This is a genomic window from Pseudomonas sp. LBUM1646, assembly GCF_059716165.1.
In genome coordinates, this window is sequence record NZ_CP166810.1 from 1033015 (window position 1) to 1088886 (window position 55872).

Sequence of the window (55872 nt, forward strand, 5' to 3'; positions counted from 1 at the left end):
CTGACGGCCGAAGAGTACGAAATGCTCGCCGCGCTGATCGACAAGCAAGGTGCTCAGTAACACACCTGATTAACCAAGGCCGCTGAGTGATCAGCGGCTTTTTGTGTGAGGACTTCTTTTTAAGGGGAAAGCCTGTGGCTGATTCAAAGCGTTTTGATAACTACATCAATGGTGAGTGGGTTGCGGGCAGTGAATACTGCGCCAACATCAACCCGTCCGAACTGACCGATACCATCGGCAACTATGCCAAAGCCGATCTGGCCCAGGTACACGCCGCTATCGACGCCGCGCGCGCCGCGTTCCCGGCCTGGTCGACCTCGGGCATTCAGGCTCGCCACGATTCGCTGGATAAAGTCGGCACTGAAATCCTCGCCCGTCGCGAAGAACTCCGCACTCTGCTGGCCCGGGAAGAGGGCAAGACCCTGCCTGAAGCCATCGGCGAAGTGACCCGCGCCGGTAACATCTTCAAATTCTTCGCCGGTGAAACCCTGCGCCTGTCCGGCGACTACCTGCCGTCGGTGCGTCCGGGCGTCAACGTCGAAGTCACCCGCGAAGCGCTGGGCGTGGTCGGTCTGATCACGCCGTGGAACTTCCCGATCGCCATCCCCGCGTGGAAAATCGCCCCGGCCCTGGCCTACGGCAACTGCGTGGTGCTGAAACCGGCGGACCTGGTGCCGGGTTGCGCCTGGGCCCTGGCTGAAATCATCTCCCGCGCAGGCTTCCCGGCCGGCGTGTTCAACCTGGTGATGGGCAGCGGCCGCGTGGTTGGCGATGCACTGGTGCAGAGCCCGAAAGTCGATGGCATCAGCTTCACCGGTTCTGTCGGTGTCGGTCGTCAGATCGCCGTAAGCTGCGTGTCGCGTCAAGCGAAAGTCCAGCTGGAAATGGGCGGTAAGAACCCGCAAATCATTCTGGATGACGCTGACCTCAAGCAAGCAGTCGAGCTGTCGGTACAGAGCGCGTTCTACTCCACCGGCCAGCGTTGCACCGCCTCGAGTCGCTTCATAGTCACCGCCGGGATTCACGACAAGTTCGTTGAAGCCGTGGCCGAGCGCATGAAGTCGATCAAGGTCGGCCACGCGCTGAAAACCGGCACCGACATCGGTCCCGTGGTTTCCCAGGCGCAGCTTGAGCAGGACTTGAAGTACATCGACATCGGCCAGTCCGAAGGTGCACGTCTGGTCAGCGGCGGCGGTTTGGTGACCTGCGACACCGAAGGCTACTACCTCGCGCCAACCCTGTTTGCCGACAGCGAAGCCGCGATGCGCATCAGCCGCGAAGAGATCTTCGGCCCGGTGGCTAACGTGGTTCGCGTGGCGGATTACGAGGCGGCACTGGCCATGGCCAACGACACCGAATTCGGTCTGTCGGCGGGCATCGCCACCACCTCGCTGAAGTACGCCAACCACTTCAAACGCCATTCCCAGGCCGGGATGGTGATGGTCAACCTGCCGACCGCCGGCGTGGATTACCACGTTCCGTTCGGTGGGCGTAAAGGTTCATCCTATGGTTCCCGCGAGCAAGGTCGCTACGCGCAAGAGTTCTACACCGTGGTGAAGACTTCTTATATCGGTTCGTAACTCGCAACACCGCGGTGTCCGGTTTTACCGGCCACCGCAAACCCCTGTAGGAGCTGTCGAGTGAAACGAGGCTGCGATCTTTTGATCTTTGGCGCCTTTGAATACGCCGAAAATCAAGATTAAAAGATCGCCGCCTCGTTTCTCTCGACAGCTCCTACAGGGAATACACGGAATACCAAGATTCACCCGCGCATAAAAATAATCAGTGGGAGTACATCTACATGCAAGCGACCAAGCCGACCCACGTCCGCTATTTGATTTTGCTCATGCTTTTTCTGGTGACCACGATCAACTACGCCGACCGGGCTACTATCGCCATCGCCGGCTCCAGCCTGCAAAAAGACCTCGGCATCGACGCGGTCACCCTCGGCTACATCTTCTCTGCATTCGGTTGGGCCTACGTGGCCGGGCAAATTCCCGGTGGCTGGTTGCTCGACCGTTTCGGCTCGAAAAAAATCTACGCGCTCAGCATTTTCACCTGGTCGCTGTTCACCGTGCTGCAGGGTTATGTCGGTGAGTTCGGCATATCCACGGCCATCGTTGCGCTGTTCATGCTGCGCTTCCTGGTGGGCCTGGCCGAAGCGCCATCCTTCCCCGGCAACGCGCGCATTGTGGCGGCCTGGTTCCCGACCGCTGAACGCGGCACGGCTTCGGCGATCTTCAACTCGGCGCAATACTTCGCCACGGTGTTGTTTGCACCGCTGATGGGCTGGATCGTCTACACCTTCGGCTGGCAGCACGTGTTTGTGGTCATGGGCGGCATCGGCATCGTGTTCTCGCTGATCTGGCTGAAAGTTATCCACAGCCCGCGCCAGCACCCGATGATCAACGAGGCCGAGTTCAAGCACATCGCCGACAACGGCGGCATGGTCGACATGGACCAGGACAAAGGCAAAGGTAAAAAGGTTGATGGTCCGAAGTGGGACTACATCCGCCAGTTGCTGACCAACCGCATGATGCTCGGCGTGTACCTTGGCCAATACTGCATCAACGGCATCACCTATTTCTTCCTGACCTGGTTCCCGGTGTACCTGGTGCAGGAACGCGGGATGACCATTCTCAAGGCCGGTTTCATTGCCTCGTTGCCGGCAATCTGCGGCTTTATCGGTGGCGTGCTCGGCGGGGTGATTTCCGATTACCTGCTGCGCAAGGGCCATTCCCTGACCTTCGCGCGCAAGGCGCCGATCATTGCCGGTTTGCTGGTATCCAGCAGCATCGTCGCCTGTAACTACGTGGACATCGAATGGATGGTCGTCGGCTTCATGGCCCTGGCGTTCTTCGGTAAAGGCGTAGGTGCGCTCGGCTGGGCCGTGGTGTCTGACACCTCGCCGAAACAGATCGCCGGTTTGAGTGGCGGCCTGTTCAACATGTTCGGCAACATCGCGTCGATCACCACCCCGATTGTCATCGGCTACATCATCAGCGCCACCGGTTCGTTCAAATGGGCGCTGGTGTTTGTGGGTTGCAACGCGTTGGTCGCGGTGTTCAGTTACCTGGTGATCGTTGGCCCGATCAAACGCGTGGTGCTCAAAGAGCCGCCAAGCACCGGTCCTGAACTGACCAAATTATCTGAAGCGCATTCCTGAGGAGCGGCGTCATGCAGTTGATTGAACATTCCGACTCGCCGCGCTACATCCGTCTGCACGAGCGGGACAATGTGGTGATCGTGGTCAATGACCAGGGGGTGCCGGCCGGCACCGAGTTTCCCGATGGCCTGGTGACGGTGGATTTCGTGCCGCAGAGCCATAAGGTCACCCTCGAGGACATTCCCGAGGGCGGCCAGGTGATTCGCTACGGCCAGACCATCGGCTACGCGTTGCAGCCGATTCCGCGCGGTAGTTGGGTCAGGGAAGATCAACTGCGCATGCCCACCGCGCCACCGCTGGACAGCCTGCCGCTGTCCACTGATGTGCCGGCGACCCAGGCACCGCTGGAAGGCTTCACGTTCGAGGGTTATCGCAACGCCGACGGCACTGTCGGCACGCGCAATATTCTTGGTATCACCACCACCGTGCAATGCGTCACCGGCGTGCTCGACCATGCGGTCAAGCGCATCAAGGACGAGTTGCTGCCGCTGTATCCGCACGTCGATGACGTGGTGGCGCTGACCCACAGTTACGGTTGCGGCGTGGCGATTACGGCCACCGACGCGTACATCCCGATCCGCACGGTACGCAATCTGGCGCGCAATCCGAACCTGGGTGGTGAAGCATTGGTCATCAGTCTTGGCTGCGAGAAATTGCAGGCCGGGCAGGTGATGCACGATAACGACAGTTCGGTGGATTTGAGCGAACCGTGGCTGTATCGCTTGCAGGATTCGAGTCACGGTTTCACCGAGATGATCGAGCAGATCATGGCGCTGGCCGAAACCCGCTTGAAGAAGCTCGACCAACGTCGCCGCGAAACCGTGCCGGCGTCCGAGCTGATCCTCGGCATGCAGTGCGGCGGCAGCGATGCGTTCTCCGGCATCACCGCCAACCCGGCGCTCGGCTATGCCTCGGACTTGTTGCTGCGGGCCGGTGCGACGGTGATGTTTTCCGAAGTCACCGAAGTGCGCGATGCGATTTACCTGCTGACCTCCCGCGCCGAAACCAAGGAAGTCGCCGAGGAACTGGTGCGGGAAATGGACTGGTACGACCGTTACCTGGCCAAGGGCGAAGCGGATCGCAGCGCCAACACTACGCCGGGGAACAAGAAGGGCGGGTTGTCGAACATTGTCGAGAAGTCGTTGGGCTCGATCGTCAAATCCGGCAGCAGCGCGATCAATGGCGTGCTCGGCCCTGGCGAGCGCTTCAAGCGCAAAGGGCTGATCTTCTGCGCGACCCCGGCCAGTGATTTTGTCTGCGGGACGTTGCAACTGGCGGCGGGGATGAACTTGCACGTGTTCACCACCGGGCGTGGCACGCCATATGGTTTGGCGATGGCGCCGGTGGTGAAGGTGTCGACGCGGACCGAGTTGGCGCAGCGTTGGCCGGATTTGATTGATATCGATGCCGGGCGAATTGCCACCGGGCGCGCTTCGATTGAAGACCTCGGCTGGGAGTTGTTTCACTACTACCTGGACGTGGCCAGCGGCAAGAAGCAGACGTGGGCCGAGCAGCACAAGCTGCATAACGACATCACCTTGTTCAACCCGGCGCCGATCACCTAACGATCATTCCCACGCTCTGCGTGGGAATGCAGCCCGGGACGCTGCGCGTCCCACAGCGTGACGCGGAGCGTCACAAGAGGCGTTCCCACGCAGAGCGTGGGAACGATTCGGGTGAAAGTGGCTTATCATCAGCGCCTTAATGACGCCCACCCAAGGTCCCCTCCGGCATGCTGGCAATCTTCCTCGAAACCCTGAACATCACCGCGCCGGTGTTTGCCATGCTGTTTCTGGGTGTGCTGCTCAAGCGCATCGACTGGATCAACGACAACTTTATCCACACCGCCTCGGCCCTGGTGTTTAACGTCACCATGCCGGCGTTGCTGTTTCTAGGCATCCTGCATGCCGACCTGCACGCCGCGCTGCAACCGGCGCTGCTGATCTACTTCTCGGTGGCAACCCTGGCGAGTTTCGCCATCGCCTGGGGTTGGGCGATCTGGAAGTGTCCGCGGGAAGATCGGGGCATCTACACCCAAGGCGCGTTTCGCGGCAACAACGGGGTGATTGGCCTGGCGCTGGCGGCGAGCATGTACGGCGACTATGGGATTTCCCTCGGGGCGATTCTCGCGGCACTCGTCATCCTGTTCTACAACACCCTCTCGACCATCGTGCTGGCGGTGTACAGCCCGGTGATCAAATCCGATCCGTGGAGCATCTGCAAAAGCGTGTTCAGTAACCCGCTGATCATCAGCGTGTTTGCGGCGGCGCCGTTCGCCTATTTCAAGCTCAGTTTGCCGGGGTGGCTGGAGACGTCCGGTCAGTACCTGGCACAAACCACTTTACCGTTGGCGTTGATCTGCATCGGCGGCACCTTGTCGCTCGCAGCGTTGCGCAAAAGCGGCAACATGGCGCTGAGTTCAAGCCTGGTGAAGATGATCGGCCTGCCGGTGCTGGCGACCGTTGGCGCGTGGATGTGGGGCTTTCGTGGGGCAGAGTTGGGGATTCTGTTCCTGTACTTCGGCAGCCCGACGGCGGCGGCGAGTTTTGTCATGGCGCGACAGGCCAATGGCAACCATGAATTGGCGGCAGCGATTATTGTGATTACGACGTTGATGGCGGCGGTGACCACCAATATCGGGATCTTTGCATTGCAGTGGGGTGGCTGGATTTAAGGGCAAAGGTCAAAAGATCGCAGCCTTCGGCAGCTCCTACAGAGGAATGCGTTCGGCGTAGGAGCTTCCGAAGGCTGCGAACTTTTCGAGGCGCTGAAATCACTCTGGCTTCTGGTAACTGTCGATCACTTCCTGCGCCGCGCGAAACGCATCAATCGCCGCCGGCACACCCGCATACACCGCGCAATGCAGCAGTGCTTCACGAATCTCTTCCACCGTGCAGCCATTATTCAGTGCACCACGCACATGACCTTTCAACTCTTGCGGGCACTTCAACGCAGTCAGCGCGGCGAGGGTGATCAGACTGCGGGTTTTCAGCGGCAGGCCTTCACGGTTCCAGACGCTGCCCCAGGCGTGTTCATTGACGAAATCCTGCAGCGGCTGGCTGAACTCGGTGGCATTGCCCAGCGCCCGGTCGACGAAAACATCGCCCATCACTTGGCGGCGCACTTCAACGCCGGGCTTTTTATTGTCGGTCATGGCACATCCCTCTTATGGTGTTGGCGGCGCCAGGCGCGCAGCGACGTGAACAGCAAGAACGCCACCAGCGCCGGCAGGACGAAAATCAGCATCAGGTGTTCCAGCTTGCCGGCCAGGGGCATGCCGGTGGTGAACGACACCACGTGCAGCCCGTACGCCAGGTACAAGCCAAGAAACAGCAGCCCCTCGGCCCGAGTCACCCGATAACCGGAATAGAACACCGGCAGGCATAGAACGGCGACGCCGAGCATCACTGGCAAGTCGAAATCCAGGGCGTTGGGCGACACCGACAGCGGCGACGGCGCCACCAACGCGGTAAAGCCAAGTACCCCCAAAAGGTTGAACAGGTTGCTGCCAATCACGTTGCCCACGGCGATCTCCCGCTGACCGCGCAATGCGGCGATCAGCGAGGTGGCCAGTTCCGGCAGCGAGGTGCTGATAGCTACGATGGTCAGGCCGATGACGCGTTCCGACAAGCCCAGGTCGGTGGCGACCGACACGGCGGCACCCAGCAGCAAGTGGCCGGCATACACCAGCATCGCCAGCCCGGCGACGATCATCAGCAGGCTGGTGATCCACGGGGCTTGTGACTTGGCGTCATGGCTCGATGGCGGCCGGGCCGAGTGCCGCGACTGGCGCAGCAGCAAGCCCAGGTACACCACCAGCGCGGCCAGCAGGATCACGCCGTCAGTGCGGGTCAGTTCTTCATTCCAGGCCAATACACAGACCAGCAGGCTGGCGCCGATCATCAGTGGAATGTCCAGGCGTACGAGCTGGCGCGATACCCGTAACGGAATGATCAACGCGGACAGGCCGAGGGTGACGAGGATGTTGAAAATGCTGCTGCCGATCACACTGCCGACAGCGATGTCAGGGTTTTGCGCCAGCATGGCTTGCAGGCTCACGGCCATTTGCGGGGCGCTGCTGCCGAGGGCGACGATGGTCAGGCCGATGATCAACGGCCGCACATGCAGGCGCGCGGCCAGGCGCACGGCGGCGCGCACCATCAGCTCGGCGCCGGCGATCAATAGAAACAGGCCGCTGAGCAGTTCGATCACGCTCAGCAGGGGGATGTCTTCTAATCCGTAAATGGTCGGGGCTCCGTCAGTCGTCGAGGGCTTGCACGCGAACCCGTCCGGTGCCGCTGCGCAGCATGCCCAAGCGTTCGGCCGCCTCGCGAGACAGATCGATCAGGCGGCCTCGGGTATGCGGCCCGCGATCGTTGATGCGGACCACGCAGGACTTGTCGTTATTCAGATTGGTGACCTTCACCCGCGTGCCAAACGGCAACTGTCGATGGGCGGCGGTCATGGAATTCATGTTGAAACGTTCACCGCTGGCGGTGCGTTTACCTTGGTGTTTGGCGCCGTAATAGGACGCGGTGCCGGTCTTGTCGTAACCGTGTGGGTCGATGATGTCATTGCTGGCGCAACCGGCCAGCAGGGAGAGCAGGGCGCAGGCGCCCAGTAGACGCTTCATTCAAAAGCTCCCAAGTGATCGTTCCCACGCTCCCGCGTGGGAACGCATCCCGTGACGCTCTGCGTCACATTGCGATGGACGCGGAGCGTCCGGGGCGGCATTCCCACGCAGAGCGTGGGAACGATCCTCGGGCGCAAGACCACGGTTTAGCCTTCGAGCTTGCTTTTCAGCAATTCGTTGACCTGTTGCGGGTTGGCCTTGCCTTTGGAGGCTTTCATGGCCTGGCCGACGAAGAAGCCGAACATCTTGCCGCGTTTGGCTTCGTCTGCCGCGCGGTATTGTTCAACCTGTTCGGCGTTGGCCGCGAGCATCTCGTCCAGCACCGCAGAAATCGCGCCGCTGTCGGTCACTTGCTTCAAGCCGCGCTTGTCGATGATCTCGTCCGCGCTGCCTTCGCCGTTGGCCATCGCTTCAAACACCACCTTGGCGATTTTGCCGGAGATGGTGTTGTCGGTGATGCGCAGCAGCATGCCGCCCAGTTGCTCGGCCGAAACTGGCGACTGGTCGATGTCCAGGCCCTGCTTGTTCAACAGGCTGCCCAGTTCAACCATCACCCAGTTGGCCGCCAGTTTGGCGTCGCCGCCGATGCTAGCGACTTTCTCGAAGTAATCGGCTTGCTCGCGGCTGGTGGCCAGGACGCTGGCGTCGTAGACCGACAGGCCGAACTGTGCCTGGAAGCGCTCGCGTTTCTGGGGTGGCAGTTCCGGCAAAGTGGCGCGCACGTCGTCGAGGAACGAGTCCTCGATGACCACCGGCAACAGGTCCGGGTCGGGGAAGTAACGGTAGTCGTTGGCTTCCTCTTTGCTGCGCATCGGACGGGTTTCGTCCTTGTTCGGATCGTACAGGCGCGTCTGCTGGATCACCTTGCCGCCGTCTTCGATCAGCTCGATCTGACGACGCACTTCAGTGTTGATCGCCTTCTCGATAAAGCGGAACGAGTTGACGTTCTTGATCTCGCAGCGAGTGCCGAATTCAACCTGGCCCTTCGGACGGATCGACACGTTGCAGTCGCAACGCAGCGAACCTTCGGCCATGTTGCCGTCGCAGATGCCCAGGTAACGCACCAGCGCGTGGACGGTCTTGACGTAGGCCACGGCTTCCTTGGCGCTGCGCATGTCCGGCTCGGAAACGATTTCCAGCAGCGGCGTGCCGGCACGGTTCAGGTCGATGCCGGTGGCACCGTTGAACTCTTCGTGCAGGCTTTTACCGGCGTCTTCTTCCAGGTGCGCACGGGTCACGCCGACACGTTTGATCGTGCCGTCTTCCATGGCGATGTCCAGGTGGCCCTTGCCGACGATCGGCAATTCCATCTGGCTGATCTGGTAGCCCTTGGGCAGGTCCGGGTAGAAATAGTTTTTGCGGGCGAACACGTTGTGCTGGCCGATCTCGGCATCGATTGCCAAGCCGAACATCACCGCCATGCGCACCGCTTCCTGGTTCAGCACCGGCAGTACGCCGGGCATGCCCAGGTCGACCAGGCTGGCCTGGGTGTTCGGCTCGGAGCCGAACGTGGTGGAACTACCGGAAAAGATTTTCGACCGGGTGGTGAGCTGGGTATGAATCTCCAGCCCGATCACGACTTCCCATTGCATGTGTTTCTCCTCAGAAGCCGGTTGGGGTGCGGGTGTGCCAGTCAGTGTTCAACTGATACTGATGGGCCACGTTCAACAGGCGACCTTCCTGGAAATACGGGGCGAGCAATTGCACGCCGACCGGCAGACCGTCGACAAAACCGGCCGGCATCGACAAGCCCGGCAGGCCGGCGAGGTTGGCGGTGATGGTGTAGATGTCTTCCAGGTATTCGGCGATCGGATCATTTTTGTTGGCGCCGATCTTCCAGGCCGGGTTCGGCGTGGTTGGGCCGAGGATGACGTCGACCTCGGTAAAGGCAGCCATGAAGTCGTTCTTCACCAGGCGACGAATCTTCTGTGCCTTCAGGTAGTAGGCGTCGTAGTAACCGGCCGACAGCGCGTAGGCACCGACCATGATCCGGCGCTGCACTTCCGGGCCGAAACCTTCGCCACGGGAGCGCTTGTACAGGTCTTCCAGGTTTTTCGGGTCTTCGCAGCGATAGCCGAAACGCACGCCGTCGAAACGCGAGAGGTTGGAGGACGCTTCTGCCGGCGCGATCACGTAGTACGCAGGAATCGCGTATTGCATGTTCGGCAGGCTGATTTCCTTGACCACGGCACCGAGCTTTTCCAGCTCTTTGACGCTGTTGTGGATCAGCTCGGCGATGCGCGGGTCGAGACCGGCGCTGAAGTATTCCTTCGGCACGCCAATGCGCAGGCCTTGCAGCGAGGTGTTGAGGCTGGCGCTGTAATCCGGCACGGGTTCGTCGATGCTGGTGGAATCATTGGCATCGAAGCCGGCCATGCCTTGCAGCAGGATCGCGCAGTCTTCGGCAGTACGCGCCAGAGGGCCGCCCTGATCGAGACTCGAGGCGTAAGCGATCATGCCCCAGCGCGAAACACGACCGTACGTCGGTTTCAGGCCGGTGAGGTTGGTGAACGCCGCCGGTTGGCGAATCGAGCCGCCGGTGTCGGTGGCGGTCGCGGCTGGCAACAGACGAGCGGCAACGGCCGCTGCCGAACCACCGGACGAACCGCCGGGCACGTGTTCCAGGTTCCACGGGTTTTTCACCGCGCCGTAGTAGCTCGACTCGTTGGCCGAACCCATGGCGAATTCGTCCATGTTGGTCTTGCCCAGCGTCACGGCGCCGGCAGCGGCCAGTTTGGCGACCACGGTGGCATCGTACGGTGCTTTAAAGTTGTCGAGCATCTTCGAGCCGCAGCTGGTGCGGATGCCTTGGGTGCAGAACAGGTCTTTGTGGGCGATCGGCGCGCCGAGCAGGGCGCCGCTCTCACCATTGGCACGGCGTGCGTCAGCGGCTTTCGCCTGCTGGAGCGCCAGGTCTTCGGTGAGGCTGATGAAACTGTTGAGCTGTGGATCGAGCTGGGCGATGCGCGCCAGCAGGACTTTGGTCAGCTCTTCGGAAGAAAACTTTTTATCGGCGAGTCCGCGGGCGATCTCGGCCAGAGTCATTTGATGCATTGCAGGCTCTTTCCCTTTAGTCGATGACTTTCGGAACCAGGTACAGGCCGTTTTCGACCGCTGGTGCGATGGACTGATAGGCCTCGCGATGATTGGTCTCGGTCACAACGTCTGCACGCAGGCGCTGGCTGGCTTCCAGTGGGTGGGCCAGCGGCTCGATACCGTCGGTATTGACCGCCTGCATTTCGTCGACCAGCCCAAGAATGCTGTTCAGGGCCGAAGTGATGTGTGGAAGATCGGCATCATTCAGGCCAAGGCAGGCCAGATGAGCGATTTTTTCCACGTCGGAGCGTTCAAGCGCCATTGCGATTCTCCAGTGGAAAACAGAACGGACGGCGTCCGTGTGTTAGATTGTCGGAACACTACCGCATTTCTACGGTCATAAGGCCGCGATTGTGGGGGTTGGTGCACAGAAAAGCGGCCAATTTAACATATTGGCGCCTTGCCCAAAATCCCTGTCGTTGTTAGAGTTTGCCGCACTTTTTTACCCACGCGTTGCCTAGGGTCCCTTTCCCATGTTCAAGAAACTGCGTGGCATGTTTTCCAGCGATCTTTCCATTGACCTGGGCACTGCCAACACCCTTATTTACGTGCGCGAGCGCGGTATCGTCCTGAATGAGCCCTCCGTTGTGGCTATTCGGACACACGGTAACCAGAAAAGTGTCGTTGCTGTCGGCACCGAGGCCAAGCGCATGCTCGGCCGTACGCCGGGCAACATTGCTGCCATTCGTCCGATGAAAGACGGCGTCATTGCCGACTTCAGCGTGTGCGAAAAGATGCTGCAGTACTTTATCAACAAGGTTCACGAAAACAGCTTCCTGCAGCCTAGCCCTCGTGTGCTGATCTGCGTTCCATGCAAATCCACCCAGGTGGAGCGTCGTGCTATCCGTGAATCGGCCCTTGGTGCTGGTGCGCGTGAAGTGTTCCTGATCGAAGAGCCAATGGCTGCTGCGATCGGTGCCGGCCTGCCGGTTGAAGAAGCACGCGGTTCGATGGTTGTCGATATTGGTGGTGGTACCACTGAAATCGCATTGATCTCCCTGAACGGTGTGGTTTACGCCGAATCCGTACGGGTTGGCGGCGACCGCTTCGACGAAGCGATCATCACCTACGTGCGTCGCAACTACGGCAGCCTGATCGGCGAATCCACCGCCGAGCGCATCAAGCAGGAAATCGGTACTGCCTACCCGGGCGGCGAAGTTCGCGAAGTCGACGTTCGTGGCCGTAACCTGGCTGAAGGCGTTCCACGCGCATTCACCCTGAACTCCAATGAAGTGCTGGAAGCTCTGCAAGAGTCCCTGGCCACCATCGTTCAGGCTGTGAAAAGTGCCCTGGAGCAATCGCCGCCGGAACTGGCTTCCGATATCGCCGAACGTGGCCTGGTGCTGACTGGTGGTGGCGCCTTGCTGCGCGACCTCGACAAGTTGCTGGCCCAGGAAACCGGTCTGCCGGTGATCGTTGCCGAAGACCCGCTGACCTGCGTTGCTCGCGGCGGTGGCCGTGCCCTGGAAATGATGGATAAACACACCATGGACCTGCTGTCGAGCGAGTGATCTCGCCCGATGCATCTATGCTGTGAGCGCGCAGGCAGCACTTTGCAGTGCTGCCTGTTGCGTTTATCTTCTGTCAGTCTGCATCCAGGCCGGTTTGATGCCGTATGAGTAAAGAGAACATTTGCCTGGGAGGAGCGGCTTATTAAACCGCTTTTCTCTAAAGGTCCCTCACTGGGCGTGCGCTTGTTGGTGCTGGTCGTGCTTTCGATCGCGCTGATGGTGGTCGATGCCCGCTTCACACTGCTCAAGCCAGTGCGTAGCCAGATGTCGCTGGTGCTGATGCAGTCTTACTGGATCACCGACCTGCCGCAGCGGCTATGGCAAGGTGTGGCCAGCCAGTTTGGCAGCCGTACCGAGCTCGTCGCCGAAAACGAAAAACTCAAGACCGAAAACCTGCTGTTGCAGGGCCGCATGCAAAAGCTTGCAGCCCTCACCGAGCAGAACGTTCGGCTGCGCGAGTTGCTCAATTCCTCCGCGCTGGTCAACGAGAAGGTCGAAGTGGCCGAGTTGATCGGCATGGACCCCAACCCCTTCACCCATCGCATCATCATCAATAAAGGTGAGCGCGACGGTGTGATCCTCGGCCAACCGGTGCTCGATGCCCGTGGCTTGATGGGCCAAGTGGTGGAGTTGATGCCGTACACCTCCCGTGTGCTGTTGCTGACGGATACGACCCATAGCATTCCTGTGCAAGTGAACCGCAACGGTCTGCGGGCGATTGCCAGCGGTACCGGTAACCCGGAGCGCCTGGAACTGCGTCATGTCGCCGACACCGCCGATATTAAAGAAGGTGATTTGCTGGTCAGTTCCGGCCTCGGTCAGCGGTTCCCGGCGGGTTACCCGGTGGCGACGGTCAAGGAAGTGATCCACGATTCCGGTCAGCCGTTTGCCATCGTCCGCGCCGTGCCGACCGCCGCTCTTAACCGCAGCCGTTACCTGTTGCTGGTGTTCAGCGATGGCCGCACCGCAGAAGAGCGCGCCAATGAAGCCGCCCAGGCCCAGGAAGCTCTGGACCAGCACGGCGGCGGGCCGATCATTCCGGCCACCGTGCCGAAACCGATTCCTGCGGTCGTGCCGGCTCCGGCCGTCGCCGCGCCGGCCACAACGCCAGCGGCCGCAACGCCCACTGCAACGACTCCGACCAAGCCTGCGGCAACCACCCATCCGGCCAAGCCTGTCGCCACGCCGCCGGCCGTGAAGCCCGCTGTCAAACCGCCTGTCTCTGCACCGGCCACCACTGGGGGAAGAGAATAATGGCGGGTGCTACTTCATCGCGAAACGGCTGGATTGTCTGGCTGACCTTTGCCATCGGCCTGCTACTCAGCGTTTCGCCGTTACCGCAATTCATGGAAATCCTGCGTCCCCTGTGGCTGGCATTGCTGCTGGCGTTCTGGGCACTGGCCTTGCCACAAACAGTCGGCATGGTCACCGCGTTTTGCCTGGGGCTGGCTGAAGACGTGCTCTATGGCACCTTGCTTGGCCAGAACGCGTTGATCCTGACGCTCATCACCTTTCTGGTGCTGTCGCTGCAACAACGTCTGCGAATGTTCCCGATGTGGCAGCAGTGCCTGGTGATCCTGGTGATCTTCGGCCTCGCCCAACTGGTCCAGCTGTGGCTCAGCGCCCTGACCGGCAACCGCCAGCCAACGTTGGCGCTGGTGCTGCCGGCCTTGGTAAGCGCGTTGCTCTGGCCGTGGATCAGCTTCGGTTTGCGTGGCTTGCGTCGGCGCTACAAGATCAATTAATTCGGTCAGGCATTTGCCCGCACCGGTGCCCTGTCTCGCAAATACGTTCCTTTTTTGGCGAGTGGCTGTTGTTGCCAGACAAGGCGCCGCGACGAGTCATAGCTGGCTATGGCGAGGAGCGGCAACGCAGTATGGCAACAACAGACGCCGCCAAAAAGGAACAGTATTTGTGAGGCAGGGCACTGAACAGGGAGATGTCTTGATGAAAACGTTGTACCTCGCCTCAGGCTCGCCACGTCGACGTGAACTGCTTACGCAGATCGGCGTGCCGTTCTCCGCCATCAGTGCGGACATCGATGAAACCCCTTTGCACAACGAAACCCCAACGGCCTATGTCGAGCGCCTGGCGCGCAGCAAGGCTGAGGCCGGGCGCCGCGCTGTCGTATCCGATGTCCCGTTCTGCGTATTGGGCGCCGACACCGCCGTGGTGCTGGACGGGAAAATTCTCGGCAAGCCAGTGGACGAAGCCGACGCTTGCGCCATGCTAATGATGTTGTCGGGGCATGAACACGAAGTCCTGACGGCGATTGCCGTGCTCGAGGGTGAGCGTTGCGAGTCTTTGGTGGTGCGCAGTCGGGTGCGTTTTCGCCAGATCAGTCGCGATGAAGCGGCCGCCTACTGGGCCAGCGGTGAGCCCCGGGACAAGGCCGGCGGCTATGGCATTCAAGGCCTGGGCGCGGTGTTTGTCGCCGGCCTCGATGGCAGCTATTCGGCGGTGGTCGGATTGCCGCTGTGCGAAAGCGCAGAACTGCTGGGCCATTTCGGCATACCCTGTTGGCAAACCCTTAACGCGCGCTAAGCGTCGTACTGACTAGATGCGGCCATTTTCGTGAACATGCCTGAACGAGACCCTGCCATGAGTGAAGAGATCCTGATCAACATCACGCCGATGGAATCGCGCGTGGCGGTGGTTGAAAACGGTGTCCTGCAAGAAGTTCACGTTGAGCGCACACAAAAGCGCGGCATCGTCGGCAATATTTATAAAGGCAAAGTCGTGCGGGTATTGCCGGGCATGCAGGCGGCTTTCGTCGACATCGGCCTGGACCGTGCGGCATTCATTCATGCCTCGGAAATCTCCCTGCGTGAAGGCCCTGCGGTAGAGAGCATCAGCAGCCTGGTGCACGAAGGCCAGAGCCTGGTAGTGCAAGTCACCAAGGACCCGATCGGCTCCAAGGGCGCACGCCTGACCACGCAACTGTCGATCCCTTCGCGCTATCTGGTGTACATGCCGCGCACAGCCCACGTCGGCATTTCCCTGAAAATCGAAGACGAAGCCGAGCGCGAACGACTCAAGCAAGTGGTCACCGACTGCGTGGCTAAAGAAGGCATCAAGGAAGCCGGCGGCTTCATTCTGCGCACTGCCGCCGAAGGGGCGGGGGCCGATGAGATTCTCATGGACATCCGCTACCTGCGCCGTCTGTGGGACCAGATCAACGCCCAGATCAAAACCATCGGCGCGCCGAGCGTGATCTACGAAGACCTCGGCCTGGCCCTGCGCACCTTGCGTGACCTGGTAAGCCCGAAGATCGAGAAGATCCGCATCGACTCTCGGGAAACCTTCCAGAAAACCACACAGTTCGTTGCTGAATTGATGCCGGAAATTGCTGATCGCCTTGAGCATTACCCCGGCGAACGGCCGATTTTCGATCTGTACGGCGTCGAAGACGAAATCCAGAAAGCCCTGGAACGCAAGGTGCCGCTCAAGTCCGGCGGCTATCTGGTGGTGGACCCGGCAGAAGCCATGAGCACCATCGACGTCAACACCGGTGCGTTCGTCGGCCATCGCAATCTCGAAGAAACCATCTTCAAGACCAACCTCGAAGCGGCCACCGCCATCGCCCGGCAGCTGCGCCTGCGCAACCTCGGCGGGATCATCATCATCGACTTCATCGACATGGAAGATGAAGAGCACCAGCGCCAAGTGCTGCGCACACTTGAGAAGCAACTGGAACGCGATCACGCCAAGACCAACATCATCGGCATCACCGAGTTGGGCCTGGTGCAGATGACCCGCAAGCGCACCCGCGAAAGTCTTGAGCAGGTGTTGTGCGAGCCGTGCAGTAGCTGCCAGGGGCGCGGCAAATTGAAGACGCCGGAAACGGTCTGCTACGAAATTTTCCGCGAAATCCTCCGCGAAGCCCGCGCCTATCAGGCGGAAGGCTATCGTGTATTGGCGAATCAGAAAGTGGTGGATCGCTTGCTCGATGAAGAATCGGGCAATGTCGCCGAGCTGGAAGGGTTTATCGGTCGCACCATTCGCTTCCAGGTCGAAACCATGTATTCCCAGGAACAATACGACGTGGTGCTGCTCTGAATCTCCAGGTTTCACCGCGACTAGAACGGCTGGCCTCAGCTTTTTGCAGTATTTTTGCCATGGGAGCCAACTGACATGGATCGTCTGACACGCATTTTGGCCGCACTGACCCGTTGGGGGCTGGGCCTGTGTGCGTTGGTTCTGGTGCTGATGGCGTTGTACGTCAGTCTCGGCCGAGAGCTGGCGCCGCTGGTGGCCGAATATCGTGCCGACATCGAGAGCAAAGCCACTGAAGCGCTGGGCATGCCCTTGCAAATCGGCAAGCTTGAAGGCAGCTGGAGCGGTTTTGCCCCCATCCTGCTGGCGCACGACGTGACGGTCGGTGCGGGCACCAATGCCCTGCGCCTGGATAACGTGCGTGCCGTGCCGGACCTTTGGGCCAGCCTGTTGGCCCGGGAAGTGCGCATTGCTCACCTGGAACTCAATGGTCTGCAGATAAGCCTCAAGGAAGGCGAGGACGGCCATTGGGCGTTGGAAGGTTTGCCGGTGCAGCAAGACCAGCCCATGGACCCGGAGCAACTGCTCAATCGCATGCAGATGGTCGAACAGCTGTCAGTACTCGACAGCCAGATCACCTTGCAGCCGCTGGACCATGCGCCGCTGACCTTGACTTACGTCGGCCTGAATCTGCAAACCGGGGCTTCCCGTCAGCGACTCGACGCGCGCCTGACCCTGCCCGATGGTCAGCCAGTCGCCATGAGTCTGCGCACCCGCGTGCGTGCCAGTGCGTGGAAGGATGGTGAGGCGCAGGCTTACCTGAGCCTGCCGCAAAGCGATTGGTCGAAATGGTTGCCCGCGCGCCTGACCCGGCAGTGGAATTTCTCCGAGATCAAGGCTGGCGGCGAGCTGTGGCTGAGCTGGGGGGAAGGCACTGTGCAAAGCGCAGCGATTCGCCTCAATGCCCCGCAACTCAAGGGGGCCTACGCCGAGCGTAAGCCGATCCAGATCAACAATCTGGCGCTCAACGGCTACTTCCAGCGCAGCGACGAAGGCGCCCTGATAACGCTCGACTCCTTGTCCATGAACTTTGGCGACACGCGCTGGGAAACCCATCTGCAAGTTCGACAAAGCGTGGCCACCGACAAAGCCGAAGAACTCTGGCACTTGCAAGCCGACCGCCTGGATCTGACCCCGCTCACGCCGCTGCTTAATGCGCTAGGGCCGCTGCCTGAGGGCATAGCCACCGCCGTCGACAAACTCAAGGTCACTGGTGCGTTGCGCAACGTGCTGCTCGACATGCGCCCCAACGCCACCGACGACAGCAAATTCAGTTTCGCGGCGAATCTGGAGCGGGTTGGCTTCGACGCCTATCACGGCGCACCGGCGGCGCGAAATGTCAGCGGCAGCATCAGCGGCGACCTCGGTCACGGCGAGCTGCGCATGGACAGCAAGGATTTTTCCCTGCACCTGGACCCGATTTTCGCCAAGCCATGGCAATACATCCAGGCCAATGCCCGGCTGACCTGGAAGCTCGATAAAGACGGCTTCACGCTGATCGCTCCGTACCTGAAGGTGCTGGGCGAAGAGGGCAAGATTGCCGGCGATTTCCTGATCCGTCTGCATTTCGATCACACCCAGGAAGACTACATGGACCTGCGGGTCGGCCTGGTGGACGGCGACGGCAAATACACCGCCAAGTACCTGCCAACGGTACTCAGTCCGGCGCTGGACGAATGGCTGCGCACGGCGATTCTCAAGGGCGCGGTGGACGAAGGTTTCTTCCAGTACCAGGGCTCGCTGAACCACGGCGCTGCCGACACCGCCCGCAGCATCAGCCTGTTTTTCAAGGTTCATGATGCCGAACTGGCCTTCCAGCCGGGTTGGCCACATGTCAGCAAGGTCAGTGGCGACGTATTCATCGAAGACAGAGGCGTGCGGATTCTGGCCAGCAAAGGCCAGTTGCTCGACACCCAGGTCAGCGACATCTACGTCAACATCCCGCATGTGCCGGCCGGGCAAAACGTCCACCTGTTCCTCGACGGTGGGTTTGCCGGCGGATTGGGCGATGGCCTGAAGATCCTCCAGCAAGCACCGATCGGCACTGCCGACACCTTCGCCGGCTGGGAAGGTGAGGGCGACCTGCAGGGCAAACTCAAACTGGATATCCCGTTGGCCAAAGGTGAGCTGCCGAAAATCCTGGTCGACTTCAAGACCGCCAAGGCGCGGCTGAAACTGGCCGAACCAACGTTGGAGCTGACGCAGCTCAAGGGCGATTTCCGTTTCGACAGTACCAAGGGCTTGAGCGGGCAGAACATCACCGCACGGGCTTTCGACAAACCGGTGAGTGCGCAGATTTTTGCCGATGGCAGCCCGGGCAAGCTCAATACCCGGGTCGCTGCGTCCGGGCAGGTCGAGGTGAAAAAGCTCACCGACTGGCTGAACGTGACCCAGCCGTTGCCGGTGTCCGGTGTCGTTCCTTATCAGTTGCAACTGAACCTCAATGGCGCCGACAGCCAGTTGGTCGTCAGCTCTAATCTCAAAGGCGTCGCCATCGATCTGCCGGCGCCGTTCGGCATGGCCGCCGATATGGGGCGCGACACGGTGTTCCGCATGTCCCTGCAAGGGCCGGAGCGGCGTTACGGCGTCACTTATGGCGACCTGGCGAATTTCACTTTCGCGGCACCGCCCGGTAATTTTGCCGACGGTCGCGGAGAATTGTTCCTCGGCAACGGCAACGCCGTATTGCCGAATACTAAGGGTCTGCGCATCAGCGGCGTGCTGTCCGAGCTGGATGTCGGCCCATGGAAGGATCTGGCGGACAAGTACGCTGGTCAGGACCCAGGCGGCAGCGCCAAGCAGTTGCTCAGCGGTGCGGACTTCAAGGTCGGCAAGCTCAGTGGTATAGGCCCGACCCTCGATCAGGTGTCGGTGCAGTTGAACCGCAAACCGTCGGCCTGGGCCTTGCAGCTCGACAGTCAGCAAGCCAAGGGCAGCGCCACGATCCCCGACGCGAAAGCCGCGCCGATTGCGATCAATCTGCAATACGTGCGTTTGCCGGCGCCTGATCCGACCGTGCTGGCCGACGAAAACTCGCCGGACCCGCTGGTTTCGGTGGACCCGACCAAGATCCCGGCGCTGGATATCACCATCAATCAGCTGTTTCAGGGCAATGACCTGGTAGGCGCCTGGTCGCTGAAAGTCCGACCGACCGCCAAGGGCATCGCCCTCAATACGCTGGACATGGGCCTCAAGGGCATCCTGTTGCAAGGCAGCGGTGGTTGGGAAGGCGCGCCGGGCGCGACCAACAGTTGGTACAAGGGCCGGATCAGCGGCAAGAACCTGGCCGATGTGCTCAAGGGCTGGGGCTTTGCGCCGAGCGTGACCAGCGAAGAATTTCATATGGATGTCGACGGTCGCTGGCCCGGCTCGCCGGCGTGGCTGGCCACCAAGCGTTTCTCCGGCAGCCTCGATGCTTCGCTGAATAAAGGTCAGTTTGTCGAAGTCGAAGGTAGCGCCCAGGCGTTGCGGGTATTCGGCCTGCTCAACTTCAACTCCATTGGCCGCCGTCTGCGCCTGGACTTCTCCGACCTGTTCGGCAAAGGCCTGAGTTACGACCGGGTCAAAGGCCTGCTGGTGGCGAGCAACGGCGTTTACGTAACCCGTGAGCCGATCCTGTTGACCGGTCCGTCGAGCAACCTTGAACTCAATGGCACCCTGGACCTGGTCGGCGATCAAGTCGATGCCAAGTTGCTGGTGACCTTGCCACTGACGAACAACCTGCCAATTGCCGCACTGATTGTCGGCGCGCCCGCCATTGGTGGTGCGCTGTTCCTGATCGACAAACTGATTGGCGACCGTGTAGCGCGTTTTGCCAGCGTCAAATACACCGTCAAAGGCCCATGGAAAGAGCCGAAGATCACCCTCGACAAGCCTTTTTGAGTTCTTTTTTGAAAAAGCACACACCAGGGCTATGGAGTAGCATGGTCCGTCTGCCCTTGTAAAAAGCGAAGAAGGAGCGCGGCATGTCTGTTGCGGTGATTCAAATGGTCAGCCAGAGCGATGTGCTGGCCAATCTGGCCCAGGCCCGGCGCTTGCTTGAGCAAGCGGCGAACGCCGGCGCACGGCTGGCGGTGCTGCCGGAAAACTTCGCCGCCATGGGCCGTCGCGACATCGCCGACATCGGCCGCGCCGAAGCCTTGGGCGAAGGTCCAATCCTGCCGTGGTTGAAACAGACCGCCCGCGCCCTCAAGTTATGGATAGTCGCCGGCACTTTGCCGTTGCCGCCGGTGGATCAGCCGACGGCGAAAGTGCATGCCTGCTCGCTGCTGGTGGATGACCAGGGCGAAACCGTTGCACGGTATGACAAGTTGCACCTGTTCGACGTCGATGTGGCGGACAATCGCGGGCGTTACCGTGAATCCGATGACTATGCTTATGGCGGTGGGGTTGTGGTGGCAGACACGCCCGTTGGTCGGGTCGGCCTGACGGTGTGTTACGACCTGCGTTTCCCGGAGCTGTACAGCGAATTGCGCGCTGCCGGTGCGGAGCTGATCACTGCGCCGTCGGCCTTTACCGCCGTGACCGGCGCGGCCCATTGGGATGTGCTGATCCGCGCACGGGCCATCGAGACCCAATGTTATGTGCTCGCGGCCGCCCAGGGTGGCACCCATCCGGGGCCGCGAGAGACTTATGGACATGCCGCCATCGTCGACCCTTGGGGTCGCGTGCTGGCGCAACAGGATCAAGGCGAGGCCGTGTTGCTGGCCGAACGCGATAGCAGCGAACAGGCGTCCATCAGGGCGCGGATGCCGGTGTCCAGTCACCGGCGCTTTTTCTCGCAGGGCGCCCAGCGACCTGCCTCAGAACGTGAATTTAAGGCGTAAAGCATATGAGCGAGTTGTTGTCCTCAGTCAGTGAACACCTCCTGGCGCCCGGCGGCGTAACGATCGAGAGCCTGCAAAGTGTGCTCGGCGATCTGGCCGGCCCGGGCATCGATGCTGCCGATCTGTATTTCCAGGGCCAGATTTCCGAGTCCTGGGCGCTGGAAGACGGGATCGTCAAGGAAGGCAGCTTCAACCTCGACCAGGGCGTCGGCGTGCGGGCGCAATCGGGTGAAAAAACCGGTTTTGCCTACAGCAATGCCATCACCCTCGAAGCGCTGGGCGCGGCGGCCCGTGCGGCCCGTTCGATCTCCCGCGCCGGGCAGAACGGCACGGTGCAAGCGTTCACCACTCAGGATGTCGCCCAGTTGTACGGCCCGGACAACCCATTGGAAGTGATGACCCGCGCCGAAAAAGTCGACCTGCTCAAGCGCATCGACGTCGCGACTCGCGCCCTCGACCCGCGTATCCAGCAAGTCACGGTGAGCATGGCCGGGGTGTGGGAACGCATTCTCGTGGCGTCTACCGACGGCAGCCTGGCGGCGGATGTGCGGCCATTGGTGCGTTTTAACGTCAGTGTGATCGTCGAGCAGAACGGGCGCCGTGAGCGCGGTGGTCATGGCGGTGGCGGGCGTACCGATTACCGTTATTTCCTCGGCGAAGACCGCGCCATGGGCTATGCCCGAGAAGCGTTGCGTCAGGCGCTGGTGAACCTGGAAGCCATCCCGGCGCCGGCCGGTACGTTGCCGGTGGTGTTGGGTTCGGGCTGGTCCGGTGTGCTGTTGCACGAAGCGGTCGGTCATGGTCTGGAAGGCGACTTCAACCGCAAGGGCAGTTCGGCCTACAGCGGGCGCATGGGCGAGATGGTCGCGTCCAAGCTCTGCACCATCGTTGATGACGGCACCTTGGCCGGGCGTCGTGGCTCGCTGAGCGTCGATGACGAAGGCACCCCGACCGAGTGCACCACGCTGATCGAAAACGGCGTACTCAAAGGCTACATGCAGGACAAGCTCAACGCCCGCCTGATGGGCGTGGCCCGCACCGGTAACGGTCGTCGCGAATCTTATGCGCACCTGCCGATGCCGCGCATGACCAACACCTACATGCTGGCCGGCGAAAGCGACCCGGCAGAAATTATCGCTTCGGTGAAGCGTGGCATCTACTGCGCCAACCTCGGCGGCGGTCAGGTGGACATCACCAGCGGCAAATTCGTGTTCTCCACCAGCGAGGCGTATCTGATCGAGGACGGCAAAATCACCGCCCCGGTCAAAGGCGCGACGTTGATCGGCAACGGGCCGGAAGCCATGAGCAAGGTGTCGATGGTCGGTAACGATCTGGCGCTGGACAGCGGCGTGGGGACGTGTGGCAAGGATGGGCAGTCGGTGCCGGTGGGTGTCGGCCAGCCAACGCTGAAAATCGATGCGATCACTGTGGGTGGCACAGGATCGTAAGGGATGGAGCTTCGGGTGAACCGCTTGGCGGCTCACCCGATTCGGGACTTAACGCAGACCGCGTTGAGTCTCGTCCAGCTCACGGATGTACTTGAACATTTTACGGCTCGATGCCGGTGGCTTGTTGGTCGCCAGTTCGTGCTGGGCCTGACGGATCAGGGAGCGCAACTGTTGACGATCAGCCTCCGGGTAATCGATGACGAATTTCTCCAGGACCGCGTCATCGCCCGCAATCAAGCGATCGCGCCAGCGTTCCAGGCCATGGAAACGTTCGTTGTATTGCCGGGTGGAGGCATCGAGTTGATCGAGCAACATGAGAATGGCGTCAGTGTCCTGATCGCGCATCAGTTTGCCGATGAACATAAGGTGCCGTTTACGCGCGATATTCGCGGTGTGCTTGGGCGCATCGGCCAGTGCCCGGCGCATAGCGTCGGTCAACGGCAGTTTTGCCAGCAAGTCAGGCTTGAGCGTTGTAAGGCGTTCGCCGAGGTCAACCAGAGCATGTAGCTCGCGTTTAACCTGGGATTTGCTTTTTTCTCCCGTATCGAGGGAGTCGTCGTAAGAATCAACCATGGTGGCCGTCCGCAAAGAAACGCCGCCATGATAACCAGTCGGGGGCCGCTTGTCCGGCCCGGTCGCTCGAAGGCCCCAGCCGAAAGCAGAATTTGAGTGGAGAACAGCATGAGTGCAGTTGAAAGCGTCGGCCCACAAGCGTTGCCGGCACTGCAAGAGCAAGTCGAGCAGATCATCGCTGAAGCCAAGCGCCAGGGTGCCAGTGCCTGTGAAGTCGCGGTGTCGCTGGAGCAGGGCCTGTCCACTTCGGTGCGTCAGCGGGAAGTCGAAACCGTCGAATTCAATCGTGATCAAGGCTTTGGCATCACCTTGTACGTCGGCCAGCGCAAAGGCTCGGCCAGCACCTCGGCCAGCGGTCCTGATGCGATTCGCGAAACCGTCGCCGCCGCGCTGGCCATTGCCAAGCACACCTCGGAAGACGAAGCCTCAGGCTTGGCTGATGCCGCACTGATGGCCAAGGATCTGAAGGATTTCGACCTGTTCCACCAATGGGACATCACCCCTGAGCAGGCCATCGAGATGGCCCTGACTTGTGAAGCGGCGGCGTTTGCCACCGACAGCCGGATCAAGAACGCCGACGGCACGACCCTCAGCACCCACCAGGGCTGCCGCGTGTATGGCAACAGCCACGGGTTTATCGGCGGCTACGCGTCGACCCGACACAGCTTGAGTTGCGTGATGATCGCCGAGGCCGAAGGCCAGATGCAGCGCGACTACTGGTACGACGTGAGTCGTCAGGGCAACTTGCTGGCCGACCCAGTGAGCATTGGCCAGCGTGCTGCGCAAAGGGCGGCGAGCCGTCTGGGCGCGCGTCCGGTGCCGACTTGCGAAGTGCCGGTGCTGTTTTCGGCGGAACTGGCCGGTGGTTTGTTCGGCAGCTTCCTGTCGGCGGTGTCCGGCGGCAGCTTGTATCGCAAGTCGTCGTTCCTCGAAGGCACCCTGGGGCAGAAGCTGTTCCCGGAATGGCTGACCCTCGATGAGCGTCCGCATTTGATGCAGGCGATGGGCAGTTCGGCGTTTGATGGCGATGGTTTGGCGACTTATGCCAAACCGTTCGTCGAGAATGGCGTGCTGGTGTCGTACATCCTCGGCACGTATTCCGGTCGCAAACTGGGCATGCCGAGCACCGCGAACGCGGGCGGCGTGCACAACCTGTTCGTCACCCATGGTGATGAAGATCAGGCCGCGCTGTTGCGTCGCATGGGCCGTGGTTTGCTGGTTACCGAATTGATGGGCCAGGGCCTGAACATGGTCACCGGTGATTATTCCCGCGGTGCGGCGGGTTTCTGGGTTGAGAACGGTGAAATCCAGTTTGCAGTCCAGGAAGTCACCATCGCCGGCAACATGCGCGACATGTTCAAGCAGATTGTGGCGGTGGGGAATGACTTGGAACTGCGCAGCAACATTCGCACCGGTTCGGTGTTGATCGAGCGGATGACGGTGGCGGGTAGCTAACCCCGACCGTTACACAAAAGGCGCGTCACCCATTGGGTGGCGCGCCTTTTTTGTGTTTGTTGTAGAAGCAAAGCTTGCTCGCGATGGCGTCCCCAAAATTGTCATCGCGAGCAAGCTTTGATCCTACCGTTCGGCGGTGCATGTCAGCGGGGTTGTTTTGGTTCTCATTATCATCTAATAATAAATCTCATTACCGAATGAGCCCGGATTATGAGTTCTGCCTTGCACGAGCAGCCTTACCTCGAAAGCTGGCGCTGGATGAGCCGCCAGATTCGTTGCGCGATGGACCCCGATGAGCCGCGCCTGATCGAACATTACCTGGCCGAAGGCCGGTATTTGGCCTGTTGCACGGCCACCTCGCCCTGGACCATCGCCGAAACCTCCTTCCGTTTGTTGCTCGACACCGCCGCCGATGTCGCGCTGCCGTGGCACTGGCGAACGTTCTGCCTTGACCAGGCCTGGCGGCCATTGCGCGAACTGGAACGTCTCTCCCTGTGTAAATGCCGCCTCAAGCGCTGGCAGAGCTACACCTGGCAACTGGCGACCTGCGAGTTGCAGCCTTCGATTCCTCTCATAGAACTGGTGCAAGGATTTAGTGATGACCAAGACACGTATTGAGCGCGACAGCATGGGTGAGCTTCAAGTCCCGGAAGCCGCCCTCTACGGCGCACAAACCCAACGTGCGGTGGATAACTTCCCAATCAGTGGCCAACCGATGCCGGTGCAGTTCATTCGCGCGTTGATCCTGGCCAAGGCCGCCGCCGCCCGGGCCAACGTCGAGCTCAAGCAGATCAGCGAATCCCAGGGCAAAGCTATTGTCGATGCGGCTCAAGGGTTGCTCGAAGGCGATTTCATGCAGCACTTCCCGGTGGATATCTTCCAGACCGGCTCCGGCACCAGTTCCAACATGAACGCCAACGAAGTGATCGCCACCCTGGCCAGCCGATTGCTCGGCGAGCCGGTGAACCCCAACGACCACGTCAACTGCGGCCAGAGCAGCAACGACATCATCCCGACCACCATCCACGTCAGCGCCGCATTGGCGTTGCACGAGCAATTGCTGCCGGCGCTGCTGCATCTGGTGCAAGTGATCGAGCACAAGGCCGAGCAGGTTCATCACCACGTCAAAACCGGGCGCACGCACCTGATGGATGCGATGCCGGTGCGCATGAGCCAGGTACTGAACGGTTGGGCGCAACAGCTCAAGGCCAACATCGGCCACCTGCAAGACTTGCTGCCGAGCCTGCAATCCCTGGCGCAGGGCGGCACGGCGGTGGGCACCGGGATCAATGCGCATCCGGAGTTCGCGGCGCGTTTCAGTCAGCAACTGAGCAAGTTGACCCAGGTGCAATTCCAGCCGGGCAAGGATCTTTTTGCACTGATCGGCTCCCAGGACACCGCGGTCGCGGTCTCCGGCCAGCTCAAGGCCACCGCCGTGTCGCTGATGAAAATTGCCAACGACCTGCGCTGGATGAACTCCGGCCCGCTGGCCGGTCTCGGCGAAATCGAACTCGAAGCCTTGCAGCCGGGCTCGTCGATCATGCCGGGCAAGGTCAACCCGGTGATCCCGGAAGCCACAGCGATGGTCGCCGCCCAGGTGATCGGCAACGACACGGTGATCACCATCGCCGGCCAGTCGGGCAATTTCGAACTGAACGTGATGCTGCCGATCATCGCCCAGAACCTGCTGAGCAGCATCGAATTGCTGGCTAACTCCAGTCGTCTGCTGGGTGACAAAGCCATCGCTAGCTTCAAGGTCAACGAGGCCCGGCTCAAGGAAGCGCTGTCGCGCAACCCGATTCTGGTCACTGCACTCAACCCGATAATCGGTTACCAAAAAGCCGCGGAGATCGCCAAGAAGGCGTATCAGCAGGGCCGTCCGGTGATTGATGTCGCCCTGGAACACACGGATCTGTCGCGCAGCCAACTGGAAGAGTTACTCAATCCAGAAAAGCTCACCGCAGGCGGCGTGTAATCACTGCTACCGCTTTGGAGGCTCACCATGGAGCACTGGAAACGCACGATCGAAAGGGCTAATCGCCATTTCATGCTGGGCGAGTTCGTCGATGCCCGCGAGGCTTACTTGCAGGCGCTGGCGCTGGCCCAGGTGTTGTTCGAGCGCTGGGCGGATGCCGACGAAGCGGTGGCCGCTTGCGTGATTTCCCACCACAACCTCGCAGACCTGCATTTACGCCTGAACCAGCCGGAGGAGAGCGCCGAGTACCTGTGCGCCATCCATCAACGTTTGTTACAGACCATGCAGGACCCGCGACTGGCTCCGGCCTTGCGCGAAGCCGCGTTGCGCCAAAGCAGTAAAACCTACGTCGAGCTGCTGAATTTCATCAGTGAGCACGGCGAATACCCGCGCACCCATCGTTTGCTGCACATGGATGCGGCATCGCCCCGACACCAGTCTGCCCCTCTTCAACATGGAGTCCATTGAAATGGCTTTTACCCTGCCTGCCTTGCCGTACGCCTACGACGCCCTGGAACCGCATATCGATGCGCAGACCATGGAAATCCACTACACCAAGCACCACCAGACCTACATCAACAACCTCAACGCAGCCGTTGAAGGCACCGAGTTTGCCGAATGGTCGGTGGAAAAACTGGTGGCCAGCGTTCAGCAACTGCCAGAAAAACTGCGCGCCGCGGTGATCAATCAGGGCGGCGGCCACGCCAACCATTCGCTGTTCTGGGAGGTCATGGCGCCCAATGCGGGTGGCAAGCCCGGCGGTGCGCTGGCCAAGGCCATCGATGAACAGCTGGGCGGTCTCGACAGTTTCAAGGACGCCTTCACCAAAGCCGCGCTGACCCGTTTCGGCAGTGGCTGGGCGTGGTTGAGCGTCACGCCGCAAAAGACCCTGATCGTGGAAAGCAGTGGCAACCAGGACAGCCCGCTGATGAACGGCCATACGCCGATCCTCGGCCTGGACGTCTGGGAGCACGCTTATTACCTGCGCTATCAGAATCGTCGTCCGGAATACATCAACGCGTTCTACAACGTGATCAATTGGCCCGAAGTCGCGGCGCGCTATCAGGCTGCGCTGGTTTAAGTCCTCTGTAAAAATAATCCAAGGCTGACTATGGGTACTGAAACACTGGCGATCGGCAGCGGACGAATGTTTCGTTACGCATTGGGATCGCTGTTACTGCTGGCGGGTATGACGTTGTTGGTCGCTCAGGGATTGGCGTGGCTGGACCTGGAGCCAAAGTTGCTGCGCGCCCTGCAAGGCGGGGCGATCTGCGCTTTGGGCACCGCGCTGGGCGCGGTGCCGGTCCTGGTGATTCGGCGCATGCCCCAGGCGCTCAGTGACACCTTGCTCGGTTTTGGAGCCGGAGTGATGCTTGCGGCGACGGCGTTTTCGCTGATCGTCCCGGGCATTGCCGCGGCCGAAACCCTGGGCCTGACGCCTTGGGCGGCCAGTGGCCTGATCAGCTTCGGCATCATGCTCGGTGCATTCGGGCTGTTTCTGGTGGATCGCAAGGTCTCTGCAGCCCGCCCGGAAATGCTCGTCGGCACCTTGGAACGACCGGTCATTCCACCGCGGATCTGGCTGTTCGTGTTCGCCATCATTGCCCACAACATTCCCGAAGGCATGGCAGTCGGGGTTTCGGCCGGTGGCGGCATGCCCGATGCCGACAGCCTGGCCATGGGCATCGCCTTGCAGGATGTGCCGGAAGGACTGGTGATTGCGTTGGTATTGGCCGGCGCGGGGATGTCGCGGGTCAAGGCCTTCCTGATCGGTGCTGCATCAGGGTTGGTGGAGCCGGTCTTCGCGCTGTTGTGTGCGTGGCTGGTAAGCCTGGCGGAATTGCTATTGCCGTTAGGGCTGGCGCTGGCGGCCGGGGCGATGCTGCTGGTGGTGACCCATGAAGTCATCCCCGAGTCGCGGCGTAATGGTCACGACAAGCTGGCCAGCCTGGGATTGTTGATGGGGTTTTGTTTGATGATGGTGATGGATACGGCGCTGGCCTAGCAGGGGAATGCGCTTTTGTAGCAGCTGGCGAAGCCTGCGTTCGGCTGCGCAGCAGTCGTAAATCCGGTATACGCGGCTTGCCTGAAGGACCGCAGTGTCTGATTTTACGACTGCTTCGCAGCCGAACGCAGGCTTCGCCAGCTGCTACACAAGGCTGCGGTGTTACTCGCCTTCGCCGAAGTAGTCGTTGATCAACGCTACCAATGCCTGGAGCGCCTCTTCAGCCTGTTCGCCTTCGGTGCTCAGGTGGATCCTGGTGCCCTTGCCAGCCGCCAACATCATCATGGCCATGATGCTTTTCCCGTCGACCGTGGATTCCGGCGTGCGTCCTACTCTGATCATGCAGTCCTTGAACTCACCGGCAACACCGACGAATTTCGCAGAAGCACGGGCATGCAGGCCCAGTTTGTTGATGATTTCAATTTCCAGAGCAGGCATCGCGTTGTGAATCCTTTAGCTGAGGTCGCGGTGGCGAACCTGGACGTTCTTCAGGGATTGTTGCAGGGCCTGGCCCAGACGTTCGGTCAGGTAGACGGAGCGGTGATGACCGCCGGTACAGCCGATAGCAATGGTGACGTAGGCGCGGTTGCTGGCGGCAAAGCGCGGTAGCCACTTGAACAGGTAATTGTAAATGTCCTGGAACATCTCTTCGACATCCGGCTGTGCCGCCAGATAATCGGCTACTGGTTGATCGAGCCCGGACTGTGCTCGCAGCTCCGGTTTCCAGTAAGGATTGGGCAGGCAGCGCACGTCGAACACCACATCGGCATCCACTGGCATGCCACGCTTGAACCCGAAAGACTCCACCAGGAACGCAGTGCCGGGCTCCGGCTGGTTCAACAGGCGCAGCTTGAGGGTGTCACGCAGCTGGTACAGGTTCAGGTTGGTGGTGTTGATTTTGAGGTCGGCCAGGTCCGCAATCGGCCCCAGCAGTTGGGTCTCGTCGTCGATCGCCTCGGCCAGTGAACGGTTGGCGTTGCTCAGCGGGTGGCGGCGACGGGTTTCCGAGAAACGCTTGAGCAGGGTTTCCTCATCGGCATCCAGATACAGCACATCGCACTGGATATGCCGACTGCGGACTTCTTCAAGCAATTCGGGAAAGCGCGACAAGTGGCTGGGCAGGTTGCGGGCGTCGATAGACACCGCGACCAGTGGCTGTGCCAGCTCGGTATGGATCAGGGCGCGTTCGGCCAGTTCCGGCAGCAAGCCGGCGGGCAGGTTGTCGATGCAGTAGTAGCCGTTGTCCTCAAGGACATTGAGCGCCGTACTTTTACCTGAGCCGGAGCGGCCACTGACGATGATCAAGCGCATGATTACTGACCGTTTTGCTCGCTCAGGACAACCTGATACAAGGCTTCGTTGCTCGGGGCACTACGCAGTTTCTCGCGTACTTCCTTGCGATCAAGCATGCTGGCGATCTGGCGCAGCAACTCCAGGTGCGCATCGGTGGCAGCTTCCGGGACCAGCAAGACGAACAGCAGGTCAACCGGGGCGCCGTCGATGGCGTCAAAATCGATCGGTGCATCAAGGTGCATCAGGGCGCTGATGGGCGAGTTGCAGCCCTTGAGGCGACAATGAGGGATAGCGATGCCGTTGCCAAAACCGGTGGAACCGAGTTTTTCACGGGCAATCAGAGCCTCGAAGACATCTTGCATCTCCAGATCCGGCACTTCCCGGGCGATCAGGTTGGCAATTTGCTCGAGGGCTTTCTTTTTACTGCCGCCCGGCACGTTCACGAGGGAACGGCCGGGGGTCAGGATGTTTTCAAGTCGGATCATGGGTTGGGAGTGTTAACGACCGGTCGCGCCCTGGAGGAGGCTCTGGGTCTTTTCCTTATGCTTTTTGAGTTGTTTATCCAGCTTGTCGGTCAATGCGTCGATCGCCGCGTACATATCGGTGTGCTCCGCGTTGGCGACCACTTCATTGCCGGGAATATGCAGGGTGGCTTCGATTTTCTGCTTCAGCTTTTCGACCGTCATCGTGACCTGCACGTTAGTGATCTTGTCGAAATGCCGCTCTAATCGTTCGAGTTTTTCGCCGATGTAGGCGCGCAGGGGTTCGGTCACTTCCAGTTGGTGTCCACTGATGTTGACTTGCATACAGCTTCTCCTTCGTTGCCAGTGCATAAAGCGGCAGGTAAAGGTACCTGCCACTGGAACGCTGTGCTGTGGCTTACATCAACCGCTTGCGTTCGCTCGAAGGCGCGATCCCCAGGGACTCGCGGTACTTGGCGACGGTGCGGCGAGCCACCTGAATGCCTTGTGCCTCCAGTAAACCAGCGATCTTGCTGTCACTCAACGGCTTTTTCTGATTTTCCGCGGCAACCAGTTTTTTGATGATCGCGCGGATCGCCGTGGACGAGCATTCGCCGCCTTCAGAGGTGCTGACGTGGCTGGAGAAAAAGTATTTCAGCTCATAAATGCCCCGTGGGGTATGCATGAACTTTTGGGTGGTTACCCGTGAAATCGTCGATTCGTGCATGCCAACCGCTTCGGCGATGTCATGCAGGACCAGCGGTTTCATGGCTTCGTCGCCATATTCCAGGAAGCCGCGCTGGTGCTCGACGATCTGGGTGGCCACTTTCATCAGGGTTTCGTTGCGGCTCTGCAGGCTCTTGATGAACCAGCGGGCTTCCTGCAACTGATTGCGCATGAAGGTGTTGTCGGCGCTGGTGTCGGCGCGGCGCACGAAACCGGCGTACTGGGCGTTGACCCGCAGGCGTGGCACCGACTCCTGGTTCAACTCCACCAGCCAGCGCTCGTTGTCCTTGCGCACGATCACATCGGGAACGACGTACTCGGCTTCGCTGGACTCGATCTGCGAACCTGGACGAGGGTTCAGGCTCTGGACCAGCTCGATCACCTGGCGCAGTTCATCTTCCTTGAGCTTCATGCGGCGCATCAGCTGGCTGTAGTCGCGGCTGCCGAGCAGGTCGATGTAATCGGTGACCAGGCGCTTGGCCTCGGCCAGCCAAGGGGTTTTGGCGGACAGTTGGCGCAATTGCAGCAACAGGCATTCGCCCAGGTTTCGAGCGCCGATGCCGGCCGGTTCGAATTGCTGGATGCGGTGCAGGACGGCTTCGATTTCGTCCAGTTCGATGTCCAGTTCCGGATCGAAGGCTTCGAGGATTTCCTCGAGGGTTTCGTCCAGGTAGCCCTGATTGTTGATGCAATCGATCAGGGTCACGGCGATCAGGCGATCGGTGTCGGACATCGGCGCCAGGTTCAGTTGCCAGAGCAGGTGGCTTTGCAGGCTTTCGCCGACCGATGTGCGAGTGGTGAAATCCCATTCGTCGTCATCGTTGCTTGGCAGGCTGCTGGCGCTGGTCTGGTAGACGTCTTCCCAGGCGGTGTCGACGGGCAGCTCGTTGGGAATGCGCTCGTTCCAGTCACCTTCCTCGAGGTTGTCCACCGTCGGGGCGGTTTCCTGGTAGGAGGGTTCTGAAACGTCGGCGTTGGGTTGCTGTTCGGCTTTGTCGGCCAAGGGGTCGGCATTATCGAAGTCGTCGCCTTCTTCCTGGCGTTCGAGCATCGGATTGGACTCCAGGGCCTCCTGGATTTCCTGTTGCAGGTCCAGGGTCGACAATTGGAGCAGGCGGATGGCCTGTTGCAGCTGAGGTGTCATCGTCAGCTGCTGGCCCATTCTCAAGACTAGCGATGGTTTCATGGCAGGGGCTTAACACCTTATTCGCCGGCGCGCATGCGCCATCCACTACAGGGCGCCGGAGCGCCAAACTTAAGCAAATTATATGCCCGAAACCGCAGCGTTTGCCTAGAGCGCTGTAACAATAAAAAAGTATTGATTTTTTATCGATTCGAGCGCTCGGACAACCAGCCAGACACCTTGATGCTTAAAGGCGGAACTCATGGCCCAGATACACTTCCTTGACCAGTTCGTTGGCCAGGATGGTGGCGGAGTCGCCTTCGGCGATCAGCTGGCCATCGTTGACGATGTAGGCGGTTTCGCAGATATCCAGGGTTTCACGGACGTTGTGGTCAGTGATCAGCACGCCAATGCCCTTGGCCTTGAGGTGATGGATGATCTGTTTGATATCGCCTACCGAAATCGGGTCTACACCGGCGAACGGTTCGTCGAGCAGGATGAATTTCGGGTTGGTGGCCAGTGCCCGGGCGATTTCCACGCGGCGGCGTTCACCACCGGACAGGCTCATGCCGAGGTTGTCACGGATGTGGCTGATGTGGAATTCCTGCAGCAGGCTTTCCAGCTCCTTGCGACGATCCGCCTTGTCGAGTTCCTTGCGGGTCTCGAGGATAGCCATGATGTTGTCGGCCACCGACAGTTTGCGGAAGATCGATGCTTCTTGCGGAAGATAGCCGATACCAGCCTTTGCACGGCCGTGCATTGGCTGGTGGCTGACATCCAGGTCGTCGATCAGGACGCGGCCCTGATCGGCCTGTACCAGGCCGACGATCATGTAGAAGCAGGTGGTCTTGCCGGCGCCGTTCGGGCCCAGCAGGCCAACAATCTGGCCGCTGTCGATCGACAGGCTGACGTCACGCACGACCTGGCGGCTCTTATAGCTCTTGGCCAGATGCTGAGCTTTCAGAGTTGCCATTACTGAGCCTTTTTCGCGTCGTTTTTCGGCTTCGGCTGGATCACCATGTCGATGCGCGGACGCGCCTCGGTGACCTTGCTGCCCGTGGCACGGCCGGCGCTCGCCAGTTTCTTGACCGTGTCGTAGACGATTTTCTCGCCCTGGGTGGTGTTGTTGTCCTTGTCGACAACCTTGGCCTTATCGATCAGCACGACGCGGTTTTGCGCGGCGTGGTACTGGATGGTCACGCCCCAGCCCTGAACAGGCTTGGTGTCGCCAGCGGTCTGCAGCTGCTCGAAGTAGGCGAGGTTGCCCACCGAGGTCACTACGTCGATGTCGCCGGTCGGGGTGCGGGTGATGGTCACGGTGTTGCCGGTGACCTTCATCGAGCCCTGAGTAATGATCACGTCACCTTTATAGGTGGCAACGCCATTCTTGTCGTCCAGTTGGGCATCGTCGGCCTGAATGCGGATAGGCTGCTCTTGATCGTTCGGCAGAGCCCAGGCGCTCACGCTTCCCAGTGCTGCGCCCAGACTGAGCAAAATAGGGAGGGTTTTAACGAGCCTCATACTGTCCTCTTACGTTCGATAGCAGGTGTATCCTGCTTTCTTTCAAATACGCTTTCATTCCGTTGCCAGTCGACACACCGCCAGCGCCGTCGATTCTAACGGGTTGATCGGTCTGCGCATATTGCTGCTGCGGGAACACTGTCATACGGGTGCTGGTAACAATCAATTCGCGGTTCTGTTCATCGGTGCGTGCGATACGTACCGAGTCGATCAGTTCTACTTGGGTGCCATCCGCATTCACTTCACCGCGCAAGCTCGTGACATGCCACGGGAACTCGGTGCCGCGGTACATGTTCAGGTCGGGGTTGGTCAGCAACGACACGTCGGTCGCCTTGAGGTGCTCGACCTTGTCGGACGTCAAATCGTACTGCAAGCCGCCGTCGGGCAGGTACTGCACGCTGTGGGCGTTGAGGGCGTAATAGTCGATCGCGCTTTCATCGACCTTGACGACTGGCTTGTCGAGGAAGCGTTCCGGGCTGATGTTCCAGTAGCCGACCGCCGCGAATATCGCAGCGATGCAACCGAACAGCAGGAATCTGCGAAACTTTTTGCTCAGAATAAACATAAATGGCTCACAAGTACGCGGCGTTGGCCGCATCTAGACGGCCCTGGGCGCGCAGGATCAGTTCGCAGAATTCGCGGGCGGCACCTTCGCCGCCACGGGCCTGGGTGACACCGTGGGCGTGTTCGCGCACGAAGCTGGCGGCATTGGCCACCGCCATGCCCAGGCCGACGCGGCGAATCACCGGCAGGTCTGGCAGGTCGTCACCGAGGTAGGCGACCTGTTCATAGCTTAGGTTGAGTTGGGCTAGAAGCTCGTCGAGCACCACCAGTTTGTCTTCGCGACCCTGATACAGGTGTGGAATGCCGAGGTTTTTCGCTCGACGTTCGACCACTGGGGTCTTGCGGCCGCTGATGATAGCGGTCTGCACGCCGGCTGCCATCAACATCTTGATGCCTTGGCCGTCGAGGGTGCTGAAAGTCTTGAATTCGCTGCCGTCTTCCAGGAAGTACAAGCGTCCGTCGGTGAGGACACCGTCGACGTCAAAGACGGCCAGTTTGATGTTCTTGCCGCGTTGCAACAGGTCGTTGCTCATCACATTACTCCTGCACGCAGCAGGTCGGACAGGTTGAAGGCGCCAACCGGGCGGTCTTCCTTGTCGACGACTACCAGTGCGTTGATTCGATGGTCTTCCATGATTTTCAGGGCCTCGGCTGCCAGCATATCGGCACGGGCGGTCTTGCCATGAATAGTCATGACCTCATCAATGGTCGTGTGGTGGATGTCGATGGTGCGGTCCAGCGTGCGGCGCAAGTCGCCGTCAGTGAAAATCCCGGCCAGTTTGCCGTCGGGCTCCACGATCGCCGTCATGCCCAGGCCCTTGCGGGTCATTTCCATCAAGGCGTCCTTGAGCAGCGTGCCGCGTTGCACCAAGGGGAGTTCTGCGCCGGCGTGCATGACGGTTTCCACTTTCAGCAGCAGACGGCGGCCAAGCGCACCGCCTGGGTGGGAAAAGGCGAAGTCTTCAGCCGTAAAGCCGCGCGCTTCCAGCAGCGCAACAGCCAGGGCGTCGCCCATGACCAATGCTGCAGTGGTGGAGGAGGTCGGCGCCAGGTTCAGCGGGCAGGCTTCATGCTCCACATGAACGTTCAGGTTGATCTCGGCCGCCTTGGCCAGCGCCGAGTCAGGGTTGCCGGTCATGCTGATCAACTGGATACCCTGACGCTTGATCAGCGGCAACAGGGTGACGATTTCATTGGTGGAGCCGGAGTTCGACAGCGCCAGGATGATGTCGTCGCGGGTGATCATGCCCATGTCGCCGTGACTGGCTTCGGCCGGGTGCACGAAGAACGCCGTGGTGCCGGTGCTGGCCAGGGTGGCGGCAATTTTGTTGCCGATGTGCCCGGATTTGCCCATGCCGAGCACGACCACGCGGCCTTTGCTGGCCAGAATCATCTCGCAAGCGCGTACGAAATCCGCGTCGATATGGGGCAGCAAGCCTTGTACGGCTTCCACTTCGAGACGGATGGTGCGTTGTGCCGATTGAATCAGGTCGCTGGATTGGCTCATGTCAGAATCGTATAGCCCGATGAAAAGGCGGCGATTATAGCGGTAATGATCGAAACCCTCACGCTAGTTCGTCGTGCTTTGTAAATAGCTGTTACCGAATCCCTCCAAATCAGTGTATTTGCCTGTCGTGTTGCTGAACATGCCCCGGCTTGGGCCTTGGGCGCTGAGCTGTTGCAGTGATATAGTTCGCCGCCAGTTCGGCCTGCCCGGGGAGGTATGTGCTTTCGACAGAAAGCCAGGCGTCCGAGTGAGAGGCTGCATCGCAAGGAGTTTAGATGAGTGCCGATAACGCCTACGCGGTCGAGCTGAAGGGACTGACCTTCAAGCGCGGTACGCGCAGCATTTTCAATAACGTCGATATCCGTATCCCACGCGGCAAGGTCACCGGCATCATGGGGCCTTCCGGGTGTGGCAAGACCACCCTGTTACGGCTGATGGGCGCACAGTTGCGACCTTCCGGCGGTGAAGTCTGGGTCAATGGTCAGAACCTGCCCACGTTATCTCGCAGCGACCTGTTCGATGCGCGCAAGCACATGGGCGTGCTGTTCCAGAGCGGTGCATTGTTTACCGATCTCGATGTATTCGAGAACGTTGCCTTTCCGCTGCGCGTTCATACCGAGCTGCCGGAAGAAATGATCCGTGACATCGTCCTGCTCAAATTGCAGGCCGTGGGCTTGCGTGGCGCCATCGAGCTGATGCCTGACGAATTGTCCGGCGGCATGAAGCGTCGCGTCGCGCTGGCGCGAGCCATCGCCCTTGATCCGCAGATCCTCATGTATGACGAGCCCTTTGTCGGGCAGGACCCGATCGCCATGGGCGTGCTGGTGCGCCTGATCCGCCTGCTCAATGATGCGCTGGGCATCACCAGCATCGTGGTTTCCCACGATCTGGCCGAGACCGCGAGCATTGCCGATTACATTTATGTAGTGGGCGAAGGGCAAGTGTTGGGGCAGGGCACGCCTGAAGAACTGATGAACTCGGAAGAACCGCGTATCCGTCAATTCATGACAGGCGAACCCGACGGTCCGGTCGCCTATCACTTTCCAGCGACGGATTACCGCGCAGATCTTCTGGGGAAGCGCTGATGCGCAAGATTTCACTAATAGAAAGAGTGCGCCGGTTCGGCCACGCGGCCATCGATGCCGTGGGGGTGTTCGGGCGGGCGGCGATTTTCCTGTTTCATGCGTTGCTGGGCCGTGGCGGTATTGGCGGCGGTTTCGGCTTGCTGATCAAACAACTGCATTCGATCGGCGTGATGTCCCTGGTGATCATCGTGGTCTCCGGGGTGTTCATCGGCATGGTATTGGCGCTGCAAGGCTTCAATATCCTGTCCAGCTACGGTTCGGAACAGGCCGTCGGGCAGATGGTTGCCCTGACGTTGCTGCGTGAGCTGGGGCCGGTGGTGACGGCATTGCTGTTCGCCGGGCGCGCCGGTTCGGCCCTGACGGCCGAAATCGGCAACATGAAGTCCACCGAGCAGTTGTCCAGTCTGGAAATGATTGGTGTCGACCCGCTCAAGTACATCGTTGCCCCGCGTCTGTGGGCCGGTTTCATTTCCCTGCCGGTGCTGGCGATGATTTTCAGCGTCGTCGGGATCTGGGGTGGTTCGTGGGTCGCAGTCGACTGGCTGGGGGTCTATGACGGCTCCTACTGGGCGAACATGCAAAACAGCGTGACGTTCAATGGCGACGTGCTCAACGGCATCATCAAAAGCATTGTTTTCGGGTTTGTCGTGACCTGGATTGCCGTATTCCAAGGCTATGACTGCGAGCCCACTTCCGAGGGGATCAGTCGTGCCACAACCAAGACCGTGGTGTATGCCTCTTTGGCAGTGCTCGGCCTGGACTTTATTCTGACCGCCTTGATGTTTGGAGATTTCTGATGCAAAACCGCACCCTGGAAATCGGTGTCGGCCTTTTCCTGCTGGCTGGCATCCTGGCTTTGCTGCTGCTTGCGTTGCGGGTCAGTGGCCTGTCCCCGAGCGCAACCACCGAGTCGTATAAACTTTATGCTTACTTCGACAATATCGCCGGTTTGACTGTCAGAGCTAAAGTGACCATGGCCGGTGTGACCATCGGCAAGGTCACAGCGATCGATCTGGACCGCGACAGTTTCACCGGTCGGGTGACCATGCAGCTGGAAAAGCGTGTAGATAATCTGCCGACTGACTCCACTGCATCTATCCTCACGGCTGGCCTGTTGGGCGAGAAATACATCGGTATCAGCGTGGGCGGGGAACAAGCCTTGCTCAAGGATGGTGGAACCATCCATGACACCCAGTCGTCGCTGGTGCTCGAGGACCTGATCGGTAAATTCCTGCTCAATACCGTTAGCAAAGACGCCAAATGAGGAGCTTTTGAATGATCTCTACCTTGCGACGTGGCCTGTTGGTATTACTCGCGGCCCTGCCGTTGATGGCTAACGCCGTGGCGGCACAGTCGGCGCACGATCTGGTTCAGGACACCACGACCCGGATGCTCGCCGATCTGTCGACCAATAAAGAGAAGTACAAGACAGATCCACAAGATTTCTACACGGCGCTGAACACCATCGTCGGACCTGTGGTGGATGCCGAAGGTATTTCCAAAAGCATCATGACGGTCAAATACTCGCGCAAAGCCACGCCAGCGCAGATGCAGACCTTTCAGGAAAACTTCAAGAAAGGCCTGTTCCAGTTCTATGGCAACGCCTTGCTCGAATACAACAACCAGGGCATCACCGTTGACCCTGCCAAGGATGAGTCGGGCGACCGTACCAGCGTTGGCATGACGGTCAAGGGTACCAACGGCGCGGTTTATCCGGTGCAGTACACCCTGGAGAAGATCAACGGCGAGTGGAAACTGCGCAACGTAATCATCAACGGCATCAACATCGGCAAGCTGTTCCGCGATCAGTTCGCTGACGCGATGCAGCGCAATGGCAACAACCTGGACGCAACCATCAACAATTGGGCCGGGGAAGTCGCCAAGGCCAAGGCCTCCACCGAAGGCGCCGACAAGAAGTCTGCGCAATGAGTGAGTCGGCCGTTCGCATGGACGAAACCGGCGAGTTGCTGCTCAGTGGCGTGCTGGATTACCGCACCGGCCCTGGCTTGCGCAAGCAGGGCCAGGCGCTGATCAAGGCCAGCAAGGCGGCCGCCGTGGTGGTTGATTGCTCGGCGGTGGTGAAGTCCAGCAGTGTCGGCTTGTCGTTGTTGTTGTGTTTCATGCGCGATGCAGAGGCGGCCGGTAAGGCCGTCAGCATCCGTGCAATGCCCGAAGACATGCGCGAAATTGCTCAGGTCAGTGAATTGACCGAGCTGTTAGCGCACCCCTAACCGGCATCTATAAAGAAGCCCCCCGTCAGAGTCCTGTGAATGCGGGGTTCGCAGGCGCGGGGCTTTTTTGTATGATGTCCGACCCGCGCGCACAGGGCGCCGATTGAGGTTGAGCATGCAGGCCGTAGAAGTTAAGAGCTTTCTTGAAGGAAAGCTGCCCGGAACGCTGGTAGAAGTTGAGGGCGAAGGCTGCAACTTTCAGCTGAACGTGATTAGCGATGAACTGGCGGCGTTGAGCCCGGTGAAGCGTCAGCAGCAGATCTATGCCCATTTGAACCCATGGATCACCGATGGCAGCATCCATGCGGTCACTATGAAATTTTTCAGCAGCGCGGCCTGGGCCGAGCGCACCTGAGCCCAAGGGCGTCGAGATTCTTATGGATAAATTGATTATTACTGGTGGCGTTCGTCTTGATGGCGAAATCCGCATCTCCGGGGCAAAGAACTCTGCCCTGCCGATCCTGGCTGCCACCTTGCTGTGCGATGGCCCGGTCACCGTGGCCAACCTGCCGCACCTGCACGACATCACCACCATGATCGAGCTGTTCGGTCGCATGGGTATCGAGCCGGTCATCGACGAGAAACTCAGCGTCGAAATCGACCCGCGCACCATCAAGACCCTGATCGCGCCGTACGAACTGGTGAAAACCATGCGTGCCTCGATCCTGGTGCTCGGCCCGATGGTTGCCCGTTTCGGTGAAGCCGAAGTCGCACTGCCTGGCGGTTGCGCCATCGGTTCGCGTCCGGTTGACCTGCACATCCGTGGCCTCGAAGCCATGGGCGCAGTCATCGACGTCGAAGGCGGCTACATCAAGGCCAAGGCGCCTGAAGGTGGCCTGCGCGGTGCGCACTTCTTCTTCGACACCGTCAGCGTGACCGGTACCGAAAACATCATGATGGCCGCCGCTTTGGCCAAGGGTCGCAGCGTACTGGCTAACGCCGCACGCGAGCCCGAAGTCATCGACCTGGCGAACTTCCTGATCGCCATGGGCGCGAAGATCACCGGCGCCGGCACCGACACCATCACCATTGATGGCGTTGAGCGTCTGCACCCGGCCACCTACAAAGTGATGCCGGACCGTATCGAAACCGGTACCTACCTGGTGGCGGCGGCTGTGACCGGCGGCCGTGTGAAGGTCAAGGACACCGATCCGACCATCCTCGAAGCCGTTCTGGAAAAACTCCGTGAGTCGGGTGCTGAAATCACCTGCGGCGAAGACTGGATCGAGCTGAACATGCACGGCAAGCGGCCAAAAGCCGTCAACGTGCGGACCGCTCCGTACCCGGCGTTCCCGACCGACATGCAGGCGCAGTTCATCTCCCTCAACGCCATTGCCGAAGGCACCGGTGCCGTGATCGAGACGATCTTCGAAAACCGCTTCATGCACGTGTACGAGTTGCACCGCATGGGCGCCAAGATCCAGGTCGAAGGCAACACGGCCATCGTCACCGGCACCGAGAAGCTCAAAGGCGCGCCAGTCATGGCCACCGACCTGCGTGCTTCGGCCAGCCTGGTCATCTCGGCGCTGATCGCCGAAGGCGACACCCTGATCGATCGCATTTACCACATCGACCGTGGTTACGAGTGCATCGAAGAGAAACTGCAGATGCTCGGCGCCAAGATCCGCCGCGTACCAGGCTAGTTTCTGCTGCATGGGCGCAGGGACGCGCCCGTTGAATTCGTTTCAAGTCGAGCCGGTTTCCGGCTCGATGTGTGTCCGGCGCCGATTGCGACCGGGCATGAGTACCTTGATAAGGACTGACGTTTCCCATGTTGACCATCGCACTGTCCAAGGGCCGCATCCTTGACGACACCCTGCCGCTTCTGGCTGAAGCGGGCATCGTGCCGACCGAGAATCCGGACAAGAGCCGCAAGCTGATCATCCCCACGACCCAGCCTGATGTACGTCTGCTGATCGTGCGCGCCACCGATGTGCCGACCTACGTCGAGCATGGTGCCGCTGACCTGGGCGTCGCCGGTAAAGATGTGCTGATGGAATACGGCGGCCAGGGCCTCTACGAGCCCCTGGACCTGCGGATTGCCCTGTGCAAACTGATGACTGCCGGCAAAGTTGGCGCCATCGAGCCCAAGGGCCGTCTGCGCGTCGCCACCAAGTTCGTCAACGTTGCCAAGCGTTACTACGCCGAGCAGGGCCGTCAGGTCGACATCATCAAGCTGTACGGCTCGATGGAGCTGGCGCCGCTGATCGGTCTGGCCGACAAGATCATCGACGTGGTCGACACCGGCAATACGCTGCGGGCCAATGGTCTGGAACCACAGGATTTCATCGCTGACATCAGCTCCCGGCTGATCGTCAACAAAGCGTCGATGAAAATGCAGCACGCCCGTATCCAGGCGTTGATCGACACCCTGCGCAAGGCAGTGGAGTCTCGACACCGCGGCTGATTCACCTGCGCGACCTTGAGTCGCGCCCGTCTATCCGCCTCATAGCCAGAATCTCAGGTGCCCAAGCGGAAACGACTGCTAAGTTAGGGCGCCTGAGTTTTTGCCATTCCTATGAGGCTCTCGCTATGACCGCACCGACTGCAATTCGCCGACTCAACGCTGCTGACCCGGATTTCGCGCATCATCTGGATCATCTGCTGAGCTGGGAAAGTGTGTCTGACGACTCGGTCAATCAGCGGGTGCTGGACATCATCAAAGCCGTACGCGAGCGTGGCGATGCGGCGCTGGTGGAATTCACCCAGAAGTTCGACGGCCTGAAAGTCGCGTCCATGGCGGACCTGATCCTGCCGCGCGAGCGCCTGGAACTGGCCCTGACCCGCATCACCGCGCCGCAGCGCGAAGCCCTGGAAAAAGCCGCGACCCGAGTACGCAGCTACCACGAAAAACAGAAACAGGATTCCTGGAGCTACACCGAAGCCGATGGCACGGTGCTGGGCCAGAAGGTCACGCCGCTGGATCGCGCAGGCCTGTACGTGCCGGGCGGCAAGGCGTCGTACCCGTCGTCGGTGCTGATGAACGCGATTCCGGCCAAGGTTGCCGGCGTGACCGAAGTGGTCATGGTCGTGCCGACACCGCGCGGCGAAATCAATGAACTGGTATTGGCCGCGGCCTGCATCGCTGGCGTGGACCGTGTGTTCACCATCGGCGGCGCGCAAGCGGTAGCGGCGCTGGCTTACGGCACCGAAAGCGTGCCGAAGGTCGATAAGGTCGTCGGTCCGGGCAACATCTATGTCGCCACGGCCAAGCGGCACGTGTTTGGCCAGGTCGGCATCGACATGATCGCCGGTCCGTCCGAGATCCTCGTGGTCTGCGATGGTCAGACCGATCCGGACTGGATCGCCATGGACCTGTTCTCCCAGGCCGAGCACGACGAAGACGCCCAGGCGATTCTGGTCAGCCCGGACGCCGAGTTCCTCGACAAGGTCGCCGCCAGCATCGCCAAACTGCTGCCGACCATGGAGCGCGCCGAGATCATTGAAACCTCGATCAATGGCCGTGGTGCGCTGATCAAGGTTCGCGACATGGAACAAGCCATCGAAGTGGCCAACCGCATCGCGCCGGAGCACCTGGAGTTGTCGGTCGCCGATCCGCAAGCCTGGCTGCCTCTGATTCGCCACGCCGGTGCGATCTTCATGGGCCGCCACACCTCCGAAGCCCTGGGCGATTACTGCGCCGGGCCGAACCACGTGTTGCCGACGTCTGGCACCGCGCGGTTCTCTTCGCCGCTGGGCGTGTACGACTTCCAGAAACGCTCGTCGATCATCTTCTGCTCTGAGCAGGGTGCTTCCGAACTGGGCAAGACCGCTTCCGTGCTGGCCCGTGGCGAGTCGCTGACCGCCCACGCCCGCAGCGCTGAGTACCGCATCGTTGACGACAAGAAGGGGAACTGAAAATGAGTAAATTCTGGAGCCCGTTCGTCAAGGATCTGGTGCCTTACGTGCCGGGCGAGCAGCCGAAACTGGCAAAACTGGTGAAGCTCAACACCAACGAAAACCCCTACGGTCCGTCGCCCAAAGCCCTGGCCGCGATGCAGACCGAACTGAACGATAACCTGCGTCTGTACCCGGACCCGAACAGCGATCTGCTGAAGAACGCCGTGGCCAAGTACTACGGCGTGCAGAGCAATCAGGTGTTCCTCGGCAACGGTTCCGACGAAGTCCTGGCGCACATCTTTCACGGCTTGCTGCAACATGACAATCCGGTGCTGTTCCCGGACATCAGCTACAGCTTCTACCCGGTTTACTGCGGGTTGTACGGCATCAAGTTCGACGCGGTGCCGCTGGACGAACAGTTCCAGATCAACCCGGCGGACTACGCCAAGCCCAACGGCGGAATCATTTTCCCGAACCCGAATGCGCCGACCGGTTGCCTGCTGGCGCTGGACGCCGTGGAGCAAATTCTCAAGGCCAGCCCGGATTCGGTGGTGGTGGTCGATGAAGCGTATATCGACTTCGGCGGCGAAACCGCGATCAGCCTGGTGGACCGTTACCCGAACCTGCTGGTGACTCAGACCCTGTCCAAGTCCCGTTCCCTGGCGGGCTTGCGAGTCGGTCTGGCGGTGGGGCACCCGGACCTGATCGAGGCGCTGGAGCGGATCAAGAACAGCTTCAACTCCTACCCGCTGGATCGCCTGGCGAATGTCGGGGCAGCGGCGGCGTTTGAGGATCGCGAGTACTTCGACAAGACGTGCCGGTTGGTCATCGACAATCGCGAGAAAATCGTCGGGCAGTTGCAAGCGAAGGGCTTTGAAGTACTGCCGTCGGCAGCCAACTTCATCTTCGCTCGGCATCCGCAGCACGATGCGGCTGGTTTGGCGGCGAAGTTGCGTGAGCAGGGTGTGATCGTTCGGCACTTCAAGCAGGAACGGATTGCCCAGTTCCTGCGGATCAGCATTGGCACGCCGGAGCAGAATCAGGCGTTGATCGACGGCCTTGGCGACCTCTAATCCGCCCGCTTTCTATGATCGTTCCCACGCTCCGCGTGGGAATGCCGCCATGGACGCTCTGCGTCCGTTGTGACGCGGAGCGTCACGGGATGCATTCCCACGCGGAGCGTGGGAACGATCAGTAGGGGCTGTTTATTCCTCTTCCTTGACCGGCGCCGGTGGCGGACGCAGGCCAATTTCTGCGCTCAGCTTCAATTCCTTGCCGTTACGCATCACCTGAATCGAAACCTTGTCGGTCGGTTTGATCCGCGCGACCTGGTTCATCGAGCGGCGGCCATCGCCAGCCGGTTCGCCGTCGATGCTGAGGATCACATCACCGAGTTGCAGGCCGGCCTTCTGTGCCGGGCCGTCGCGGAAAATCCCCGCCACCACAATCCCTGGACGCCCGGACAGGCCAAACGATTCCGCCAGTTCCTGGGTCAACGGCTGCACTTCAATCCCGAGCCAGCCACGAATCACCTGGCCGTGTTCGATGATCGACTTCATCACTTCCATGGCCAGTTTGACCGGAATCGCGAAACCGATGCCTTGGGATCCACCGGATTTGGAGAAAATCGCGGTGTTGATGCCGGTCAGGTTGCCGTTGGCATCCACCAGCGCACCGCCGGAGTTGCCGGGGTTGATCGCAGCGTCGGTCTGGATGAAGTCTTCGTAGTTGTTCAGGCCCAACTGGTTGCGCCCGGTGGCGCTGATGATGCCCATGGTCACGGTCTGGCCGACGCCGAACGGGTTGCCGATGGCCAGCGCGACATCGCCGATGCGGATGTTGTCGGAACGTCCGATCGTGATCGCCGGCAGGGTTTTCAGGTCGATCTTCAATACCGCAAGGTCGGTTTCCGGATCGCTGCCAATCACCCGGGCCAATGTTTCACGACCATCCTTGAGCGCCACGACAATCTGGTCGGCACCGGTGGTCACGTGGTTATTGGTCAGGATGTAGCCTTCCGGGCTCATGATCACGCCGGAACCCAGGCTTGATTCCATGCGCTTCTGCTTGGGCGAGTTGTCGCCGAAGAAGCGGCGGAACTGCGGATCTTCGAACAGCGGATGATTGGGTTTGTTGATGACTTTGGTGGTGTACAGGTTGACCACCGCCGGCGCGGCAATGACCACGGCATCGGCATAGGAAACCGGCCCCTGTTGCACGCTGGTGGTTTGCGGGGCTTGCTGAAGATTGACGTCGAGGCTCGGAAGCCCGACCCACTGCGGGTAACGCTGGATTATCAACAGAGCGATAAGCACGCCGGCCAACAGCGGCCAGCCGGAAAAACGCAGCGCCTTAAGCATTAAGCAAATCCTGGAAAGGTTGCAGGTGGTATGAGACCGCCCATAATGTCGCGCATTATACGAGGCGAGCGCGCCTCTGAACGGGATATTTAGGAGTCTTTTATGGCCGTCGCCCTGAGCACCCTGGTCGAAGAAGCCGACCGTTACCTTAACAGTTCAAAGATCGCCGACTACTGCCCAAATGGCTTGCAGGTCGAAGGCCGTCCACAAGTGATGCGCATCGTCAGCGGCGTGACCGCCAGCCAGGCGCTGCTGGACGCTGCGGTCGAGGCCAAGGCCGATCTGGTGTTGGTGCATCACGGCTATTTCTGGAAGGGCGAGAACCCGTGTATCACCGGCATGAAGCAGCGCCGGTTGAAAACCCTGCTCAAGCACGACATCAGTCTGCTGTCGTATCACTTGCCCCTGGACCTGCATCCAGACGTCGGCAACAACGTGCAGCTTGCCCGTCAGTTGGACATCACCGTCGAAGGCCCGCTAGACCCCGACAACCTGAAAGTCGTCGGCCTGGTCGGCTCGCTGAGCGAACCGCTGAGCCCGCGCGACTTTGCCCGACGGGTGCAGGAAGTCATGGGGCGCGAGCCGTTGCTGATTGAAGGCAGCGAGATGATTCGGCGGGTCGGTTGGTGCACCGGGGGTGGTCAGGGCTATATCGATCAGGCGGTGCTGGCGGGGGTTGATCTGTACCTGAGCGGCGAAGCGTCGGAGCAGACTTTCCACAGTGCCCGGGAAAACAACATCAGCTTCATCGCCGCCGGGCATCACGCCACCGAGCGATATGGCGTTCAGGCACTAGGGGATTACCTGGCGCGACGGTTTGCCCTGGAACACATCTTCATCGATTGCCCAAACCCGATCTGAGATCGCGATCCCCCCAGGGGGCCGTAGGCCAAACGCAGGGGTATATTCATATACCCTTTCGATCTAGTTGGCGTCCTGATTAGAAGGGGGCGCTGTGCTAGGATTCCCCGCTCGAACACGGCCCGCTGGCCGTCCATAAGATCGTTTTCGTGAGTAGCCATGGTCGACAAACTGACGCATCTGAAACAGCTGGAGGCCGAAAGCATCCACATCATCCGCGAGGTCGCCGCCGAGTTCGATAACCCGGTGATGCTGTACTCCGTCGGTAAAGACTCCGCCGTGATGCTGCACCTTGCGCGCAAGGCATTCTTCCCGGGCAAGCTGCCGTTCCCGGTGATGCACGTCGACACCCGGTGGAAGTTCAAGGAAATGTACGCGTTCCGCGACCGCATGGTCGAAGAACTGGGCCTGGACCTGCTGGTCCACGTCAACCCCGATGGCGTCGCACAGGGTATCAACCCGCTGACCCACGGCAGTGCCAAGCACACCGACATCATGAAAACCGAAGGCCTGAAACAGGCCCTCGACAAGTACGGTTTCGACGCCGCTTTCGGTGGTGCCCGTCGTGACGAAGAGAAGTCCCGTGCCAAAGAGCGCGTGTATTCCTTCCGCGACACCAAGCACCGCTGGGACCCTAAAAACCAGCGTCCCGAGTTATGGAACGTCTACAACGGCAACGTCAACAAGGGCGAATCCATTCGTGTGTTCCCGTTGTCGAACTGGACCGAACTGGACATCTGGCAGTACATCTACCTCGAAGGCATCCCGATCGTGCCGCTGTATTTCGCCGCCGAGCGCGACGTTATCGAGATGAACGGCACCTGGATCATGATCGACGACGAACGCCTGCTCAATCACCTGAGCGACGAAGACAAGGCGCGCATCGTCAAGAAAAAGGTCCGTTTCCGTACGCTCGGCGACTACCCGCTGACCGGTGCGGTCGAGTCCGAGGCGACCAGCCTGACCGACATCATTCAGGAAATGCTCCTGACGCGAACTTCCGAACGCCAGGGCCGGGTCATCGATCACGATGGCGCAGGCTCGATGGAAGAAAAGAAACGTCAGGGTTATTTCTAAGGGGTTGTCATGTCGCACGTATCTGATTTGATCAGCGAGGACATCCTCGCCTACCTGGGCCAGCACGAACGCAAGGAAATGCTGCGCTTCCTGACCTGTGGCAACGTCGACGACGGCAAGAGCACCCTGATCGGGCGCCTGCTGCACGACTCCAAAATGATCTACGAAGATCACCTGGAAGCCATTACCCGCGACTCGAAAAAAGTCGGCACCACCGGCGAAGACATCGACCTGGCCTTGCTGGTCGACGGCTTGCAGGCCGAGCGCGAGCAGGGCATCACCATCGATGTCGCTTACCGCTATTTCTCTACCGCCAAGCGCAAATTCATCATCGCCGACACCCCTGGCCATGAGCAGTACACCCGCAACATGGCCACCGGTGCTTCCACCTGTGACCTGGCGATTATCCTGGTCGACGCCCGTTACGGCGTGCAGACCCAGACCCGTCGCCACAGCTTTATCGCCTCGTTGCTCGGCATCAAACACATCGTGGTCGCCATCAACAAGATGGACCTCAACGGTTTCGACGAAACTGTGTTCGAGTCGATCAAGGCCGACTACCTGAAGTTCGCTGAAGGTATCGCGTTCAAGCCGACCACCATGGCTTTCGTGCCAATGTCGGCGTTGAAAGGCGACAACGTGGTGAACAAGTCCGAGGGCTCGCCGTGGTACACCGGCCAGTCGCTGATGGAAATCCTTGAAACCGTCGAGATCGCCAACGACCGTAACTACACCGACCTGCGTTTCCCGGTGCAGTACGTCAACCGTCCGAACCTGAACTTCCGTGGTTTCGCCGGCACCCTGGCCAGCGGCATCGTGCACAAGGGCGACGAAGTCGTTGTGCTGCCGTCGGGCAAAAGCAGCCGCGTGAAATCCATCGTCACCTTCGAAGGTGAGCTGGAGCACGCAGGTCCTGGCCAAGCGGTAACGCTGACCATGGAAGACGAGATCGACATCTCCCGCGGCGACTTGCTGGTGCACGCCGACAACCTGCCGCAAGTGACTGACGCCTTCGACGCCATGCTGGTGTGGATGGCCGAAGAACCAATGCTGCCGGGCAAGAAATACGACATCAAGCGCGCCACCAGTTATGTGCCGGGTTCGATCACCAGCATCGTCAACCGCGTTGATGTGAACACCCTGGAAGAAGGTCCGGCCAGTTCGCTGAACCTGAACGAGATCGGTCGGGTCAAGGTCAGCCTCGACGCCGCCATCGCCCTCGACGGTTACGCCAGCAACCGCACCACCGGTTCGTTCATCGTCATCGATCGGTTGACTAACGGCACCGTTGCCGCCGGCATGATCATCGCCCAGCCGTTGAGCCACGGTGGCAGCACGCACCACGGCAAACTGGCGCACGTTGCGACTGAAGAACGCGCTCAACGCTTCGGCCAGCAACCGGCTACGGTGTTGTTCAGCGGCTTGTCTGGCGCGGGTAAAAGCACGTTGGCTTATGCGGTTGAACGCAAGCTGTTCGACCTGGGTCGTGCGGTGTTCGTACTCGATGGCCAGAACCTGCGTCATGACCTGAACAAAGGTCTGCCGCAGGATCGTTCCGGGCGTACCGAGAACTGGCGTCGTGCCGCGCATGTGGCGCGTCAGTTCAACGAAGCGGGTCTGCTGACTCTGGCGGCATTCGTTGCGCCAAGTGCCGAAGGTCGCGAGCAGGCCAAGGACCTGATCGGCAAGGAACGTTTGCTGACCGTTTACGTGCAGGCGTCGCCGACAGTGTGTGCCGAGCGTGATCCGCAAGGCTTGTACGCGGCAGCCGGGGACAACATCCCGGGCGATTCCTTCCCGTACGACGTGCCGCTGGACGCCGACCTGGTGGTCGACACCCAGTCGCTGTCGCTGGAAGAAAGCGTCAAGCAAGTGCTGGATCTGTTGCGTAGCCGCGGCGCGATCTAAGCGTTAGCCGTTAATAAAAAACCCGCCGATGAGTGATCATCGGCGGGTTTTTTTGTGATCGTTCCCACGCTCTGCGTGGGAATGCCGCCCGGGACGCTCCGCGTCCCTTCGCAGGCGTGACGCAGAGCGTCACAGGATGCATTCCCACGCGGAGCGTGGGAACGATCATTACTGGGTGGGATATTCGCGATGCATCTGCGTCAGCAACGCATCCTTGTCTTCCCAAAGCTGATTGATCCAGCCTTGAAACTGCAAGCGATACTCGCCGTCCTGATCGTAATTCTTGCCGATGAACTGCGGCGGAATCTTCAGTTCCTGAAAATGCACCACCACATCCTTCACGTTCCCACACAGCAGATCCCAATAACCAGGACGCCCAGCCGGGTAGTGAATGGTCACGTTAACGATGGACTCAAGCTGCTCACCCATCGCATCCAGCACAAACGCAATGCCGCCCGCCTTGGGCTTGAGCAGATAACGAAACGGTGACTTCTGCTGCGCATGCTTACCCTCGGTAAAGCGCGTGCCTTCGACGAAGTTGAAAATCCCCACCGGGTTATTGCGGAACTTGTCGCAGGTCTTGCGGGTGGTTTCCAGGTCTTTGCCTTTCTTCTCCGGGTGCTTTTCCAGGTAGGCCTTGGAGTAACGCTTCATGAACGGAAACCCCAGCGCCCACCACGCCAGGCCAATCACCGGGACCCAGATCAGCTCCTGCTTGAGAAAGAACTTCAGCGGTTGGATGCGCCGGTTGAGCACGTATTGCAGCACCATGATGTCGACCCAGCTCTGGTGGTTGCTGGTGATCAGGTACGAGTGCTGATAGTCCAGCCCTTCGAGGCCGCTGAGGTGCCAGCGGGTGCGGCAGACCAGGTTCATCCAGGCCTTGTTGTTGCTGATCCAGGCTTCGTGGGTGTGGCTCATCAGCCAACGGGTGAAGCGCTGGGCGAGGGCGAAGGGCAGCACTTTGAACAGCGCCACGATGAATAGAAACGAGCACAGCAAAATGGTGTTCAGGGCCAACAGCAGCGAGGCGATGACGCCGCGCGCGGGTGCAGGGAGGAAAGCCAGCATTTAAAGATCCATAGGTCGGTTGGCAGCTTGAATCGCGGTCAACGCGATGGTGTAAACGATGTCATCGACTTGCGCGCCGCGCGGCAGGTCGTTCACCGGCTTGCGCAGGCCTTGCAGCATCGGGCCGAGGCTGACGCAATCGGCGCTGCGCTGCACGGCTTTGTGGGTGGTGTTGCCGGTGTTCAGGTCGGGGAACACGAACACCGTGGCGCGACCGGCCACCTGACTATTCGGTGCCAGTTGCCGGGCCACGGTTTCGTTGGCGGCGGCGTCGTATTGCAACGGGCCGTCGATCAGCAGCGAGTTCTGTTGTTCGTGGGCGAGCAACGTCGCTTCGCGGACCTTCTCGACTTCTTCGCCGCTGGCGGATTCACCGCTGGAGTAACTGATCATCGCCACCCGTGGGGTGATGCCAAACGCGGCGGCCGAGTCGGCGCTTTGCAGAGCGATCTCCGCCAGTTCGCTGGCGCTCGGGTGCGGGTTCATCACGCAGTCGCCGTAGACCAGCACCTCTTCCGGGAACAGCATGAAGAACACTGACGACACCAACGTGCAGCCCGGTGCGGTCTTGATCAGTTGCAGGGCCGGGCGGATGGTGTTGGCGGTGGAGTGAATGACCCCGGAGACGAGGCCGTCGACTTCATCCAGCGCCAGCATCATGGTGCCGATCACCACGGTGTCTTCCAGTTGCTGCTCGGCCATCGGCGCGTTGAGGCTTTTGCTCTTGCGCAGGGCAACCATCGGTTCGATGTAATTGCCGCGAATCAGGTCCGGGTCGAGAATCTCCAGCCCCGGCGGTAACTCGATGCCTTGGGCGCGCGCAACCGCTTCGACGTCGGCCGGTTTGGCCAGCAACACGCAACGGGCGATGCCGCGGGCCTGGCAGATCGCGGCGGCTTGCACGGTCAGCGGTTCGCTGCCTTCGGGCAACACGATGCGCTTGTTGGCAGCCTGGGCGCGCTGGATCAGTTGATAGCGGAAGACGGCAGGCGACAGGCGCATTTCCCGCGGCGTACCGCAGCGTTGATGCAGCCACTTGGCGTCGAGGTGGCTGGCGACGAAATCAGTGATGATCTCCGCTCGCTCGCGGTCGTCAATCGGGATTTCCTTGTTCAGGCCGTTCAACAGGTTGGCGGTTTCGTAGGAACCAGTGCTCACCGACAACACCGGCAGACCAGCCTGCAAGGCGCCGCGACAGAGGTCCATGATCCGAGGGTCGGGCAGGGTGTCGCTGGTCAGCAACAGGCCGGCCAGGGGCACGCCGTTCATGGCGGCGAGGCTGACGGCGAGGATGATGTCGTCGCGATCACCGGGGGTCACCACCAGCACGCCGGGCTTGAGCAACTCCACAGTGTTGCGCATGGTGCGCGCGCAAATGATGATTTTGGTCATGCGCCGGGTTTCGTAGTCACCGGCATTGAGAATCTGCGCGCCCATCAGGTCGGCGACGTCGCGGGTGCGCGGGGCGTTCAGTTCCGGTTGGAACGGGATGCAGCCGAGCAGTCGGAAATCACCAGTACGCAGCAACGGCGAATGTTCTTTCAGGCGCGAGGCGAAGGTCTCCATGCTCTCATCGGTCTTGACCTTGTTGAGGATCACGCCGAGGACTTTCGGGTCTTTCGGCCCGCCGAACAATTGCGCCTGCAATTCCACCCGGCCGGAGAGTTCAGTCAGGGCTTCGCTTTCCGGTGCCGAGACCAGGATCACGTCGGCATCCAGGCTCTTGGCCAAGTGCAGATTGACCCGCGCGGCGTAGCTGGCGCTGCGGGTCGGGACCATGCCTTCGACCACCAGCACATCCTTGCCGACGGCTGCCTGCTGATACAGGGTGATGATTTCTTCCAGCAATTCGTCCAGCTGACCGTCACCGAGCATGCGCTCCACGTGGGCCAGGCCGAGCGGTTGCGGTGGCTTGAGGCCGTGGGTGCGCGCCACCAATTCAGTGGAACGCTCAGGGCCGGTGTCGCCTGGATGCGGTTGGGCAATCGGTTTGAAAAAGCCGACTTTCAGCCCGGCTCGCTCAAGCGTGCGCACCAGCCCGAGGCTGATGGAGGTCAGACCCACACCAAAATCGGTGGGCGCGATAAAAAAAGTTTGCATGCGGATTCTCTGGAGGTGCATGGCAATGGTGACAACCTATGACTGGTTATCTACCGAAATTCAGTCGCCAAGGTTATCGCTAACCGAGCCTTGTGCGCACCAACCGCAATCAAAGGGCAGGCCTATTTTTTCAATACGTTGCACAGGGTCCAGGACCCAGGCCCTGGATTGCCATGGCGGCTGGTGGCGCAGGTGTTGGGTGTGACCGCATGAAAGCTCGGCCACCCAATGGCCGTCCTCGTCTTGATGAAAGCCTGTGACCGTCGAGGGTTTCATCGCAATCCGTCCGTCCGGGTTGTGTTCGCTTTCGGGCGATTGCTTCGCTAAACTGGGTCTTTCTATATTCTTCTGCAAAAGGTCTCGCCCCATGCTGATCGCCGCCAATAAGGCTGTCTCCATCGACTATACCCTGACCAACGACGCTGGTGAGGTCATCGACAGCTCCGCCGGCGGCGCGCCGCTGGTTTACCTGCAAGGCGCAGGTAACATCATCCCGGGCCTGGAAAAAGCCCTGGAAGGCAAAACCGTCGGTGACGAACTGACCGTTGCCGTTGAACCCGAAGATGCCTACGGCGAATACGCTGCCGAACTGGTCAGCACCCTGAGCCGCAGCATGTTCGAAGGCGTCGACGAACTGGAAGTGGGCATGCAGTTCCACGCTTCCGCGCCGGACGGCCAGATGCAAATTGTCACCATCCGTGATCTGGACGGCGACGATGTCACCGTCGACGGCAACCACCCGTTGGCTGGTCAGCGCCTGAATTTCCAGGTCAAGATCATCGACATCCGTGACGCCAGCCAGGAAGAAATCGCTCATGGTCACGTCCATGGCGAAGGTGGCCATCACCACTGATTTCTGCGCTAAGCTCAGAGAACTGGAGAGGCGCCCGAGGGCGCCTTTTTAGTCCGCGGCTGTCCCTGGAGGCGCCGCCAAGTGGCTGTTTCGAGAAGAACACGGGAATTTGGAGTTCGTCATGAGTGCTTTCCACGACCTTAAATTGACAGCCCTGGATGGTCAGGAGCTACCTCTGGCGCCCTTCAAGGGGAACGTCGTGCTGGTGGTCAACGTTGCCTCCAAATGTGGTTTGACCCCACAGTACGCGGCGCTGGAAAACCTCTACCAGCAATACAAAGAAAAAGGCTTCAGCGTGCTGGGCTTGCCGTGCAACCAGTTCGCCGGGCAGGAACCGGGCACCGAGCAAGAGATCCAGGAATTCTGCAGCCTCAACTATGGCGTGACTTTTCCGTTGTCCAGCAAGCTGGAAGTCAACGGTCATGATCGTCATCAGCTGTACCGTTTGCTGGCGGGCGAGGGCGCGGAGTTTCCGGGTGATATCACCTGGAACTTCGAGAAATTCCTGCTGGGTAAAGACGGGCGTGTATTGGCGCGGTTCTCGCCGCGGACGGCTCCGGATGATCCGACGATTGTTCATGCGATTGAAAAAGCGCTGAGCTGATTCCGTAAAATCAAAAGCAAGATCAAAAGATCGCAGCCTTCGGCAGCTCCTACGCGCCTATGGGTGCTGCGATCTTTTCGTTTCTAATCCTTAATCACTTAAATCAATAGTGCTATTCAAGCCTTGCGACTCTCCATATTATCGCCGTCATAAAGTCATTTCCCCGTGGAGCGTCCCATGCCCGTCAAAGCCCTGTTCAAACCGTTCCACCTCGGCACTCTCGAACTGCCGACCCGCGTCGTCATGGCGCCGATGACCCGCTCCTTCTCCCCGGGCGGCGTACCCAATTCCAAAGTGATCGAGTACTACCGCCGTCGCGCGGCTGCCGGCGTAGGCTTGATCATCACCGAAGGCACCACCGTCGGCCACAAGGCCTCCAACGGCTACCCGAACGTGCCGCACTTCTACGGTGAAGCCGCGCTGGCTGGCTGGAAGAAAGTCGTCGACGCGGTGCACGCCGAAGGCGGCAAGATCGTTCCGCAACTGTGGCACGTGGGCAGCGTGCGTCGCATCGGCACCGAGCCGGACGCCAGCGTTCCGGGTTACGGCCCGTCGGAAAAACTGAAGGACGGCCAGGTCGTAGTTCACGGCATGACCCAACAGGATATCCAGGACGTGATCGCTGCTTTTGCGCAGTCTGCCAAAGACGCGCAAAGCATCGGCATGGACGGCGTGGAAATCCACGGCGCCCATGGCTATCTGGTGGACCAGTTCTTCTGGGAAGGCACCAACCAGCGTACCGACGAATACGGCGGCAGCCTGGCCAACCGTTCGCGTTTCGCCATCGAATTGATCCAGGCCGTGCGTGCGGCAGTGGGCGAAGGCTTCCCGATCATCTTCCGTTTCTCCCAGTGGAAGCAGCAGGATTACACCGCGCGCCTGGTGCAAACCCCAGAGGCCCTGGGCGAATTCCTCAAGCCGCTGTCCGACGCCGGCGTGGACATTTTCCACTGCTCGACGCGACGTTTCTGGGAGCCGGAGTTCGACGGTTCCGAACTGAACCTGGCTGGCTGGACCCGCAAGCTCACCGGCAAGCCGACCATCACTGTGGGCAGCGTGGGCCTGGATGGCGAGTTCCTGCAGTTCATGGTCAACACCGACAAGATTGCCCAACCGGCCAGCCTGGAAAAACTGCTGGAGCGTTTGAATAACGATGAGTTCGATCTGGTAGCGGTAGGGCGTGCGCTGCTGGTGGATCCGGACTGGGCGCAGAAGGTGCGTGACGGTCGGGAGGAAGACATCCTGCCGTTCAGCCGTGAGGCGTTGATGACGCTGGTTTAAGCGCTGCCAAGAAGGGCCTCTTCGCGGGCAAGCCTCGCTCCTACAAGGGAATCACCGCCCCCTGTAGGAGCGAGGCTTGCCTGCGAAGCTTTTAAGGCAACAACGCTGCATCAGCCAGGGCTTGCTCCTGTGAACAAACCCCGCGCAACTGCCCCTCAAACTGCTCGATAATCGCCGCCCAACCCTGGCGACTCGCATGCTGCCGTGCATTCAGCCGCACGCAACGCAAGGTTTCCCGTTCTTCCAGCAACCAGCGCGCCGCTTCGCAGAACGCCTCCTCATCTCCCGGCATCGCCAATACGCCGTTGTAGCCGTGGCGAATGTGCTGACCCGCTGCCGCCATATCGTAGGCCACCACGCCCAGCCCCGAGGCTAGCGCCTCAAGCACTACATTGCCGAAGGTTTCGGTCAGGCTCGGAAACAAAAACACATCTCCTGACGCATAGTGACTGGCCAGCGCTTCGCCGCGCTGTGAGCCGCAGAAAATCGCCTCGGGCAATTCCTTCTCCAGAGCCACCCGTAGTGGACCGTCGCCGACCACGATCAGCTTCATGTTTCGCTGTGGATAAGTATTTTTCAGCGCCTCGAAGCTGCGCTTGAGTAAGCCCAGGTTCTTCTCCGGGGCCAGGCGTCCGACGTGGATGACGGCAATGTCATCGTCA

General features: G+C 60.3%; 57 protein-coding genes (2 of these 57 cut by a window edge). 35 read left to right on the forward strand and 22 right to left on the reverse strand.

Going from position 1 to position 55872, the window contains the following annotated elements:
• The 5 genes from kdgD to ACA071_RS04440 all read left to right on the forward strand — a co-directional run.
• Positions 1–60, forward strand: partial view of a 5-dehydro-4-deoxyglucarate dehydratase gene (gene kdgD / locus ACA071_RS04420; protein WP_497628051.1) — the end only. 852 nt of this gene lie to the left of the window's left edge; the window shows 60 of its 912 coding nt (coding positions 853–912); the start codon falls outside the window, past its left edge; the stop codon is at positions 58–60.
• A gap of 74 nt (positions 61–134) precedes the next feature.
• Complete coding sequence (locus tag ACA071_RS04425) at positions 135–1580, forward strand: aldehyde dehydrogenase family protein (protein ID WP_497643300.1); 1446 nt, start codon at positions 135–137, stop codon at positions 1578–1580.
• Between the two features lie 101 nt (positions 1581–1681).
• A complete protein-coding gene (locus ACA071_RS04430; protein WP_497645268.1) occupies positions 1682–3166 on the forward strand; it encodes an MFS transporter in 1485 nt (494 codons plus the stop codon).
• 11 nt (positions 3167–3177) lie between these two features.
• Positions 3178–4731 carry a galactarate dehydratase gene (gene garD / locus ACA071_RS04435; protein WP_497643301.1) on the forward strand — a complete coding sequence of 518 codons (1554 nt, stop codon included), beginning with the start codon at positions 3178–3180 and terminating at the stop codon, positions 4729–4731.
• Between the two features lie 167 nt (positions 4732–4898).
• On the forward strand, positions 4899–5840 hold the full coding sequence (locus tag ACA071_RS04440) for an AEC family transporter (RefSeq protein WP_497643302.1): 942 nt from the start codon (positions 4899–4901) through the stop codon (positions 5838–5840).
• Positions 5841–5939: 99 nt separating this feature from the next.
• On the opposite strand, the gene ACA071_RS04445 is transcribed toward ACA071_RS04440, so the two are convergent.
• The 6 genes from ACA071_RS04445 to gatC all read right to left on the reverse strand — a co-directional run bounded on the left by ACA071_RS04445 (position 5940) and on the right by gatC (position 11157).
• Entirely contained in the window at positions 5940–6320 is a 381-nt protein-coding gene (locus ACA071_RS04445; protein WP_497643303.1) for a carboxymuconolactone decarboxylase family protein, read from the reverse strand.
• Complete coding sequence (locus ACA071_RS04450) at positions 6317–7378, reverse strand: calcium/sodium antiporter (protein ID WP_497643304.1); 1062 nt, start codon at positions 7376–7378, stop codon at positions 6317–6319. The genes ACA071_RS04445 and ACA071_RS04450 overlap by 4 nt, the downstream gene beginning before the upstream one ends.
• A gap of 46 nt (positions 7379–7424) precedes the next feature.
• Positions 7425–7799 carry a septal ring lytic transglycosylase RlpA family protein gene (locus tag ACA071_RS04455; protein WP_497643305.1) on the reverse strand — a complete coding sequence of 125 codons (375 nt, stop codon included), beginning with the start codon at positions 7797–7799 and terminating at the stop codon, positions 7425–7427.
• Between the two features lie 146 nt (positions 7800–7945).
• A complete protein-coding gene (gene gatB, locus ACA071_RS04460) occupies positions 7946–9391 on the reverse strand; it encodes an Asp-tRNA(Asn)/Glu-tRNA(Gln) amidotransferase subunit GatB (protein ID WP_497643306.1) in 1446 nt (481 codons plus the stop codon).
• A 10-nt stretch (positions 9392–9401) separates the two neighbouring features.
• Entirely contained in the window at positions 9402–10853 is a 1452-nt protein-coding gene (gene gatA, locus ACA071_RS04465; protein WP_497643307.1) for an Asp-tRNA(Asn)/Glu-tRNA(Gln) amidotransferase subunit GatA, read from the reverse strand.
• 16 nt (positions 10854–10869) lie between these two features.
• The gene (gatC, locus tag ACA071_RS04470; protein WP_007901429.1) at positions 10870–11157 is read right to left on the reverse strand and encodes an Asp-tRNA(Asn)/Glu-tRNA(Gln) amidotransferase subunit GatC; all 288 of its coding nucleotides are present in this window, start codon (positions 11155–11157) and stop codon (positions 10870–10872) included.
• A 211-nt stretch (positions 11158–11368) separates the two neighbouring features.
• On the opposite strand from gatC, the gene mreB reads away from it, so the two are divergent.
• The 8 genes from mreB to tldD all read left to right on the forward strand — a co-directional run bounded on the left by mreB (position 11369) and on the right by tldD (position 22736).
• Entirely contained in the window at positions 11369–12406 is a 1038-nt protein-coding gene (mreB, locus tag ACA071_RS04475; protein ID WP_002555108.1) for a rod shape-determining protein MreB, read from the forward strand.
• A 141-nt stretch (positions 12407–12547) separates the two neighbouring features.
• The gene (gene mreC, locus ACA071_RS04480; protein WP_497645269.1) at positions 12548–13660 is read left to right on the forward strand and encodes a rod shape-determining protein MreC; all 1113 of its coding nucleotides are present in this window, start codon (positions 12548–12550) and stop codon (positions 13658–13660) included.
• Positions 13660–14151, forward strand: coding sequence for a rod shape-determining protein MreD (gene mreD / locus ACA071_RS04485; RefSeq protein WP_133838528.1), 492 nt, complete (start codon positions 13660–13662; stop codon positions 14149–14151). The genes mreC and mreD overlap by 1 nt, the downstream gene beginning before the upstream one ends.
• Positions 14152–14353: 202 nt before the next feature.
• Positions 14354–14950 carry a Maf family protein gene (locus ACA071_RS04490; RefSeq protein WP_497643308.1) on the forward strand — a complete coding sequence of 199 codons (597 nt, stop codon included), beginning with the start codon at positions 14354–14356 and terminating at the stop codon, positions 14948–14950.
• Positions 14951–15007: 57 nt separating this feature from the next.
• A complete protein-coding gene (rng, locus tag ACA071_RS04495) occupies positions 15008–16465 on the forward strand; it encodes a ribonuclease G (protein WP_123516354.1) in 1458 nt (485 codons plus the stop codon).
• Positions 16466–16540: 75 nt separating this feature from the next.
• A complete protein-coding gene (locus ACA071_RS04500) occupies positions 16541–20344 on the forward strand; it encodes a YhdP family protein (protein WP_497643309.1) in 3804 nt (1267 codons plus the stop codon).
• A gap of 83 nt (positions 20345–20427) precedes the next feature.
• A complete protein-coding gene (locus tag ACA071_RS04505; RefSeq protein ID WP_497643310.1) occupies positions 20428–21288 on the forward strand; it encodes a carbon-nitrogen hydrolase family protein in 861 nt (286 codons plus the stop codon).
• 5 nt (positions 21289–21293) lie between these two features.
• The gene (tldD, locus tag ACA071_RS04510) at positions 21294–22736 is read left to right on the forward strand and encodes a metalloprotease TldD (protein ID WP_497643311.1); all 1443 of its coding nucleotides are present in this window, start codon (positions 21294–21296) and stop codon (positions 22734–22736) included.
• Positions 22737–22784: 48 nt separating this feature from the next.
• Here the strand turns inward: tldD and yjgA are convergent, their stop codons facing one another.
• Entirely contained in the window at positions 22785–23309 is a 525-nt protein-coding gene (yjgA, locus tag ACA071_RS04515; RefSeq protein ID WP_497643312.1) for a ribosome biogenesis factor YjgA, read from the reverse strand.
• A gap of 108 nt (positions 23310–23417) precedes the next feature.
• Between yjgA and pmbA the strand changes: the two genes are divergently transcribed.
• The 6 genes from pmbA (at position 23418) to ACA071_RS04545 (ending at position 28744) form a co-directional block, all read left to right on the forward strand.
• On the forward strand, positions 23418–24764 hold the full coding sequence (gene pmbA / locus ACA071_RS04520) for a metalloprotease PmbA (protein ID WP_497643313.1): 1347 nt from the start codon (positions 23418–23420) through the stop codon (positions 24762–24764).
• A 210-nt stretch (positions 24765–24974) separates the two neighbouring features.
• Positions 24975–25382 carry a FagA protein gene (locus ACA071_RS04525; protein WP_497643314.1) on the forward strand — a complete coding sequence of 136 codons (408 nt, stop codon included), beginning with the start codon at positions 24975–24977 and terminating at the stop codon, positions 25380–25382.
• Positions 25363–26739, forward strand: coding sequence for a class II fumarate hydratase (locus tag ACA071_RS04530; RefSeq protein ID WP_497643315.1), 1377 nt, complete (start codon positions 25363–25365; stop codon positions 26737–26739). The genes ACA071_RS04525 and ACA071_RS04530 overlap by 20 nt, the downstream gene beginning before the upstream one ends.
• A gap of 27 nt (positions 26740–26766) precedes the next feature.
• Complete coding sequence (locus ACA071_RS04535) at positions 26767–27207, forward strand: DUF2753 family protein (protein ID WP_497643316.1); 441 nt, start codon at positions 26767–26769, stop codon at positions 27205–27207.
• 1 nt (position 27208) lies between these two features.
• Positions 27209–27820, forward strand: a complete 612-nt coding sequence (locus tag ACA071_RS04540) for a superoxide dismutase (RefSeq protein WP_497643317.1) — start codon at positions 27209–27211, stop codon at positions 27818–27820.
• Positions 27821–27850: 30 nt separating this feature from the next.
• Complete coding sequence (locus ACA071_RS04545; protein ID WP_497643318.1) at positions 27851–28744, forward strand: ZIP family metal transporter; 894 nt, start codon at positions 27851–27853, stop codon at positions 28742–28744.
• 162 nt (positions 28745–28906) lie between these two features.
• On the opposite strand, the gene ACA071_RS04550 is transcribed toward ACA071_RS04545, so the two are convergent.
• The 10 genes from ACA071_RS04550 to ACA071_RS04595 all read right to left on the reverse strand — a co-directional run bounded on the left by ACA071_RS04550 (position 28907) and on the right by ACA071_RS04595 (position 35939).
• Positions 28907–29182 (reverse strand): HPr family phosphocarrier protein, encoded by a 276-nt coding sequence (locus tag ACA071_RS04550; protein ID WP_497643319.1) that lies wholly within the window; start codon positions 29180–29182, stop codon positions 28907–28909.
• Positions 29183–29197: 15 nt separating this feature from the next.
• The gene (gene rapZ / locus ACA071_RS04555; protein ID WP_169371599.1) at positions 29198–30055 is read right to left on the reverse strand and encodes an RNase adapter RapZ; all 858 of its coding nucleotides are present in this window, start codon (positions 30053–30055) and stop codon (positions 29198–29200) included.
• 2 nt (positions 30056–30057) lie between these two features.
• Entirely contained in the window at positions 30058–30522 is a 465-nt protein-coding gene (ptsN, locus tag ACA071_RS04560) for a PTS IIA-like nitrogen regulatory protein PtsN (protein WP_497643320.1), read from the reverse strand.
• Between the two features lie 12 nt (positions 30523–30534).
• The gene (gene hpf / locus ACA071_RS04565) at positions 30535–30843 is read right to left on the reverse strand and encodes a ribosome hibernation-promoting factor, HPF/YfiA family (RefSeq protein WP_149657581.1); all 309 of its coding nucleotides are present in this window, start codon (positions 30841–30843) and stop codon (positions 30535–30537) included.
• A 73-nt stretch (positions 30844–30916) separates the two neighbouring features.
• Complete coding sequence (locus ACA071_RS04570; RefSeq protein ID WP_497643321.1) at positions 30917–32410, reverse strand: RNA polymerase factor sigma-54; 1494 nt, start codon at positions 32408–32410, stop codon at positions 30917–30919.
• A gap of 184 nt (positions 32411–32594) precedes the next feature.
• Complete coding sequence (gene lptB / locus ACA071_RS04575; protein ID WP_497643322.1) at positions 32595–33320, reverse strand: LPS export ABC transporter ATP-binding protein; 726 nt, start codon at positions 33318–33320, stop codon at positions 32595–32597.
• Complete coding sequence (gene lptA, locus ACA071_RS04580; protein ID WP_497643323.1) at positions 33320–33868, reverse strand: lipopolysaccharide transport periplasmic protein LptA; 549 nt, start codon at positions 33866–33868, stop codon at positions 33320–33322. Before lptA ends, lptB begins: the two co-directional genes overlap by 1 nt.
• The gene (lptC, locus tag ACA071_RS04585; protein ID WP_497645270.1) at positions 33855–34427 is read right to left on the reverse strand and encodes an LPS export ABC transporter periplasmic protein LptC; all 573 of its coding nucleotides are present in this window, start codon (positions 34425–34427) and stop codon (positions 33855–33857) included. The genes lptA and lptC overlap by 14 nt, the downstream gene beginning before the upstream one ends.
• Before the next feature lie 13 nt (positions 34428–34440).
• Positions 34441–34965, reverse strand: coding sequence for a KdsC family phosphatase (locus ACA071_RS04590; protein ID WP_497643324.1), 525 nt, complete (start codon positions 34963–34965; stop codon positions 34441–34443).
• The gene (locus ACA071_RS04595) at positions 34965–35939 is read right to left on the reverse strand and encodes a KpsF/GutQ family sugar-phosphate isomerase (RefSeq protein ID WP_497643325.1); all 975 of its coding nucleotides are present in this window, start codon (positions 35937–35939) and stop codon (positions 34965–34967) included. The genes ACA071_RS04590 and ACA071_RS04595 overlap by 1 nt, the downstream gene beginning before the upstream one ends.
• Before the next feature lie 275 nt (positions 35940–36214).
• On the opposite strand from ACA071_RS04595, the gene ACA071_RS04600 reads away from it, so the two are divergent.
• The 10 genes from ACA071_RS04600 (at position 36215) to hisC (ending at position 44168) form a co-directional block, all read left to right on the forward strand.
• Complete coding sequence (locus ACA071_RS04600) at positions 36215–37024, forward strand: ATP-binding cassette domain-containing protein (RefSeq protein WP_497643326.1); 810 nt, start codon at positions 36215–36217, stop codon at positions 37022–37024.
• The gene (mlaE, locus tag ACA071_RS04605) at positions 37024–37821 is read left to right on the forward strand and encodes a lipid asymmetry maintenance ABC transporter permease subunit MlaE (protein WP_475270969.1); all 798 of its coding nucleotides are present in this window, start codon (positions 37024–37026) and stop codon (positions 37819–37821) included. Before ACA071_RS04600 ends, mlaE begins: the two co-directional genes overlap by 1 nt.
• Entirely contained in the window at positions 37821–38288 is a 468-nt protein-coding gene (gene mlaD / locus ACA071_RS04610; RefSeq protein WP_133838549.1) for an outer membrane lipid asymmetry maintenance protein MlaD, read from the forward strand. The genes mlaE and mlaD overlap by 1 nt, the downstream gene beginning before the upstream one ends.
• A gap of 11 nt (positions 38289–38299) precedes the next feature.
• Positions 38300–38953, forward strand: a complete 654-nt coding sequence (locus ACA071_RS04615) for an MlaC/ttg2D family ABC transporter substrate-binding protein (protein ID WP_497643327.1) — start codon at positions 38300–38302, stop codon at positions 38951–38953.
• On the forward strand, positions 38950–39255 hold the full coding sequence (locus ACA071_RS04620) for an STAS domain-containing protein (protein ID WP_497643328.1): 306 nt from the start codon (positions 38950–38952) through the stop codon (positions 39253–39255). Before ACA071_RS04615 ends, ACA071_RS04620 begins: the two co-directional genes overlap by 4 nt.
• A gap of 115 nt (positions 39256–39370) precedes the next feature.
• Positions 39371–39610, forward strand: coding sequence for a BolA family protein (locus tag ACA071_RS04625; protein ID WP_007912386.1), 240 nt, complete (start codon positions 39371–39373; stop codon positions 39608–39610).
• Positions 39611–39632: 22 nt separating this feature from the next.
• Positions 39633–40898 (forward strand): UDP-N-acetylglucosamine 1-carboxyvinyltransferase, encoded by a 1266-nt coding sequence (gene murA, locus ACA071_RS04630; RefSeq protein WP_133838552.1) that lies wholly within the window; start codon positions 39633–39635, stop codon positions 40896–40898.
• A gap of 128 nt (positions 40899–41026) precedes the next feature.
• Positions 41027–41662, forward strand: a complete 636-nt coding sequence (gene hisG / locus ACA071_RS04635) for an ATP phosphoribosyltransferase (RefSeq protein WP_092273233.1) — start codon at positions 41027–41029, stop codon at positions 41660–41662.
• Between the two features lie 125 nt (positions 41663–41787).
• Positions 41788–43113, forward strand: coding sequence for a histidinol dehydrogenase (gene hisD, locus ACA071_RS04640; protein ID WP_497643329.1), 1326 nt, complete (start codon positions 41788–41790; stop codon positions 43111–43113).
• A gap of 2 nt (positions 43114–43115) precedes the next feature.
• Positions 43116–44168: a histidinol-phosphate transaminase gene (gene hisC / locus ACA071_RS04645; protein ID WP_497643330.1), complete on the forward strand. Its 1053-nt coding sequence runs from the start codon at positions 43116–43118 to the stop codon at positions 44166–44168.
• A 132-nt stretch (positions 44169–44300) separates the two neighbouring features.
• On the opposite strand, the gene algW is transcribed toward hisC, so the two are convergent.
• Positions 44301–45455, reverse strand: a complete 1155-nt coding sequence (gene algW / locus ACA071_RS04650; RefSeq protein WP_169371587.1) for a Do family serine endopeptidase AlgW — start codon at positions 45453–45455, stop codon at positions 44301–44303.
• Positions 45456–45557: 102 nt separating this feature from the next.
• Here algW and ACA071_RS04655 point away from each other — a divergent pair, with 102 nt between their 5' ends.
• The 3 genes from ACA071_RS04655 to cysN all read left to right on the forward strand — a co-directional run bounded on the left by ACA071_RS04655 (position 45558) and on the right by cysN (position 49301).
• A complete protein-coding gene (locus tag ACA071_RS04655) occupies positions 45558–46316 on the forward strand; it encodes a Nif3-like dinuclear metal center hexameric protein (protein WP_497643331.1) in 759 nt (252 codons plus the stop codon).
• Positions 46317–46475: 159 nt separating this feature from the next.
• Complete coding sequence (gene cysD / locus ACA071_RS04660) at positions 46476–47393, forward strand: sulfate adenylyltransferase subunit CysD (RefSeq protein WP_010463281.1); 918 nt, start codon at positions 46476–46478, stop codon at positions 47391–47393.
• Positions 47394–47402: 9 nt separating this feature from the next.
• Positions 47403–49301 (forward strand): sulfate adenylyltransferase subunit CysN, encoded by a 1899-nt coding sequence (gene cysN / locus ACA071_RS04665; RefSeq protein WP_497643332.1) that lies wholly within the window; start codon positions 47403–47405, stop codon positions 49299–49301.
• A 168-nt stretch (positions 49302–49469) separates the two neighbouring features.
• Here cysN and yihG read toward each other — a convergent pair whose 3' ends face one another.
• The 3 genes from yihG to ACA071_RS04680 are packed head-to-tail and all read right to left on the reverse strand — an operon-like array spanning position 49470 to position 52871.
• The gene (gene yihG, locus ACA071_RS04670) at positions 49470–50372 is read right to left on the reverse strand and encodes a 1-acylglycerol-3-phosphate O-acyltransferase, YihG family (RefSeq protein ID WP_497643333.1); all 903 of its coding nucleotides are present in this window, start codon (positions 50370–50372) and stop codon (positions 49470–49472) included.
• The gene (pta, locus tag ACA071_RS04675; RefSeq protein ID WP_497643334.1) at positions 50373–52472 is read right to left on the reverse strand and encodes a phosphate acetyltransferase; all 2100 of its coding nucleotides are present in this window, start codon (positions 52470–52472) and stop codon (positions 50373–50375) included.
• A gap of 60 nt (positions 52473–52532) precedes the next feature.
• Positions 52533–52871, reverse strand: coding sequence for a DUF3565 domain-containing protein (locus ACA071_RS04680; RefSeq protein WP_497643335.1), 339 nt, complete (start codon positions 52869–52871; stop codon positions 52533–52535).
• Between ACA071_RS04680 and ACA071_RS04685 the strand changes: the two genes are divergently transcribed.
• From ACA071_RS04685 to ACA071_RS04695, 3 genes are all read left to right on the forward strand, one after another.
• Positions 52840–53325 carry an FKBP-type peptidyl-prolyl cis-trans isomerase gene (locus ACA071_RS04685; protein ID WP_008150718.1) on the forward strand — a complete coding sequence of 162 codons (486 nt, stop codon included), beginning with the start codon at positions 52840–52842 and terminating at the stop codon, positions 53323–53325. The genes ACA071_RS04680 and ACA071_RS04685 overlap by 32 nt on opposite strands.
• 121 nt (positions 53326–53446) lie before the next feature.
• Complete coding sequence (locus ACA071_RS04690) at positions 53447–53929, forward strand: glutathione peroxidase (protein ID WP_497643336.1); 483 nt, start codon at positions 53447–53449, stop codon at positions 53927–53929.
• A 177-nt stretch (positions 53930–54106) separates the two neighbouring features.
• Positions 54107–55210 (forward strand): NADH:flavin oxidoreductase, encoded by a 1104-nt coding sequence (locus ACA071_RS04695; protein ID WP_497643337.1) that lies wholly within the window; start codon positions 54107–54109, stop codon positions 55208–55210.
• Between the two features lie 91 nt (positions 55211–55301).
• Here ACA071_RS04695 and ACA071_RS04700 read toward each other — a convergent pair whose 3' ends face one another.
• Positions 55302–55872 carry the final stretch of a glycosyltransferase family 4 protein gene (locus tag ACA071_RS04700; RefSeq protein WP_497643338.1) on the reverse strand. 629 nt of this gene lie beyond the right edge of the window, so 571 of the gene's 1200 nt are visible here — the last part of the coding sequence; the start codon falls outside the window, past its right edge; the stop codon is at positions 55302–55304.

What these genes read in the sequence shown, in the direction of transcription:
- garD (WP_497643301.1), top strand. Translation starts at nt 3,178, where the DNA reads ATGCAGTTGATTGAACATTCCGACTCGCCGCGCTACATCCGTCTGCAC.
- ACA071_RS04440 (WP_497643302.1), top strand. Translation starts at nt 4,899, where the DNA reads ATGCTGGCAATCTTCCTCGAAACCCTGAACATCACCGCGCCGGTGTTT.
- ACA071_RS04445 (WP_497643303.1), bottom strand. Translation starts at nt 6,320, where the DNA reads ATGACCGACAATAAAAAGCCCGGCGTTGAAGTGCGCCGCCAAGTGATG.
- ACA071_RS04455 (WP_497643305.1), bottom strand. Translation starts at nt 7,799, where the DNA reads ATGAAGCGTCTACTGGGCGCCTGCGCCCTGCTCTCCCTGCTGGCCGGT.
- gatB (WP_497643306.1), bottom strand. Translation starts at nt 9,391, where the DNA reads ATGCAATGGGAAGTCGTGATCGGGCTGGAGATTCATACCCAGCTCACC.
- gatA (WP_497643307.1), bottom strand. Translation starts at nt 10,853, where the DNA reads ATGCATCAAATGACTCTGGCCGAGATCGCCCGCGGACTCGCCGATAAA.
- gatC (WP_007901429.1), bottom strand. Translation starts at nt 11,157, where the DNA reads ATGGCGCTTGAACGCTCCGACGTGGAAAAAATCGCTCATCTGGCCTGC.
- mreB (WP_002555108.1), top strand. Translation starts at nt 11,369, where the DNA reads ATGTTCAAGAAACTGCGTGGCATGTTTTCCAGCGATCTTTCCATTGAC.
- mreD (WP_133838528.1), top strand. Translation starts at nt 13,660, where the DNA reads ATGGCGGGTGCTACTTCATCGCGAAACGGCTGGATTGTCTGGCTGACC.
- ACA071_RS04490 (WP_497643308.1), top strand. Translation starts at nt 14,354, where the DNA reads ATGAAAACGTTGTACCTCGCCTCAGGCTCGCCACGTCGACGTGAACTG.
- rng (WP_123516354.1), top strand. Translation starts at nt 15,008, where the DNA reads ATGAGTGAAGAGATCCTGATCAACATCACGCCGATGGAATCGCGCGTG.
- ACA071_RS04500 (WP_497643309.1), top strand. Translation starts at nt 16,541, where the DNA reads ATGGATCGTCTGACACGCATTTTGGCCGCACTGACCCGTTGGGGGCTG.
- ACA071_RS04505 (WP_497643310.1), top strand. Translation starts at nt 20,428, where the DNA reads ATGTCTGTTGCGGTGATTCAAATGGTCAGCCAGAGCGATGTGCTGGCC.
- tldD (WP_497643311.1), top strand. Translation starts at nt 21,294, where the DNA reads ATGAGCGAGTTGTTGTCCTCAGTCAGTGAACACCTCCTGGCGCCCGGC.
- yjgA (WP_497643312.1), bottom strand. Translation starts at nt 23,309, where the DNA reads ATGGTTGATTCTTACGACGACTCCCTCGATACGGGAGAAAAAAGCAAA.
- pmbA (WP_497643313.1), top strand. Translation starts at nt 23,418, where the DNA reads ATGAGTGCAGTTGAAAGCGTCGGCCCACAAGCGTTGCCGGCACTGCAA.
- ACA071_RS04525 (WP_497643314.1), top strand. Translation starts at nt 24,975, where the DNA reads ATGAGTTCTGCCTTGCACGAGCAGCCTTACCTCGAAAGCTGGCGCTGG.
- ACA071_RS04530 (WP_497643315.1), top strand. Translation starts at nt 25,363, where the DNA reads ATGACCAAGACACGTATTGAGCGCGACAGCATGGGTGAGCTTCAAGTC.
- ACA071_RS04535 (WP_497643316.1), top strand. Translation starts at nt 26,767, where the DNA reads ATGGAGCACTGGAAACGCACGATCGAAAGGGCTAATCGCCATTTCATG.
- ACA071_RS04540 (WP_497643317.1), top strand. Translation starts at nt 27,209, where the DNA reads ATGGCTTTTACCCTGCCTGCCTTGCCGTACGCCTACGACGCCCTGGAA.
- ACA071_RS04545 (WP_497643318.1), top strand. Translation starts at nt 27,851, where the DNA reads ATGGGTACTGAAACACTGGCGATCGGCAGCGGACGAATGTTTCGTTAC.
- ACA071_RS04550 (WP_497643319.1), bottom strand. Translation starts at nt 29,182, where the DNA reads ATGCCTGCTCTGGAAATTGAAATCATCAACAAACTGGGCCTGCATGCC.
- rapZ (WP_169371599.1), bottom strand. Translation starts at nt 30,055, where the DNA reads ATGCGCTTGATCATCGTCAGTGGCCGCTCCGGCTCAGGTAAAAGTACG.
- ptsN (WP_497643320.1), bottom strand. Translation starts at nt 30,522, where the DNA reads ATGATCCGACTTGAAAACATCCTGACCCCCGGCCGTTCCCTCGTGAAC.
- hpf (WP_149657581.1), bottom strand. Translation starts at nt 30,843, where the DNA reads ATGCAAGTCAACATCAGTGGACACCAACTGGAAGTGACCGAACCCCTG.
- ACA071_RS04570 (WP_497643321.1), bottom strand. Translation starts at nt 32,410, where the DNA reads ATGAAACCATCGCTAGTCTTGAGAATGGGCCAGCAGCTGACGATGACA.
- lptB (WP_497643322.1), bottom strand. Translation starts at nt 33,320, where the DNA reads ATGGCAACTCTGAAAGCTCAGCATCTGGCCAAGAGCTATAAGAGCCGC.
- lptA (WP_497643323.1), bottom strand. Translation starts at nt 33,868, where the DNA reads ATGAGGCTCGTTAAAACCCTCCCTATTTTGCTCAGTCTGGGCGCAGCA.
- ACA071_RS04590 (WP_497643324.1), bottom strand. Translation starts at nt 34,965, where the DNA reads ATGAGCAACGACCTGTTGCAACGCGGCAAGAACATCAAACTGGCCGTC.
- ACA071_RS04595 (WP_497643325.1), bottom strand. Translation starts at nt 35,939, where the DNA reads ATGAGCCAATCCAGCGACCTGATTCAATCGGCACAACGCACCATCCGT.
- ACA071_RS04600 (WP_497643326.1), top strand. Translation starts at nt 36,215, where the DNA reads ATGAGTGCCGATAACGCCTACGCGGTCGAGCTGAAGGGACTGACCTTC.
- mlaE (WP_475270969.1), top strand. Translation starts at nt 37,024, where the DNA reads ATGCGCAAGATTTCACTAATAGAAAGAGTGCGCCGGTTCGGCCACGCG.
- mlaD (WP_133838549.1), top strand. Translation starts at nt 37,821, where the DNA reads ATGCAAAACCGCACCCTGGAAATCGGTGTCGGCCTTTTCCTGCTGGCT.
- ACA071_RS04615 (WP_497643327.1), top strand. Translation starts at nt 38,300, where the DNA reads ATGATCTCTACCTTGCGACGTGGCCTGTTGGTATTACTCGCGGCCCTG.
- ACA071_RS04620 (WP_497643328.1), top strand. Translation starts at nt 38,950, where the DNA reads ATGAGTGAGTCGGCCGTTCGCATGGACGAAACCGGCGAGTTGCTGCTC.
- ACA071_RS04625 (WP_007912386.1), top strand. Translation starts at nt 39,371, where the DNA reads ATGCAGGCCGTAGAAGTTAAGAGCTTTCTTGAAGGAAAGCTGCCCGGA.
- murA (WP_133838552.1), top strand. Translation starts at nt 39,633, where the DNA reads ATGGATAAATTGATTATTACTGGTGGCGTTCGTCTTGATGGCGAAATC.
- hisG (WP_092273233.1), top strand. Translation starts at nt 41,027, where the DNA reads ATGTTGACCATCGCACTGTCCAAGGGCCGCATCCTTGACGACACCCTG.
- hisD (WP_497643329.1), top strand. Translation starts at nt 41,788, where the DNA reads ATGACCGCACCGACTGCAATTCGCCGACTCAACGCTGCTGACCCGGAT.
- hisC (WP_497643330.1), top strand. Translation starts at nt 43,116, where the DNA reads ATGAGTAAATTCTGGAGCCCGTTCGTCAAGGATCTGGTGCCTTACGTG.
- algW (WP_169371587.1), bottom strand. Translation starts at nt 45,455, where the DNA reads ATGCTTAAGGCGCTGCGTTTTTCCGGCTGGCCGCTGTTGGCCGGCGTG.
- ACA071_RS04655 (WP_497643331.1), top strand. Translation starts at nt 45,558, where the DNA reads ATGGCCGTCGCCCTGAGCACCCTGGTCGAAGAAGCCGACCGTTACCTT.
- cysD (WP_010463281.1), top strand. Translation starts at nt 46,476, where the DNA reads ATGGTCGACAAACTGACGCATCTGAAACAGCTGGAGGCCGAAAGCATC.
- cysN (WP_497643332.1), top strand. Translation starts at nt 47,403, where the DNA reads ATGTCGCACGTATCTGATTTGATCAGCGAGGACATCCTCGCCTACCTG.
- yihG (WP_497643333.1), bottom strand. Translation starts at nt 50,372, where the DNA reads ATGCTGGCTTTCCTCCCTGCACCCGCGCGCGGCGTCATCGCCTCGCTG.
- pta (WP_497643334.1), bottom strand. Translation starts at nt 52,472, where the DNA reads ATGCAAACTTTTTTTATCGCGCCCACCGATTTTGGTGTGGGTCTGACC.
- ACA071_RS04685 (WP_008150718.1), top strand. Translation starts at nt 52,840, where the DNA reads ATGCTGATCGCCGCCAATAAGGCTGTCTCCATCGACTATACCCTGACC.
- ACA071_RS04680 (WP_497643335.1), bottom strand. Translation starts at nt 52,871, where the DNA reads ATGGAGACAGCCTTATTGGCGGCGATCAGCATGGGGCGAGACCTTTTG.
- ACA071_RS04690 (WP_497643336.1), top strand. Translation starts at nt 53,447, where the DNA reads ATGAGTGCTTTCCACGACCTTAAATTGACAGCCCTGGATGGTCAGGAG.
- ACA071_RS04695 (WP_497643337.1), top strand. Translation starts at nt 54,107, where the DNA reads ATGCCCGTCAAAGCCCTGTTCAAACCGTTCCACCTCGGCACTCTCGAA.